This is a genomic window from Oricola indica, from assembly GCF_019966595.1.
GTDB classification, from domain to species: domain Bacteria; phylum Pseudomonadota; class Alphaproteobacteria; order Rhizobiales; family Rhizobiaceae; genus Oricola; species Oricola indica.
In genome coordinates, this window is record NZ_JAINFJ010000014.1 from 19,214 (window position 1) to 73,650 (window position 54,437).

Sequence of the window (54,437 nt, forward strand, 5' to 3'; positions counted from 1 at the left end):
GACGATGGCCGTGTCGGGGCCGCGTTCGGTGTCGTGGTCTTGCCCGCATCGCTCGATGACGATGTGGATGATTTCGACGACGAGTCGTCCTGTTTCGTGGTCTTGCCCGCATCGCTTGATGACGATGCGGATGTTTTCGACGACGAGTCGTCCTGCGTCGTGGTCTTGCCCGCATCGCTTGATGACGATGTGGACGATTTCGATGACGAGTCGTCTTGCGTGGTAGTCTTGTCCGTGTCGTTACCGGAGTTGCTGCTGGTCGTCTTCGACTTCTTCTGAACTTCGACTCCGACGCCGATCTCCAGCCCGAACTGGGTGGAGTCGATTGTGGATTCCGCGGACGAGACCGTCAGATCCCCTCCATTCGAATCCACGCTCCCGCCATTCGCATTGACCTGGGTTCCCTCTATCTTGATCCCGTCTCCCTTGACATTGAAACTGCCACCCGAGTTGAAGGTGCCACCCTCTTTCTCCACGATGGTGGTGTCCTCGACTTCGATCGAACCCTCGATATCAACTGTACCAAGCAGGGTGTCGACAATCCCCGGATCCTTCTTCTCGTTTTCCGTCTCACTCGAATCTTTCTCGTCCGACTTGCCGGTCGGTGCAGGCGTCGTGGTCTTGCTGCCGTCGCTTTGGCTGGAGTTCCCGCCGTTGCTTGAGTCCGAATCCGAAGACCCACCCGAGTCCTTTGTTCCCTGGCCTGTCTTGTTTGTGCCGATATCAAGGCTTAGCCCCACGCTCACATCGATATCGGTGGATTGTTTTTCGTAGGTGCTGGTCGCGGCCTCCAAGGAAACCGAGCCGCCATTTGCGGATATATCCGTCTCCTCGGTGACATTCGCCTCGCCGCCGACGATCGTTACGCCCCCATTCGTCGAGGTGACCGTCAGATTCTGCGCGTTATAGGTGGATTGGACGGCCTCGTTTGTCGTCTCGTTGGATGTCGAATACTGGACGGACGCACCGACATCGCCGCTTTGCCCCGAATTGCTCAGCCCCCCATCGACATTGTCCTGGACTTCGCTTGATCCGGCTTGCGTGCCACCGATTCCGACCTCCACGGACACGCTTTCGGATTCACGGTGGTATGTGTTCGTGGCAGTATCCAGCTTTACCTCGCCGCCGCTTAGGTTGACGTCGCCAGACTTTGCGTAAAAATCGGTCCCCTCAGACGCCAGCTTGCCGGTCTCGCCCTCGGAACCCGTTGCTGTGACTGTGATGCTGCTGTCCGGGCTCGACAATTGGGTCGTATCGGCCTCCGAGTAGCTTTCCTCGCTGGAGGAGAAAGCACCGCTCCCGGAGACGGAGAGCGCCTTCTTTCCGACAGTCACGCTGCCGCCGCCCGAGGTGGACTGTTCCTTCGTCTCGTAGGTGTTCTCTGCAGCGTTCAGGGTAACATCCTTACCGGAGATCACGACTCCTCCGCCACCGTCGACCTTGGTGCCGGTCAGACTGGTTCCACCCTGTCCGCCGTCGATCGTGACGCCGCCAGACCTGGTGGCTAGTGTTGCCGTATCCTGGTTGGTGATCTTCACATTCGGATCATCACCATCGAGTTCAGTTGAATGGCCTTCGCCTTCCAGTGATACGCTCTGGTCGACCACGTCATAGCTGGCTCGACCGCTTCCGCCGGTTTCACTTGTCGTGCGCGTATCGGTGGTTTCGGCCACTGTTACATCGACACCGGCTCTTGACTTAATCTCAATGCCCTTATCCGCCGAAAGCTCCGCCCCCTCAATCGTGATACCGTCGCCTGTGGCGCCGCTCGTGATGGTGATCTTTCCCGAGCGCGAGGTCATGTCGGAAGTCACTGCCTCTTCGTTGACAACCGTGTCGGTGGTTTCGTTGTGCTCGGCGGAAACATAGACCTCCGCGCCGGGCACGATATCGTCGATGTTCTGCGGGCTGAGTCCGTCCATCTCCGGGTCGAGATCGACATTCGTGTTTTCGCGTTCCTCTTGCGCCGCATCGGGGTCGTTTTCCTCGATCGCCGCGATGCGCCTTTTCTCGTCTTCGGCAAGCACCTTGTCCTGCACGTCGTCGATGGCTCCGCCGATCGTGCTGTAATCGACGGCCACGCCGGCCCTGACGCTTGTCTCGGATCCTTCCTGCGTGACCGTGGTGGTATCGGTCGGCGCCTCGACGGAGACGCCGTCATCGCCGTTGATCGAGATATCGCCTTCGACGTCATACACGGTGCCCCGGTCGGTCACGGTGCCCGATGCGTTGATTTCGACTTCGCCGGCCGAGATGGTGGTGGAGCGGTTCTCGGTCGCGTTGAGCGTCGTCGTGCTGGAATCGACATCCACCCCGCCTTCCACCACGAGCTCATTGGTATCGACGCTGCCTCCAAGAACCCCTGTGGTCTCTGTCGTAGTCGTCGAAAATTCCGTCTCCGTCTGGTGCGTCTCGATCGTGACGTCCTTGGAATCGATCTTCAGCTTCCCGCCGACACTGACATCGCTGCCGGTTATGGTGACGCTGGAATCGTCATCTTGGCCATCGGCTTCGTCGCCGCCATTGATGGTTAGCGAACCCTCTACATTGATATCGCTGGCGCGGGACGTTTCCTGGTAGAGCTCGTCGGTGGTCGTCTCGCTGGTGTAGACCTCGATCGAACCGCTGGCACCGGCGGAATCCTCTCCCGTTTCGTCTTCGTCGCTGGGCGCGCCCGAACGTGTCTGGCCGCCGAGTACGCTGCCCCGGTCCGTCTCCGTTTGGGTGACATCCACGGTTTCGGTCGCCGCCTCGATAGTGACGTCCCTCGACGTTATCGTCGCGTTACCGACCGATACGTCGGATCCGGAAATCCGCACGGAATCTGCTGCCTGAACCTCGCCGTTCTCGTCCACGCCGTTGCTTATCGTGACATTTTCGCCGAAATCGACGTTCGAGCCGCGCTCGGTCGTCACTGTGCCTTCGACCGTCGTTTCGCCGGTACCGAAGAGGACGATCGATCCGTCGTCTCGCTTTTCATAGATGTCCGACCGCTCGGTCGTTTCCGATACAGTCGTCGTCTCCGTCTGCGACTCGATGACGACATTGGCCGCGTTGATATCGCTATCGCCCTCGACATCCACATCGCTGCCCCTGACAGTAACCTGATTGCCGGCATTGACCGTGAGGTTCCCGCCAACGCTGAGCCCGCTACCCTCGACCTCGGTATCGACCACGACGGTACGCGTAGTCGAGCTTTCTTCTCCGAGGCCTCCGTCCGTCTGTTCGGTCGTTATTGTCGTGGACTTCTCCTCGATTCCCTCCAGAGTCACGTCCTGGGCATTCAGTTCCGTATCGCCACCGCTGCCAAGCTCGCCGCCGCTGGACACGATCTCGTCTCTCGCGGAGATCGTCAGATCGTCACGCGCGGTTATCGTCGCGGTATCGCCGACCTGGGTTTCGACGGCTTCGCCGCTCGAGTCGCGAGCGTCGGATGTCAGCGTCTTGTTGACGACCGAGCCTTCGCGGCTTTCCAGCGTGACTGAACCGCCGCTGATTTCCGCGCTCAGATTGGTGATATCGCCATCGGCCGTGATGGTGACGTCCTCGCCCGCCTCGATTCGGCCAAGCTCGTTGGTGACTTCGCCGCCCGAGTTGACCGTCAGGTCGTTGCTCGCCAGCAACGTTCCTTCATTGGTGACCGAGCCTGCGGTATCCAGCTTGATGTCTGTGGCTGCGAGAAGCGCGCCGCCGACGATCGTCGTGTCGCGGTTCGCCGCGAGATAGAGTTTGGGGGCCAATACGGTCATGCCGTCGACCTCGGTTTCGACGAGCAGAACCACGTCTTCCTGCAGATTGGCCATCTGGTCGGGCGTCAGCGCGACGCCAATGCCGATATTCAGATCGCCGCGCAGCGACTCGCCGCGCTCGAGCAGGTACTTGTATTGCTCTTCCTCGCTCCCCAGCCCCTGGGCCACGAAACGCTGACCGGTTGCGCTCAGGATCTGCTGCCGCAGGTAGAGCTGTTCATAGTAGGAATCGCCGAGGAACTGGTACTCGGCAACATTCACACCCATCTGGGCAAGGAAATCCGAAGAACCATACAGGCCGGAAACGGAGAACCGCGGATCGGTCTGGAAAACGAATTGCGCGTTGGGGTCGGGGTTTTGAACGACCAGCGGATTGTTGCTGACAAGGCTGGCGGCATCGGGTGGCGAAAGCGAGGATTCGCCCGCGGAAAGGCTCGTGCTACCCTCTCGTTGGTGCGCCCCGTTGTTGACGTTCTGGATAGACATCCCGCCGGTAACGGCCAATGTTCCGCCAGCCTCGACGGCCGACCGTATTCCGGTATTGCCGGTGTAGTGAACGGGCTGATCGATATCGTCGTAGCTTTTCAGGTACTCGTCGCCGATAATGACGCCCCCGACGGGCCCTGTTGTTGTCGAGACGTAGCTGAAACAAATCTTGCCCGGATCATAACAGGCAATTCCAAGATTGGATCCCTGCCGATACGTGACGCCATAGGTCGGCGTCGTCGTAAGGGTCTTGAAGTGACCTTCCCCGGTCCAGGAATCCCTTTCGAATTCGGCCAGCGTCGTGATCGTGTAGATTGCCTGGGATTCATTGACGAATGTCGCCAGCGGGTCGCCGCCCGTATCCGTCGGACCGCTGATTGTCACGTTCTGCGCGGCCGAGATGATGCTTGCCTTGTTGAGCGCGCTGTCCAGTACGTAAATTTCGATGTCGCCGCCGGCCAGCAACTGGCTGCGGTAGTCGGTTGGCGATTCCTCGATTGTCTGGGTCGTTTGGGTCGCGATTCGGGCGCACGTCTGGTTGACATGTTCGTCGAAATTGCCTTCGTCGAATGATCCGCATGAGTCTACGAGGTGAATCAACTGGCTACCGACAACGATAAAGTCGTCCCAGCCCGTATCGGCTATCAACACGGGGGCTCCATCGGTGACGACCGCCGGCGTGCCGGTGTTCTCGAAGACCTCCGCATAGATCGACACATTGCCGTTGAAGCTCTCGATCGAAGAATCGTAATTCCGGACGGTGCCCTGCGCCTGTGATATGTCGAGACCGCCAAGCGTGATCGGGCCTTCGATCGCGTAGAGATACGCATCGCTGGTGTTCTCGAAGCGTGTGGACGTGAGAATATCGATGCCGGAATAGGCATAGATCAGGCCATTGGTGCTGGAAACGTCCCTGTCGCCGTCTCCGGTATTTTCGATGATACCGGCAGTCAGGCTGCTCTTCGTCGAGTTGGAATTCGCGATGATGGCACCGGAATTATATATCCCCGCGAGACCGGCATTGATGACCGGCGCCAGTATCGTCGAGTCGGCATCGTTGGTCAGAATGCCGTCACCGCCAGGACCGTCGCGAAATTCGATCTCGGTGCCGGCCTGAAGCGTGCCACCGCTATTGGTGATGTGGTTCCAGCCTTCCAGGGTCAGCTTGCTTCCGGCGGCGACGAACCCGGCATTGGCGATCGTGTCCGTCGCGGTGAGGGTCACGTCGACGGATCCCTGGATGCCCTTGTCGGGCGCGGTGCTGTCGCTGTTCACGTCGATGGTGGACGCCGTGACGCTCAGCAGGCCGTCGCTCCTCAACAGCGAGTCGGAAATCTGGACAGTGTCCGCCGCCGTCGCGGTGAGGGTGGGCGCAGTCCCGCCATCGGGCGTCACCGAGCGCACGCTCGATCCGTTCAGAACCATCAGCGCCGTGCCGCTCAGCTGCAAATCGCCCTGCGATTCCAGATCGACGCCATCGATCTCGATGGGACCGCTGTCAGACGTGGCTGTCAGCGCGCCCTTCGAGCGAATCCGCGGGCGAGCGGAGGCGCCGGCATTCTTCTTGAAGACGAGCTTGCCGTCGGCCCGTATGGTCATCTCACCCGCATTGGCAGCGGCGTCGCCACGCAAACGCACCCCGACACCCGCCTCGGTGCCGATCAGTTTGATCCGGTCGGCATACATTCCGCCGAGCGCCGAGGAATCGATCCCGAATTCGGGTTTCCCATTGGGATTATCGGCCTTCGGCGTCGCGATACCGGTACCGTAGTCGTAGAGATTACGGCCCGCGGTTATGGTGAGGTTCTTGGCGTTGACCTGCCCGTTGATGATGACCGAACGGCTGACGATGTCGAAATAGTCGACCGTGCTCGCATCGAGGCCGTCTCCCTCGATTGCAACGTCTCCTCCGTCGACATCGATCGTGCCGAGTGACCCGTCGGGATTCAGAGACGGCTTTCCCGTGATGACCGTCGCGCCCGGAAATGCAAGGAAGCCGCAACCGCTGCAGGTGACGCCATTGGGATTGGCGAGGATGAAATCCGCGGCGCCGCCGACCAGTTCCTGCGGGCCGAGAAGGGACGACCGGCTGTTGCTGGTGATCTCGTTGAGGATCGTCTGCGCTTCGCCATTCGCCGAGAGATTGGGATTGGCCAGAACCGCGCCGGCCAGATCGGATGCGATCGGCGCGTCGCCGCCGTGGTTGTTGATGACCAGCCCTTCCGGACCGACATCGTATTGCGTGAAGACATTGTGGGAGAGCCCGGCCGCGTTCGGCGTGGCGATGTTCAGGACCGGCGTGTCTTCGGCTTCGCCTTCGACCACGACGGACGTGACCGACGTGTTGTTCTGCCCCGCCGGATCGATCTGGATTGTCGTCGATTGGGCAAGCGCCGGGGTCAAGGATGAGGAGCCAAGCAATGCAAGGCCGCACATCGACAGGTAACGGCCACTGAAAAATGTATTGCTCATGAAACTTTTCCCGGAGTTTCGTCGGTCAGTAATTCATGCCGAGCTTGAAATAGAAATCATTCACCGACCAATCGGTGTCGAACCCGTCCGGTCCGTAGATCGGCCGCCCGATCGCGGCGTCGAAATTCAGGTTGCCGCCGACCGCCCGAATGCCCAGAGCGCCGCCGAACAGCGTCGCGCCATCGACCACGCCGATGTCCTGCTGCTCGAAGACATGCCCGAAATCGGCAGCCAGATAGGGACGGATGCTGCCGATCATTTCGGTAAGCGTTTCATTACCGGTATCGGGCAGTATCGCGTAGATCTCGTTGCGCGAATAAAAGCCGGAAATGCCCGAAACGGACCTGTTTCGGAAACCGCGAACCGTGCTGACGCCGCCGATGGAAATCTGTTCCGTCCCCGGCAGCCGGTCGAAGGACATCTGCGCGGTCAGGTTCGAATTCGCGCCGAAAGCCATGGCGCCCGCGTCCCAAACCTTCGCGAAACTCGCGCCCGCATGGGTCAGCAGAAACGCGTCGTCGGCGCTCCCCGGAAATTCGGGATTGTTCTGCGCGCCGAACGCGGGCAGTCCGTGCGACACGCCGCCATCGACCGTGAATGTCGCGCCGGCGGCAAAGAATGTGTGCACGGCTGCGATATCCAGCACGGTGGTCACGCGACTGCTCGAGACCAGCTTCGAGCCTTCCACGTAATTCAGATTGTCCTTGCGGGTGAGGGTGCCCGTGAGCGTCGTCTTGCTCGTCTGGTCGCGTTTCAGCACCCTGGACAAGGAAAGCGTGGAGGTGTTGCCGTCGCCGTCGGTCTCGAAACTGTCGACCTCGCCCTGCAGCAGACTGGCATACTCGAAATTGCTGTAGCCTCCGGACAAGGTCCAGTATCCCCACGGCACCGAGTAATTGATGGCGTAGTTCTGGCTGAGTGCATTGTCGGAAGGCTTCTCCAGATTGCGGCCATAGGTCAGCGTCAGCTGATCGTTGAGGTGAAGGGGATTGTCGAAGACAAGCGTAGCGCTGCCCTTGATTTCGCCCGTGCCGGACGAACCGTGATTGTCGAAGTTGATGCTTCCCGACACGGGGCGGGACGGCTTGTTGTCCACGACAATGATCGACTGGCCAGCCTCTTCGCCCGGCAGCAGTCGCATCTTCGCGTTGTTCGACTGCAGCCTGTTGATCTGGTCGAGACCCTGCTCGATATCGCGAATATTCAGCAAGGTGCCCGCGAGGCCGGGAAACGACGTTCTCAAATTGACGTCTCCGGCGAGTTCGCCACGCACGATCTTGCCCGTGTAGCCCTCGATAACCTGCAGTTCGAGAGAGCCGTCGCCGAGGTCCTGCTCCGGGATGACGACACGCGATGTGATGTAGCCCTTGTCGATATAGAGGTTGGTCGTGGCGCGGACGATTTCGTTGATCTGGCCGAGGCCGATGCATCGGCCCTCGTAGGGAGCCACGATCGCTTTCTTCAGGTCTTCCGAAAGCCGGGTGGAGCCGACGATGTCGATCGTGTCGACCTCCAGGCAGTTTTCACCCGGCGGCGCCTGTTCGGCCCCGGACTGTTGCACCGGCTTCCTGCCGGGCGGACTGTACCGCAAGTCCTCATCGCGCTGCCTTCGCGCGTCTTCGAGCTGCTGCCTGCGCACCAGCTCTTCCTGCTGTTTTTGCAGGATCAACAGATCGGCCGGCGTCTGGGCTTTTGCCGGGACCGACACGACCGAGAGCAGACACACCGCCAGCATGCTGCAAGACACACGGCAACAATCGGCCTTCCCGAACCCGCTCCCGAGGTCCGAAAACCTCCTCAATCGACCTGCAGTCACGCGCCTTTTCCCCCGCACCTCTTTTCCGTCTTCGTAAATTCCGCACAATTGTTGCAGGACTATTTGATAACCGCGAGGAGCGCAGAAAGCTGCCGGTGCCACGCCGCAAGGCTGGTCCTTCAGAACAGGCCCGGTGCGACCTTGCGCACGTCCTCATGGATAAAATCGGCGCCGAAACGCCTGACCGCGAGATTGACCAGCGTCCGCAACGTGTTTTCGCGATGCGCGGGTTCCTGGAAAAGGCGCGCCGAAATGTAGCTCACGTGGCGGAGCAATCCGTCGAGTTTCTTCCGGGACAACGCCAAAGTGACACCCTTGGCGCTCAGTGAAGGGCGATCCGGGTCGGAGAAAAGCGGCTCGAACACGAAACGCGTGGCGGCATTGGCACGATACATCCTGCGCGTCGCCTCGAACAATTTGTCCCTTTCTCCGGCAGCCATGAGCACCTGGCAAAGGAGCACCAGTACATAGATATGAAACTGGGATCGCGGCGTGCACAACGCCTCGGCCTGAAGCAGATGGTTCTGCGCGATATCCATGTCGCCGACAAAGCCGCGCAGTTGCCCGGAGATCGCCAGGGACGAGGCGACGGACGTGCTTTCGCGAAGCGACCTGTCTGCGAGTTCAAGCGCCAGATCCCGATAACCCCGATCGACGAAATAGAGCAGTTTCGCCGCCATCGCCGAATATTCCGGCTGCGCTTGAACGAAGGGAAGCGCTTCCGTGACAAGGCGCTCGATCTCGGCCTCGTCCTCGGCGCATGTGTCTTTCCCGGTCCTGAACAGCCGCGGGCCGAGCAGGACGTATTTCGTATGCAGATGAGATGCGTAGAACATCTTCAGGACCGGGTCGTCAGGCGTTTCGGCCATCAGCGCCTTCAGCCGCCGGTCATTGTCGGGCCAGGGTTGGTCCTCCAGTTTCTCCGGCCGTCCCGCCACATGCATCGCCACCGGCAGCGGCATGGACATGACCGCATCGTCCGCCGACGTCTTCCAGCACTTGGCCAGAATGGCCGGAGCCAGCCGCCGGGCTTGCGAGGAAAGCTCGGCAAGCGCGGAGTTGTCGGATGGAATACGCACGCGTTCGACATGACAAATGCGCCAGTCGAGATCGTTTCGCGCGGTCAGGACGCATTCGGTGCTTTCGCCGTCCCTGAAGAAACCCAGCTGAATACTGATCTCCGGGCCAGCCGCCCTGGCTTTCTCCGGCGCCTGGTAGCTCTCCTGAAATGCCGCGAGCTTCCCGCTTCCAAGATGCTGCTGGAGTTCATTGACGAGGTAACGCGCGAACGTCCGGCCGGTCTGTTCGTGCCCTTCCAGACTTGCAAGCCCCAACAGCGGTCCGACGACGAGATGGGCTTCGCCCGCCTCCGACGCCGCCTGATCGTCCTGGAATATCCACTGATAGCCCTCGCCGTAATGGGTCGCGATGAATTTCGGCGAGCGGGCGCTGTCACGCAGCTTCCGCCTGATCCTGTTGATCACGAAATCGATATTGCGATCGCTGCTGTCCGAGCCGGTCTCGGCCATTGCGTCGAGAAGTTGGCTGCGGCTGAGGATACGGGTCGGGTTTCGAAAGAGATAGTCGAGAACTTTTCTTTCGGCCCGGGTGAAGTGCACCACGTCGCCGGATCCGAAAGTGACCGAGGCGCGGTCTTCACTGAACGCCACACTCGCGGGATCGTCGTCCCCGATCATGAGACGACCCGGAATGCCGCATCGGCATTCTTATGCGCTTTCGACAAGCAACAGCTTTGTTGGATTCCCAAAAGGCTCACGCAATATTTCGCCCGGGATAATCCATTAGAAACACAAGGATTTTCCTGCCCCGGACCTTCCCCAAGGAAAGCTAACGATGCGAGACGCGCATTGTCAATGTCGGGGCAGAAACGGCACATGCGAGAGCTTGTATCGCATGCCCGGCGTCGAAGTTCTGGCCGTCACGCGCTTCGACGACAATCCATATCCGTGGATCAACGGCGTGGTTATGCCGACAGTGTGGAGAAAGAAGTTTGGCCGGGGAAAGGTATTTTTCAGCGCACTTGGCCATGGACCCGACGAATTCGAACACGAGGCCATGCGAGAGATCCTTCGCCGCGGGCTGCTCTGGGCAAGCCGCTAGTCGAAACGGAAGCAATGCCATGTTGCGGAACTGACGTTCCGAAACTCAAAACCGTGTCCGGATGTAACCCAAAGCGGCCGTAAGGCCGCCGCCGCTCAATTCTCTCCCTATTTCGGATCCCACATCGGCCTGCGTTGGCTGATATGGCCTACGAATGTCTCAAGAAATCGAAATCGCAGCCCAGCGTCGCCGGAAGGACGCTGTCGCGGTAGAGTTTCGCGTAGCCGCGGTCGGCGGGCTTGTCGCCGGCTGCGATGGCCGGTTTTCGTGTGGCGAGTTCCGCCGGATCGACCAGCAGGTCGATGCTTTTCCGTGATGCCGAGAGGCGGATGCGATCCCCGTCCCGGACCAGCGCCAGCGGGCCGCCCACATCGGCTTCCGGCGTCACATGCAGCACGATCGTGCCGAAGGCGGTGCCGCTCATGCGCGCGTCCGAGATGCGCACCATGTCCTTGACGCCCTGGCGGGCGAGCTTTTTCGGGATCGGAAGGTATCCGGCTTCGGGCATGCCCGAAGCACTGCGCGGACCGGCATTCTGAAGCACCAGTATGTCGTCGGCGGTAACGTCGAGATCGGGATCGTCGATCCTGTTGGCGAGGTCCTCCAGCGAGGAGAACACAACGGCGCGGCCCTCGTGTTCGAGCAGGCCCGGCGTCGCCGCCGCGCGCTTGAGGATCGCGCCTTCGGGCGCCAGCGTCCCGGTCAGCGCGATCAGTCCGCCGACCGGGTTGACCGGCGAGTCCGCGGTGCGGATGAAGCTGGCGTCGATCGGGTCGGCGAGGGGACGGGCGAGCCGGTCTTCCATGGTCAGACCGGTGACATCGGCGCAGCCGGCGTTCAGCTTGCCGGCAATGCCGCGCAGCACGCCGTCGAGGCCGCCGGCGGTGTGGAAATCCTCCATGTAGCCGGAGCCGACCGGTTTCAGGTCGACCAGCACCGGCGTCTCGTCGCTGAGTGCGTTGAACCGCTCCAGATCGATATCGATGCCGAGGCGTCCGGCAATCGCCGCCAGGTGGATGACGGCGTTGGTCGAACCGGAGACGGCGAGCAACACGCGCAGGGCGTTCTCAACGGATTCCCTGGTGATCAGCTTGTCCGGCGTCGGACCGCCTGTCGTTGCCATTTTCGCGGCCAGCGCGCCCGTTTCCTCGGCCGCGCGCAGCCGGTCGGCGTGAACGGCGGGGATCGCGGCCGTGCCGGGCAGCATCATGCCAAGCGTTTCGCCGATCAGCGCCATGGTGCTGGCCGTGCCCATCACGGCGCAAGTGCCGGCGGTGACCGCGAGGCGTCCCTCGACCTGGTTGATCTCCTCGTCGTCGACCGTGCCGGCGCGGTAATTGGCCCAGAATCGGCGGCAGTCGGTACACGCGCCGAGGCGCTCGCCGCGATGGCGCCCGGTCATCATCGGCCCGGCGACGACCAATGATGCGGGCTTGCCGGCCGAAGCGGCGCCCATCAGCAGGGCCGGAACGGTCTTGTCGCAGCCACCCATCAGCACGACCGAATCCATTGGCTGGGCGCGGATCATTTCTTCGACGGCCATCGCCATCAGGTTGCGGTAGACCAGCGAGGTTGGGCTCAGGAAGACTTCGCCCAGCGAGATGACGGGGAAGGGCACCGGCAGCGCGCCGGCCGCCAGCACGCCGCGCTTCACCGCCTCCAGCATTTCCGGGAAATGCCGGTGGCAGTTGTTGAAGCCGCTTTCGGTGGTGCAGATGCCGACGATCGGCTTGTCGAGCGACGCGTCGGTGTAGCCCATCGACTTGGCGAAGGAGCGGCGCAGATAGCGCGCGAAATCCCGGTCGCCGTAATTGGTCAGGCCGTTGTCGAGTCCCTTTGGTTTCTCAGACATGGACGGCTCCACGCACCAGCTTGTGGCGAATGTATTTCGGCGTCAGGTAATCGAGAATGCCCAGCGAACCGCCCTCGCGTCCGAAGCCGCTTTCCTTGACGCCGCCGAACGGCGCTTCTGCCGTCGCGAGAAGGGTCTCGTTGACGCCGACCATGCCGGCTTCGAGCGCCTCGGCGGTCTGCGAGGCGAGCGCGCCGTCATGGGTGAAGACGTAGGACGCAAGGCCGAAGGGCGTCGAGTTGGCGCGGGCGATGACCTCGTCGAAATCGCTGAAGGCGGCGATCGGCGCAACCGGTGCGAAGGGTTCTTCGCTCATGATCGCGGCGTCGTCCGGCACGCCGGCGATCACGGTCGGCGCGAGGAAGTGGCCCTTGTCGAGCCCCTCGGGCCGTCCGCCGCCGGCCATCAGCCGGCCGCCCTTCGCCCGGGCGTCCTCTATCAGCCGCAACGCGCTGTCGAGCGCGCGCCGGCGGATCATCGGACCGGTGGTCACGCCGTCTTCCAGCCCGTCGCCGACGACCAGCTTCCGGGCATATTCGGCAAAGGCCTGTTCGAACGGTTCGCGGATCGATTCATGCACATAGAAGCGGCTCGGCGAGATGCAGACCTGGCCGCAATTGCGGAACTTGGTCGCGGCAAGCTTTTCAGCCGCGGCGACGGGATCGAAATCGGAATGCACGATGACCGGGGCGTGGCCGCCCAGCTCCAGCGTGACCTTCTTCACGCCGGCGGCGCACTGGCGCAGCACTTCCTTGCCGACCGGCACCGAGCCGGTCAGCGAGACCTTTCGGATCACCGGCGAGGCGATCAGCTTTTCGACCATCGGTACGGGATCGCCGGTCAGGATCGACAGCGCCCCGGCGGGCAGGCCGGCATCGAGCAGCGCCTGCGCCAGAACCATGCAGGAGCCGGGCGCCTCGGAGGCGGGCCGCGCGATCACCGAACAGCCGGCGGCGAGCGCGGCTGCGATCTTGCGCGCCGGCAGCAGCGCCGGGAAGTTCCAGGCCGACAGCGCTAGGCAGGGGCCGACGGGCTGGTGGATGACGCTGAGGCGTTCGTCCGCGGCACGGCCGGGGATCGTCTGGCCGTAAGTGCGCTTCGCCTCCTCGCCATACCATTCGAACTGGTCGGCCGACGCATTGATCTCGGCGCGGGCCTCGGCCAGCGGCTTGCCGGTCTCGGTGCTCATGACGCGGGCCGCGTCTTCGATGCGCTCGCGCAGCAGGTCGGCCGTGCGTCGCAGGATCGCGGCGCGGTTCCAGGCCGAAACCGACGACCAGACGCGAAAGCCCTCGGCAGCGAATTTCAGCGCGGCGGCGATGTCCGCGTCGCCTGCGGCGGGCACAGTGCCGATGCGCTCCTCGCTGACCGGGCTGAACACCTCCAGCGTGGCGTTGTCCGCCGCCGCTTTCCATTCCCCGTCGATCAGTAGGCCGTATGCCTCGTACATAGTGTCTCCCCTGGAGTTTGCCTGGCCGTTCAGACGGCCGTGTTCTGGTAGAGTTTCTGGACGTCGTCGCACCAGTTGCCGACGTTCCAGCGCCCGTAGGCGCCCATGCCGCCGCGCGGATCCGTGCCGTAATAGACCGGCACGTGAATGAGGCTGAGCCCCTTGTGGGCGTGTGCCTCGGCGAGCGCGTCCCTCAGCATTTCCGCTGTCGTGCCGCCCCACAGCGCCTTCACGCCGGTGACGGAGGCGGCCATGGCGACATAATCGACGGCGACGCTGTCGCTGGTTCGGAAGTCGCGTCCGTACTGCGCCTCCTGCAGCGAACTGATCGCCGCCATGCGACGGTTGTCGAACAGCAGGATCGTGGCGTGGACGCCGTGCTCGACGCCGTCGATGAGTACCTGCGGATTCATCATGAAGGAGCCGTCGCCGGTGAACGCCACCATGTAGCGACCCTTTCCGGCGAGCGCGCCGGCCGTGAGCGCCGACACCGCGAAGCCCATATAGGAGGCGCCGCTCTCGGTGTAGCTTTCGCCGGGGGCGTCGTCCTCGACGATCTGGAAACCGTTGGCCTGCACGTCGCCGGCATCGAACAGCTTGATCGCGGCGACGGACTTGCAGAAGTCGGCGGCGACCTTGATCGCCTGCGGCTGCGTCAAAACGGGTTCGCCCCAGACCGGATCGGCGAGCGGGCCGGCGTCGTATTGCGCGTGCTTGAAGGTCTGCCACTCGCGCTTCTTCTCGAGGCAGTCGGCGAGCCAGTCCGCCTTGTTATCCTTCGCGGCGCCGCCGTCGAGCGAGGCGCAGAGGCGTTCTGTCACCGCGCCGATGTCGCCAGTGAGCGCCACCGTGCGGTTGTAGTGCTGCACGTCTACGGGATCGGCGTTGATATTGATGACGTTTTCGACCCGCGGCCAGCCGGTGCCCGAACAGTCGCTCTGGCAAACCGCGCGGCTGCCGATGACGATCAGCAGGTCGGCCTCGTCCATGGCGTAGTTGCCGGAGATCGATCCCTTCGACCCGCCCACATGCATATTGCGCTCATCGGCGTCGGGCAGGATGCCGGTCGAGCCCGGGCTTTGCACGACCACCGCGCCGGATGCTTCCGCCAGCCGGCGGACTTGCTCGGCGAAGGGCCGGGAGCCGCCGCCTGCCTTGATGGCGACACGCGACGCCCTGGCGATCAAATCGACGGCCTCGGAGAAAACGGCCGGTTCGGCCGGGCTCTGCGGTGCGAATTCCGGGCGCAGCGGCAGCGCATCGAGCCTCAGGGTCGCCGACGCCGGCTGGGTGTTGAGCGGCAGGTTGAGATAGAAGGGGCTCGGCTTCCAGGGATGAAACACGGCGGAAGCGCCCTTGCGCAGCGCATCGCGGACCGCGCCGGGCGAATGTAGCGTGTACGACGCGCCCATCGCCGCCGTAATCTGCCCGAACAGGCCCTGGCCGGGCTTGGGCACCTGCTGCATGTTGTAGCCCTCGCCATGCGTCGTCTCGTCACCATAGATGTGATAGACGCCGACGCCGTTCGACGCGGCGGCGAGCGAGCCGGCCATGGCCTGCAGCGCACCCGGGCCGATGGACGTGACGACGGCGCATGCCTCGCCGTAGATCCAGCGCAGCGCCGTTCCCGCATGCGCCATTGCGACCTCGTTGCGGAACTGGAATGTGCGCACCAGTCCTGCGGCCTCATAGGCACGCAGCACCTCACCGAGCGCGGTCGAGCCGTGGCCGAAGATCGCGAGATAGGTCGTGACCCCCTGTCGCATGAGTCCGAGGACGAGGGCCTCGGCCATCGGAATGGTGACGGTTTCGCCGAGCGTGCCACCGGCAATCGCCGCGTCCAGCCCGCCGGCCTCGGCGAGAAAGGCAGCGCGGGCCTCGGTCGTGTCGGGGAAGGGTGCGGATGAGCTGCGTGCGTCCATGGGTCAGGCGGCCTCCCGTGGCCCGAATTCGACAGGCTTGCCGGTTTGCGCGGACTCTTCGGCGGCCAGCGCGAAACGGAGAACCTGGCGGCCCTCGTCGGCGGTAAGAACCGGTCGGCCGCCGTTCGTCAGAACGTCGATGTAATGCCGCGTCGAAAGGACGAAGCTCTCTTCCCAGCCGGTCGCGAGGTCGTGCCACGTGGTGATCTGGCCATCGCGGTAGAGCGCGACCGGTGGTGGATCGCCAAGCCGTCCATGTCCGCAATTGATCCAGATGACGCCCTTGGTGCCGGTGATCTCGACGCGATCGTCCTGGGCGTAGTGGCGGGTGATGATCTCCAGTTCCGGTGAGTAGACCACCTCGAGATTGCCGATACGTCCGCCGGAAAACCGGAAGGAGACGATCGACGGCGCGTCGAGGACGGAGCCGCTGGCGGTCTCGGTCCGGCCGATAAAGGCGTGGACGGCTTCCGGGTTGCCCATGAAGTGCCATGCGAGCGCGAATTTGTGGTGGCCGTCGTCGAAGACCAGCGGTCCGCCGCCCGAATGCGCCTTCTGCTGGCGCCAGGCATTCGCCGCTGCGGGCACCTCCCACGCGGTGGCGCTCTTGCCGGGATTGCTCTTGATGCGGATCGACAGCGGCGTGCCGATGGCGTCGGCGTCCACCAGTTCGCGCGCCTTGAGCACCGGCGGATAGAAGATGAAGTTCTCGAACACCTTGAAGGGCCGCTTTGACGCGGCGGCCACCTCGACCAGCCGGTCGGCCTCGTCCATCGACAGGCACATCGGCTTTTGCAGCGACACGGCCTTTCCGGCCTCGACTGCCTTTATCGCGGCGTCGAGGTGCAGGTGATGCGGTAGCAGAATCTCGACGAGGTCGACATCGTCGCGCGCGAGAAGCGCGTCCATGTCGTCGAGAATGGCGGCGTCGGCGCATCCCCAGGCGGCGGCGCGCGCCTCGGCCGCACCGCTGTCGCGGTCGCACAGCGCGACGATGTTCGCATCGGGATTGCGGCCGTATTCGATCGCGTGCAGGTCCGATATGCGGCCCGTGCCGACGATGCCTACGCCGATAGGCTTTCCTGCCATGAGGCGATGTCCTTTCCGTTATTGGCTGAAACCGACATGACGATCCGGCCGAGTTCCTCCAGCCGCGCGTCGTCGACACGCACGCTGGGGCCGGATACGCCGATGGCGGCGATCATGGTTCCGTTGGAGTCGTAGACCGGCCGCGCAACGCAGCGGATGCCCGGCGCGAACTCTTCGTCGTCGATGGCGTATCCGCGCTGGCGCGTGACGGCGATCTCCGCCTTGAGCCTGCCGGGCGCGGTGATGGTTGTGCGTGTATAGCTGGTCAGATCGTCCTGCGGGCGGGCGTCGCCGAAAGCCAGGAACGCCTTGCCGAGCGCCGTGCAGTGCAGCGGCGATAGCGACCCGATCGGGTGGTCGACCTTGAGCGGCAGGGTGGAATCGATCTTGTCGATGTACCAGACGCGCGATTCCACGAGGACGGCGAGATGCGCGCACTCATGCGTACGGGCGACGAGTTCCTCAAGCGCCGGGCGCCACGCCTCCTTGCAGGCGACGATGTCCTCGAGCGAGTGCTCGGAGCGGGCGGCGGGGGCGGCCTTGGCCGTCAGCCGGTAGCGGCGGCTGCCGTCCTGTTCGGCGTAACCGGCCGCGACCAGCGTCTTGAGAACATGCGCGGCATTGGACTTCTCCACACCAAGCGCGCCGGCGACATCCGTCAGCCGGACGGGATTGTCCTCGCTGCGCATGTAGTCGAGCGTGTCCAGCCCGCGGGTCAGTGATTGCAGTAGACGCATAATGGTCTGGTCCTTTTCGACGGTCTGTGACGTAAAGTTCAACATTTACATACCAAAAGTACAAGATAGTCAAACTAATGCGTCGCAGAGCGCCAATTTCGCTAAACTCGCCATATTTTACACCCATATGCAACACTTTTTGTTGACATAGGTGTTGGTTTAAGCGTGAATGCGGGCCGTATCGGCAATATGTTCAACATATACGAACTAATTCCAAGGGAGGAGCCCATGTCCATGCTTTCGAGACGCAACCTGCTCATGACGGCAATCGCCGTGCCGGCGCTGATGACGGCCGGGCCGACGCTTGCCGCGGACGGCGAAGTCACCATCTCGCATTATTTCACCGGCGAACTCGGGCTCGGTGGCCTGAAGGAGATCTTCGCCGAATTCCAGGACGAGACCGGAATCGCCGTCAAGGACAGCCCGATCGGCCACGAGGACTTCAAGACGGGCATCCTCGTGCGCGCCGCGGGCAACAATTTGCCGGACGTCTTTTCCTACTGGGCGGGCGCACGCACGCAGTTCGTGATCGATTCGGACAGCCTGCGACCGATCGACGACATGTGGAATGCCAATGGCCTTAACGACGTGGTGGCGAAATCTGTCGCCGACGGCGCGACGCTGTATGACGGCAAGCGCTACCTCGTGCCGTTCGGCTACCACTACGCGGGCATGTTCTATAACACTGCCGTGCTCGAAGAGGCCGGCATCACCGAGATGCCGGAAAGCTGGGGCGATTTCCTGGCCATGTGCGAAACGCTCAAATCGAACGGCGTCACCCCGATCGCGCTCGGCTCGAAGAACCGTTGGCCGGCGCAGTTCTGGTTCGACTACCTGATCCTGCGTACGGCTGGACCGGACTACCGCGCCAAGCTGATGGACGGCTCCGCCTCCTATGACGACGATGAGGTCAAGAAGGCGATGGCGATGTGGAAGGAGCTCATCGACAAGGGCTACTTCGTTGACAACGCCAATGCAGACACGTGGACGGACGCCTCCGACAAGGTGGCGCGCGGCGACGCGGCGATGACGCTGATGGGCACGTGGATCACCGGCTACTGGAACGGCATCGGCCTTGAGCCCGGCGGCGATTACGATTTCTTCGAATTCCCGCAGGTTGAGGCAGGCGTACCGAACGCGGTTGTCGGCCCGGTCGACGGACTGGTCATCTCGGCCAACGCCGCCAATCCGGAAGACGCGGAGAAGCTGCTCAACTTCATGATCTCCGATACGGACGTACAGGCGAAGTGGGCCGGTATCCAGGGCGCGCTCTCGGCCAACGTCAATGTCGACGACTCGGCCTATACGCCGGTCATGCAGCACGCGCTGAAGGCGGTTGCCGGAGCGGATGCCTTCGTCTTCAACTATGACCTGTCGACGCCGCCGCCGGTGGCCGAGGTCGGACTTTCCATGTTCGCACGCTTCATGGATGATCCGTCCAAGGTGGACGACATCCTGGCCCAGGCGTCCGAGGATGCCGAAAAGGCCTTCGCAGAATAATCGACAATCCGCCCGGCCGTTTCGGCGGCCGGGCATCGTTTTTGGAGAGTGCGGTCCATGGAGCGCGAAACCGGCGTCTGGCGCCTTGTCTTCCTCGCCCTGCCGCTCGGCGTTTTCACACTTCTGGTGATCTGGCCGTTGGCCAGTTCGTTCTATTATTCCTTCACCAACTGGAACGGCTTCTCGGCCGAGTACGACTATGTCGGGTTCGAGAACTTCGCCAAGCTGTGGACCGACAAGCTGTTTTTCAACGCGGCCGTGAACACGGTGATCTGGATGGTGGCGGCGATCCTGCTGCCCACGCTTCTGGGGCTCGTTCTTGCGCTGTTGATCGACAGCCGCATCCCGGGCGGATCGGTGTTCAAGTCGATCTTCTATTTCCCGATCTGCCTGTCGGCGGTCGTCGTCGGCCAGATCTGGATCTGGATCTACCAGCCCGACTGGGGGCTTCTGAACACCGCCGTCAACGCGGCTGTCGGCAGCGACCTGTCGTTCGCCTGGCTGGCAAAGCCCGGCACGGCGCTCGGCTCGGTCATCGTCGCGTGGTCGTGGCAGCAGACGGGGCTTTCCATGGTCATCTACCTGGCCGGTCTGACCTCGATTTCCGAGGACCTGCTGGAAGTTTGCGAGATCGAGGGCGCCTCGATCTGGCAGCGCATCCGCATCGTCGTCATCCCGCTTCTGACGCCGGCAACCGTTGTGGTCGTCGCGCTCTCGGTCATCAATTCGCTGAAGGGCTTCGAGATCCTCTACATCATGACCGGGGGCGGGCCGTTCAACTCCTCCGACACGCTCGCCATGCACATGTACAACGAGTCCTTCAAGAAATATCTGATGGGCTACGGCAGCGCGATCTCCGTCGTGCTGTTCCTCGTGGCGCTGACGATCATCGGCATCTATTTCCGCGAACTGAAGAAAGTCGACGAGATCTATGGCTGACGTCCACGCCATCCATCCCGCCGGCAAGGAATTCAATCCGTGGCCGGCGGTCATCTTCATCGTGCTGGTGTGCCTGGCGCTGCTGTTCCTTGCGCCGACCGCGGGTGTGTTGCTGTCGTCGATCAAGACGACACGCGAGATCGCGCTTGGCGATCTGTGGTCGATCCCCGACCGGCTTTATCTCGGCAATTTTGCCGAGGTCCTGCAGAACCCGGCGGTGCACCGGTACCTGCTCAACACGCTGATGGTGGCGATCCCGGCGACGTCGGTGTCGCTGGCGCTCGGCGTGCTGGCGGGCTACGTTTTCGCCAAGCTGCCGTTCCGCGGCTCCGAGGCGCTGTTCCTCGTCATCATCGCCGGCATGTTCTTTCCGCCGCAGGTAATCCTGATCCCGCTCTATCGCCTGTTCAACGCGGTCGGGCTGATCGACACGCTGTGGCCGGTGATCTTCGTGCACATCGCCATGGGCCTGCCGATCTGCACATTGCTGATGCGCAACTTCTTCGCCACCGTGCCGAACGCCCTGCGCGAGGCGGCGATCCTCGAGGGCGCCAACGAATGGCAGGTCCTCACCCGTGTCGCCCTGCCGCTGAGCCTGCCGGCGCTCGCCGTGCTGGCAACACTGCAATTCACCTGGATCTGGAACGACTTCCTGTGGCCGCTGATCTTCACCCAGTCCGACGAAAAGCGCACCATCATGCTCGGGCTCGTCAATCTGAAGGGCCAGTACTCCGTTGCCTGGGGCGTGCAGGGCGCATTGTCGCTGATCGCCAGTCTGCCGACGCTGATCGTCTTCCTCTTCTTCCAGCGCTACTTCATCAAGGGCATGACCATGGGTGCGGTTAAAGGATAGAAAATGGCACGTCTGACAATCGAAAACATCACCAAGTCCTTCGGCAGTGTCCAGGTCATCAACGGCGTCAATCTCGACATCGCGCATCGTGAGTTCGTGGTCTTTGTCGGGCCGTCCGGTTGCGGCAAGTCCACCATGTTGCGCATGATCGCCGGGCTGGAAACCGTCAGTGGCGGCCAGATAAGGATCGGTGACCGCGACATCACCAATGTCGCGCCGTCGAAGCGCGAGATCGCAATGGTGTTCCAGTCCTATGCGCTGTTTCCGCACCTGACGGTGGCCGAGAATATCGGTTTCGGCCTGCGGTTGGCGAAGGTCTCGCGCGAGGAGATCGACCGTCGTGTCGCCGAAGTCGCCAAGACGTTGCAACTGGAGATGCTTCTGGAGCGCAAGCCGCGGCAATTGTCCGGCGGGCAGCGCCAGCGCGTCGCCATAGGCCGTTCGATCATCCGCAATCCCAAGGTCTTTCTGTTCGATGAGCCGCTGTCGAACCTCGATGCCGCGCTGCGCGTGCAGATGCGCCTCGAAATCGCCCGGCTGCACCAGCGTCTCGACGCCACGATGGTCTATGTCACCCATGACCAGACCGAGGCGATGACGCTCGCCGACCGCATCGTGGTCTTCAATGCCGGACGCATCGAGCAGGTCGGCACGCCGATCGAGCTTTACGAAAAGCCGGCCAACACCTTCGTCGCGGGCTTCATCGGCGCACCGTCGATGAACTTCATCGAGGCGAATATCGACACGAGCCGCGGCGCGCCCGCCGCCGCCTTCGGCCCGGCCATGCTGCCGATTGAGGCGGCGAGACTGCCCGAGGGTCCGATCCGCCTTGGCGTGCGTCCGGAACATATTTCGATCGCAAGCGACGGCGAGGCCGACTTCAGCGGCACCGTCGAGATCGTCGAGAAGCTGGGCGCGGAATCGCTCGTTTATGTGCAGACCGGTTTCACGCCGGAGCCGGTTACAATGCGTGCGCCGCCGCACTTGCAGGTGAGCCCCGGCGACACGCTTCCGCTCATACTGGACCGCGCCCGCATTCACCGCTTCTCCGCCGACGGCGCCGCCTTCTGAGTTCCTGGCGGCCGGGAGCGGCCAGTCTGCTTCCTTGCGCCGGTCGTCCTTTACGGTCTTCAGCAGCCCAAACGGTTCAGGCGTTCCCGCTTAAGTCATTGATCTGGAAAGGGCCATGGCTTCGGCTGACAGCGGAAATCGAACGACTTCAGCAAAGCTGTGCGGAGAGATCATCCATCCTCGATGAGACTGTAACCGAGACCGTGGACTGTGATGATTTGTGCGCTGCTGCCCCGCAGCCGGCGGCGCAAGCGCGAAATCAGGACATCGATGGTGCGATCTCCGTAAACCCACTCCCGCCCGCAGATGGCAATGCTGATCTGCATCCGGTTGCATGGACGGCCGAGTTCCCGGATCAGGCATACAAGCAGCCGTGTCTCGGCCGGCGACAGTGTTTCCGTCCTCCCGGCAACGCTGAGCCGACGCGACCGCGCGTCGAGATGCAGCGAATCACCGACGCTAAACTGCGTTTGCTCGCGGGATTTGTGGCGTGCAGCCAGGCAGGCTTTGATGCGCGCGCTCAGAACGACGGGTTCGACCGGCTTGCAGACGTAGTCCATCGCCCCCATGCCGAGGCCGAGGACCTGGTCGTTCGGTGAATCGAGGCTCGACAAGACAATGAAGGGAGCCTTGTTCTCATCCCGTATCTGCGGGGCAAGAAGCAACCCGTCCGTGTCCGGAAGGCGCCGGTCGAGGAGCACCAGGTCGAAGTCCTTCTCGGAGAGCGCCTTGCGGGCGGATTCACCATCGGGAGCGTAGCTGAAGCGGTGACCGAGTTGGTCGACGATGTCCTCGACCATGAGCTGTGCCAGAACGTCGTCATCTACGAGGAGGATGTCGGCTGTGTTGGTCATTCCGGGTCTTTCACAATGGAGTCCAGCGAACCTGGCGCCAAGCTGTGGACCAACACCTGCGTCCGTGCCGCTTCGAGCGCGGAGGCGTCCGGCGCCTCGGCTTCGTATGCATCTTCGAGTGCGCGCAGCGCCTCCGCCAACTCGGTCAGGCCGAATATCTTGGCGCCGTTTGCCAGCTTGTGCGCCCGGCTTGCGATCGTCGGGTCTTTCGCGGCGGACGTCTCCAGAGAGAGCATTTCCCTCAACTCCGACCAGTTCTCGGCAAAGGCTTCGGCCATGCGCCGTTGCGCGGAGAGGGACAGGCCGTCGAGCAGGGCCGTGCCCACCGGCGGCCGTGTGGGGATCTGGATCGCATGCGCCAGAGCGGCCGCGTCGAGCGGTTTTTCGAGGACGGCCGTAAACATCTCCGCCTCCTCGGGCCGGTCGCGGACCACGCCGACATTGGCGCTCAGCAAGAGCACCGGTTTTCCCCGCAACGCAGGGTCTGTTCGCAGGGACCGCGCGAAATCGCTCCCCGTGCCGTCCGACAGACGATAATCGACGATGAAGTAGTCATAGGCGTCGGGATGGGCCGCACAGAGCGCTCTTGCCTGGGCGAGATCGCCCGCATGATCGACCGAGAGGCCGAGGCGCTCGAGCATGGCGCCGGTCACGAGCCCGCTGATCGGATCGTCATCCACGACAAGACAACTGGCATCGTACTGCCCGCCATGGTCGCGCGGCACGGAAGGCTGCGGAGCGGCTTCGGCAGGAACCAGCGGCAGCCGGACCTCGACCGACGCGCCGGCCGATGTATCGAGTGCCATGATCTGTCCGCCAAGTGCGTGGGTCATTCGCTGCGCAATGGCGAGCCCGAGCCCCGAACCTTCGCGCCCGGTGGCACGCGGCCGGAGTTCGGCCACGCCCTGCGCCAGCATCTCGCGGATTTCCGCGGGCAGGCCGGGCCCGTGGTCATCAATGCGGAAGCACAGCGTGTCGGCATCGGTGCGCAGGCTGACCGTCACGCCCCGGCCGTCGTCATGTCTGAGCGCGTTCCGGACCAGGTTACCGAGAACCTGTTGGGTCATCGACCAGTCGAGCAGGACTTCCCCCGTGACCTCCTCGGGCACCATGTCGAGCCGAAGCGGGACGCCCTGCTGCCGGGCGAGGATTTCCTGCATGCGAACGCAATTCGCGAGCGCGTCTCCAATGGCGATAGGCTCTGGCCTCGGTTGCGGCGACTGATGCTCGAAACGCGAGAAGCTGAGCACGTTTTCAAGTGTCGCATTGAGGCCGCGGGCCGAGACGCCTATGAGTTCGACAAGCCGTTCCGCCTCTGCCGGATCGGCCCCCTCCAGAAGATCGGCGGCTCCGAGCACGCAGTGAAGCGGGCCACGGATCTCGTGGCTCATCGCGGCGAGAAAGAGCGACATGGTATTTTCGGCATCGCGTGCGCGTTCGACCGCGCGAAGGTGCTCGGTCACGTCGTGCAGCAGGATGATCTGCCAGCGGTCCAGCTTGTATACGGTATCCTCGACGCCACGGACACGGATGTCGAAACAGCGGCTGCCGTCTTCGGTCTGTAGCCAGACCGCGCTGCGACGTTCGCTCGGGATGGCGAAAATCTCGTCGATCACCGCCTGGAGTTCGCTGCGATGCGGCTGGAGCGCGAGGCGGTAGGTGAGGCCACCGGCCTCGGACAGGCCAAGAAACGACTGCAGCGCCGCCTGATTGGCGTTCACGAGCTGACCGTCTTCGTCGGCAATGAAGACGGGGCCGCGCAGGCTCTCGATGACCCCGAAATACTGATCGCGCTCGCGGGTGAGGCGGCGAACACTGTCGCCGAGCGCGGCATCCTTCGCGCCGGTCATTGCCCAGGGGGCGAGCATGGCCTGGTCCGCCTCGTCGAAGAAGTCTTCGAGCCGGTCCGCGAGGGACGGCTGGTCCGCCGGGCCGTCGCCGGACGACCCGTCTTCGGCGCGCAGCAATGGTCCGAGATGATCGAGATAGACACGGCGGTAGAGCCTGAACAGCCCATGATTCAGCTCGAGCGGGACACCGGAATCGTGATGCCGCCAGGCGATTTCCCGCAGGGAGTCGAACCGCTCGTCGCTTCGGTAGTTGTGCCGCCCGTCGAGGCGGCCATGGCGCAGCGGGTCGGACAAATACGCCACGATGCAATCGTTGAGGCGCTCCGTCGCTTCCGTCCATGCCGCCCGCATGGAACTTGTCTGGTCGGTGAAGCCTGTCTCCAGCGCGAGCCGCACCGTTTCCTTCACCAGCGCATCGCTCTCGCGGCGCAGTGTTTCGGACAAGCGGTCAGGGGACAAGGGCATCGTCATCTCGCTGGCGTTGGGGATGCTGGCGCTTCCATCAGTATATCGAGTCGTTGGCAAGGCGCATGCCCCAATCGCGCTGTGTTTACATGCCGTTTACATCTGTTCACAGGCTGTCAGCCTCTTATCGCGCTGTTGGTGCTACGCCATGCATGGCCGATGACTCCCAGTCGGCCAGACCGGAGGCACAGACCATGACTTTGAACCGTAGATCGCTAATGAAGATCGGGGGCGGCCTCGCCCTTTTGGGCGGCGTCGGATTTCTCGTGTTGACGTCTCCCTGGACCTGGTCGGCCGTCCATCCCGCCCGCGATCTCCCCGCGGTGGAGGGCGCCGACCTCGCAAATGGACGCGCCGTCTTCGTCGCTTCGGATTGTGCCACCTGCCATGCCACGCCCGGGCAGGAGGAGGATACGATCCTGGGGGGCGGCAAGACGCTCGACACGCAGTTCGGCTTGTTCCACATGCCGAACATCTCACCTGACAAGGAACACGGAATCGGCGACTGGACGCTGGCGGAGTTCGACCGCGCGCTGCGCCAGGGTGTCGGGCCGGACGGTTTGTTACCGGACGGGCAGAACCTCTATCCCGCGTTCCCCTACACGTCCTACCAGCGGCTGACCGGCGAAGACGTCCGCGACCTCTATGCCTACATGATGACATTGTCGCCCGAAGCCGACGAGGTGCCCGAGCACGAGTTGAAGTTCCCCTTCAATATCCGCCGCGGCGTCGGCGTCTGGCGGCTTGCCTTTCTGGACGGAAAGCCGTTCGAGCCCGGTCCGGTCCCCGAAGGGGTGGACGAGGCGACCTACCATGAGGGCGCGTATCTGGTCGAAGGCGCGGGCCACTGTGCCGAATGCCATTCGCCGCGCGGCTTCATGGGGAACGTGATCGCATCGAAGCGCTATGGCGGCGGACCGAATACCGACGGCACCGGCTATTTCCCCAACATCACGCCTGACGAGACCGGAATCGGTTTCTGGTCCGCGGCGTCGATCGCGAACTATCTGCACACGGGTGTGAACCCGATCGGGCGGACTGCCGATGGGGACATGGCGGAAGTCATCGAGAATACGTCGCGGTTGCCCTTCGAAGACGTGCAAGCCATGGCGCTCTATCTCAAGCACGTCCCCGCCGTGGACAAGCCCGCGCCCGGGATGCCTGAGCCGAACTATACCGCCGAGCTGGTGATGCTCGATAACGTCATCGCGGCGGCACCCGACCTGCCGACTTCGCCCGCCTCGGACATTGCCCAGGGGGCGCAGGCCACCGTGATCGGCACCAAGGATGTCTGGCTTGACGCGGCCGACGTTGACGGCGGCTCTGAAGAGGACGGAAAGCTTCTCGGCGGCGCGCTCGCCACGGTCGCAGCCCGTGATGGGGACAAGGCCGAACTGCGGCTGAAGGGCTGGCAGATGACCGACGCTCCGTCTGTGGTCTATCAGGCGAAGGGCCAGAGGGTCATGACGGCGGTTCTCTCGGATGCGGCGATCGAGGCCGTCCAGCGTGGCGAGCCCGAGACCGATGCCGATACGGGCCAGTCCTGGGTCCCGGTCGAAGTCACGCTCTGGTCGGATGCAACCGATCTGAACGCCGATCGCGATGCGGTGTGGGACTATAGCCAGGACACATACCAGAAGGCTTGTTCCGCATGTCACGTCCTGCCGCAGAAGACTCACTTCACGGCGAACCAGTGGATCGGCACGATGAAGGCGATGCGCCGCTTCACCTCCTTCACCGATGATCAGTATCGTCTGATCCTGGCCTATGTGCAGAACCATTCGAAGGATCTCAACACGAGTGACGGAGCGGTCGAATGAACGCCGCCCTGAAATTCGCACCCGTGGCGGATCGCGACACTGACCCTGATCTCGCCTTGGTCGCGGACTGGCTCGCCCTCCAGTTTCTGACCGCGCCCGATGCGGCACGCATCGGGGCAGGGCGCTCGACCGAGGGCCAGGCCGCGCTCCGGCAGATCGGGGTGCTTCTTGACCGCCGGGACGCAGCCGAGGCGCTCTGCCACAAGCTTGCGGACGGCAGCGCGCCCGAAGTGACCGTCGCGCTCCAGCGCCGGTACACAGCACTTTTCGAAGGCATATTCCGGCAGCGCGGCCTGCCGCCCTATGCCAGTGTCTGGGACGGAACGGGTCGCCTCTACGGGCCCGCAGTCGGCCGGATGCAGGCGCTTCTTCGCGAGCTGGACCTGCATCTTGACCAGACGTGTTGCGAACCGCCTGACCATATTGCCATCCAGCTTGCCGCATTGGCCGAGGCCCTGCGGCAGGGCCGGACCGAGCTGGTTCCTGCGCTGCTCGGCGAGCTGCGCTGGGCGGTCCGGTTCGCGGCGTCCCTCACCGCGGCGGATGGCAACGGCTACTACGCGGCCGTTGCGCAATTGCTGAACGCCTTCGTCGAGAAGGCAGAACAGAATTAATCGGGCGAGGCGGGCCCGGACCGGGCTCTTGCTTCGGTTTCGATCTGAAAGGACAGGCTATGACCAATAACTCCTATAAAACACTGGACGGTCCGATGCTTTCCAAGCGGAGCTTTCTCAAGGGATCTGCCGCCGCGCTCGGCCTTGCCGGCCTGCCGCTCTTTGCACGCGGCGCTGCCGCGCAGAGCGGGACGCAGGGTGTGCTCTCCGGCTGCCACTGGGGGGTCTTCTACGGGATGGTCGAGGACGGCCGCGCGGTGGAGTTCAAGCCGTGGGAGGAAGACCCTCATCCGTCGCCGCAGCTTCCCGGCGTGATGGACTCGCTCTATTCGGAATCGCGCATCCGCTACCCCATGGTGCGGCGCGCCTGGCTCGAACAGGGTCCCGGCGCCGATCCGGATGGCCGCGGCTCGGGCGATTTCGTCCGGGTGAGCTGGGAGAAGGCAATCGAACTCGTCGCGAACGAGATCGTGCGGGTGCGTGAGACCTATGGACAACAGGCGCTTTATGCCGGCTCCTACGGCTGGAAGAGCCCCGGCAAGATCCACAATTGCCAGACCCTGCTTCGCCGGATGCTGAACCTCACCGGCAGCTACACCAACAGCTCCGGCGACTATTCCACCGGCGCGGCGCAGGTGATCTTGCCCTATGTCTCGGGCTCGCTCGAGGTCTACGAGCAGTGCACGACCTGGAACAATCTCGCGGAAAACTGCGAGCTGATGGTGTTCTGGGGCTGCAATCCGCTCAACAATTCGCAGATTTCCTGGCAGGTTGCCGATCATGGCGCCTGGCCCGGTATCGCGCGCATGAAGGAAGCCGGCACGCCGGTCCTCTGCATCGACCCGGTCCGCACCGAAACCTGCGAGGCGCTGAACGGAGAGTGGATCGCGCCGCGTCCCCAGACCGATGTCGCGATGATGCTGGGCATCGCCCATACGCTCTACGAAGAGGGGCTTCACGACCAGGCGTTTCTCGACCGCTACACGGCGGGCTTCGACAAATTCCTGCCCTACCTTCTCGGCCAGAGCGACGGCACGCCCAAGACGGCGGACTGGGCGGCCGAAATCTGCGGCCTTCCGGCGGACACGCTGCGCGATCTGGCACGGCGTTTCGCCAGCAAGCGCACGATGCTCGCGCTCGGCTATTCGACACAGCGCCAGCACCATGGCGAGCAGGTCCACTGGATGCTCATCACGCTGGCCGCGATGCTGGGGCAGATCGGCCTGCCGGGTGGCGGCTACGGGCTGAGCTACCACTATTCCTCGGGCGGCTCGCCCACCCATACCACGCCGATCCTGAAGGCCGTCGACGATGCCTCGGGGCAGACGACCGAGGGCGCGGCATGGCTGGCGGGGGGCGGTGCGGTCTCGATCCCCGTCTCGCGCTTCGTCGAGACGCTGCTCAACCCCGGCAAGACGATGCAGTTCAACGGGCACGAGATCGAGCTGCCGCTCATCAAGATGGCCTATTGGGTTGGCGGCAACCCGTTCTCGCACCAGCAGGACCGCAATGAGATGCTGCGTGCCTGGCGCGAGCTGGACACCTTCATCGTGCATGATGTGCAATGGACCGCCTCGGCGCGTCATGCCGACATCGTGCTGCCGGCAACGACCTCCTATGAGCGCAACGACATCGAGCAGGTCGGTGACTACGCCCTCAGCCACATCGTTCCGATGAAGAAGATCGTGGAGCCCGTCTTCGAGGCGCGCAGCGATTTCGACATCTTCGCCGACATCGCCGAAAAGCTCGGCCAGGGCTATGCCTACACCCAGGGGCTGACCGAAATGGACTGGGTCCGCAAGATCTACGAGGCGGCCAAGATCGAATCCCGCGCCAAGGGCATGGAGATGCCGGTCTTCGATGTCTTCTGGGACAGCAACAAGCCGCTCGCCTTCCCCGTGACGGAGGCTCAGGAGGACTTTGTCCGCCATGCCGACTTCCGTGAAGATCCGTTGCTGAATGCGCTTGGCACGGCGTCGGGCAAGTTCGAGCTCTACTCCGTGGCCATCGAGAGATACGGCTATGACGATTGTCCGCCGCATGCGACCTGGATGGAGCCGATCGAACGCCTTGGCGGTCCGACCACGAAGTACCCGCTTCACCTGGCGGCGAACCATCCGCAGATGCGGCTCCACTCGCAGCTCTGCGGCACCGTCAACCGCGAAACCTATCAGATCGCGGAGCGCGAGCCATGCTGGATGAACCCCGCGGATGCGGAGCAGCGCGGCCTGTCCGATGGTGACGTGGTGCGGGTTTTCAACGACCGCGGCCAAATGCTTGCCGGCCTGAAGATTACCGACGAGATCATGCCAGGGGTCGTTCGCATCAACGAGGGCGGCTGGTTCGATCCAGAGAATCCGCGCGAGATCGGCAGTCTCTGTGTCTATGGTGACGTCAACATCCTGACGACCGGTGTCGCCACCTCGAAACTGGCGCAGGGTAATTGCGGTCATACCGGCGTGGCGGAAGTTGAGCTCTTCGAAGGCCCGCTGCCGGAGGTGACGGTCTTCAGCCAGCCGTCGGCCTGACCTTACGTGCCATGACCAGGCTTCCGGGCCGCCACCCAGCAATTGGGGCGGGCGGCCCCGAGGCAGGTGCCGGGCGTTGCAGCTGGGGGAAATGATCGTGAAACTTGGCTATGTGATGATGGAAGGGCGCGGTGCCGCAGGTCTGATCCTGGGGGGCGTCGCAGACCGGTTGCGCAATGAAGGGATCCGGCCCTCGGGCGTTGTTCAGGCAGCCCCTGTCGGACCCGGTCAACATCCCTGCGAGACCGCCCTGCGCGTCCTGCCGGACGGTCCGCTCCTTGTCATAAACCAGAACCTGGGTCCCGGCTCGCGCGGGTGCAGGCTGGATGCGGGCGCACTCGAACAGGCGGTCGCCGAGGTTTCGGCGCGTTTCGCCGGTGCCGATGTCCTGATCATCAACAAGTTCGGCAAGCAGGAAGGCGCCGGGCGCGGCTTCTGCAGCCTGATTGTCGAAGCGCTCGATCGGGATATTCCCGTGGTTGTCGGCGTGAACGGCCTGAACCTTCCGGACTTCCTGGCCTTTGCCGGCGATTTGGCGGAACAGCTTGCCCCGGAGGAGTCCGGTATAATCCGATGGCTCCGCGAGGATCGTATGGCATTGGTCAGTTCAGGCTGATCCCTCCTGGCAGCCCCTTCTCTCGCAGGGCTTGGCGGAACCTTAGCCGCGGTCCGCGAGCAACCAGAGCCAGACTCAGGATCACGAGCTTGCGATTTGAGGGCAGCTTAGGGCCAGAAGCGGACTATTCGCTGTAATATCCGCACCTGAACTCATTGAAGTTGGGATGTAATTGCGCGGCGGCGCCGGCCATTCGGGATCGCGTCCCCGTCCACACATGCCTTGGGCAAGCAATCGCCGGACTTCGCTCGATTCAGGCGCGGTTTGCCGGCCTCAAACCGGCATCAGTGAATTCTCACGAGACACATTTGCCACGCTCGCTCGGCCGCTCAGTCGAGCTCGTCTTGTGCGGTCGCCGTAATCAGCGTCTGGACGAGTGCTATTGCGGCGGAGATCGGTTGCAGGTGGCTTTTCGATTCTGAGCCGACAAGAAGAGTCGTCTCCGCATGCCGCGCCAGCGGGCTTTCTGCGGTGTCGGTGATTGTCAGGATACGGCGACCAACGACGTCGGCATCCATCACGACTTCCACAACGGGCACCGAATAGGGCGGAAACGCGATCGCGACCAGCAGGTCCTCACGCGATATCGTCGCGATCTGGGGCCCGGCCATCCCGCCTGAAAAGTCGAGCATCGAGCAGGCCCGTTCGGCGCGCAGCAGGCCATAATGAAGGTACTCCGCGATCGGGCTCGAGCGCCGCAGCCCGGCGATATAGACATGCCGGGCGGATCTCATCATCCGGATCGCCGTCGCGAGGTCGCCCAGGTCGCAGGTTTCCGACAAATGCTTGAGCGCCTCCATATGCGCGGCGACGGAGGCGTCGAGCAGCGCCTTCGCATCGGGCGGCGGCATCTTCGCGCTGTCCTCCAGCACCTGTCCGCGCACGCCGGCCTGCCCTTCGATCAGGCGCTGGCGAAAGACCCGCTGAAACTCCGAAAAACCCTTGTAGCCGAATTCCTTGGCGAAGCGGATCAGGGTCGAGGGCTGGATCTCCAGCTCGTCGGCGATCACCTGGGTCGTGTTGAGGGCGAAGCTGTTCGGTTCCTCCAGCGAGGCGCGCGCGATGCGTTGAAGATGCGGGCTCAGCGTCGGGAAACGGTCCCGGACCCGCTGGCGCAATCCGTCGAATGTCTCGGGCGCCGCAGGCCCGTTCGCGAAACTTTTTTCGTTCATTCCGAGTGGTATAGCACGCATTCGATGTTTGTGAATGAATTTTTCATTGACATGGATTGAATAAATTTTCACACTAATTGATACGGCGTTCAATTGGCCCGCGGGAGGGGTGTCGCGCCGGTTATGGCCCGCCAGAGGCGGGTCTGCTCAAGGGAGGAAATCGATGTCCAATAAGAAATTCTCAAGGCGAAGCCTGCTGACCGGCGCGACAGCGGCTGTCGGCGGAGTCGCCGCGTTTGCGGGTCCGTGGAAACACAATCGCGCCTATGCACAGGCGTCCGACAAGCCGATCAGGATCGGCATCACGTCCGATGCGAGCGGCCAGTACGCAAACTCCGGCGCATCCGACCGGCGCGGCATGCTGATGGCCATCGACGAGGCCAACGCCAAGGGCGGCGTGCTCGGTCGCAAGATCGAGTTCCAGCATCTCGACACCGAGACCACCGCCGCGACGGGAAGCCGTGTCGCCGAGCGATTGATCACCCGCGAGGAGTGCGGGTTCCTTGTCGGAGCGGTCAGCTCCGGCGTCGCCAACGCGATCAGCCAGGTGGCCCAGCGCTACGGCGTGATCTACCTGAACACCAACTCGTCCTCGCCGACCGAAAGCGGGCAGAATTGCCATCGCGTCAAGTTCGTCTGGGACGGCAACGGCACCAACTTCGCCAAGGCAGCGGTCAAGAACTCCATCGACGCCTATGGCAAGAAGTGGATGCTGCTCACCAATGACTATGGCTGGGGCCATGACACCGCAGCCGCGACGAAGAAGCTGCTGGATCAGTATGGCGGCGAGGTGGTCGAGGAGATTCTGGTGCCGCAGGGTACCCGCGATTTCAGCGCCGCGCTCCTGAAAATCCAGCAAGCCAATCCCGACGTGGTCGCCGCGGCTGTCGGTGGCGACGACCAGGTTGCCATGCGCCAGCAGGTCGCCCAGCTCGGGATGGGCTCCAAGCCTGCCTGGATCAATAACCAGCAGGACTGGCCGGACGTCTACGGCCTGCCGGTGGACAATCTTTTCGGTGTCTTCGGCACGACCTGGTATTACGGGCTCGATCTGCCCGGCGTGAAGGAGTTCGTCGAGCGCTACCAGGCGGCCTATCCGGATACGGCGATGCGGGTTCCGGGCAATGTCTTCTACAACGGCTATATGGCGACCCGCGAACTGCTCGCCGCCATCGAGAGGGCCGACAGCACCAACAATATCGCGGTCATCAAGCAGCTTGAGGGGCACAAGATGTCCGCCGAGAGCCGCATGCAGCATCACGATGCCTGGATCGACCCCGATACGCACCAGGTGCAGCAGACGGTCTATCTGGCGACCGCGAACACCGAGATGGGCGACAACAAGGACGACATGTTCAAGGTCCTCACCCAGTCGGCCCCGGAGGAGGTACGCGACGAGGGTGCTGCCGCTGCCTGCAAGCTGGAAAGCTACGACGAGACGCCAAGCTTCGACGCCTGAGGCTTGGTGAAGAATGGTGGGCCGGCCCCTCCCGGGGCCGGTCGCGGCAACCCGACCACCGCTCTCCGGAGCGCCTGGGAATAACGCATGTACAGTCTGATACCCCATATCGTGAACGGGCTGACGCTCGGATTGCTCTTTGCGCTGATCGCGCTCGGATTCACGCTGATCGTTGGCGTCATGGAGGTCATCAACCTCGCCCATGGGGCCTTTTTCGCACTTGGCGCATATTTCGCTCTCGCCACGATCGGCGGAAGCTGGTTTGCAGGCACGGAGTTCGGCATCTGGTGGAGCAGCCTGTCGCCGGGCGCGCGATATGCCTCGGGGCTGATCTTCGGCCCTCTTTGCGCCGCCGGGGCAGGGATGATCCTCGAACTGTGTCTGCGCCCGACCTACGGCAAGGCGCCGCTCTACGGCCTGCTGCTGACCTTCGGTGCGGCGCTGGTGATCGAGGAACTCATCCGCTTGGTCTGGGGAACCGGGGAACAGAGCCTGTCGGTGCCGCAAGCGATCAACGGTGCCTTCCTGATGGGCGGGCTGATCTTCTCGAAATACAAGTTCTACGCAGCCGCATTTTCCATTCTGGCGATTTTTCTCGTCTGGCTGTTCCTGGAGAAGACGCCCTATGGCGCGATCATCAAGGCGGGCAGCCACGATAGCGAGATGGTCCGGGCCCTGGGCTTTGATCTGGGCAAGCTGCGTTTGGCCGTTTTCGCCTTCGGCGCGGCTCTTGCGGGCCTCGCGGGCGTCATCATGGCGCCGATCTGGGGGCTGCGGCCGCATATCGGCATCGATGTCGTGATCCCGGCATTTCTCATCATCGTCGTCGGCGGCGTCGGCAGCTTCTGGGGCGCGGTCGCCGCCGCCATGCTGGTCGGCCTCGCAGTCGGCATCACCGGCGCCTACGCGGCGGCCTGGTCGATGCTGTCCATGTACATTCTGCTGATCCTCGTGGTCGGCTTCCGCGCTCGCGGCCTATTCGGCCGCAAGAGCGCCCTGGAGAACTGATGATCTCGCTGTCGGATATTCCCGCCCGTGGCGGATCGCCCTTCACGCCGCCGATGTTTGTGTTCCTGCTGGCGCTCGCCACCGCGCCGTTCTGGCTCGAGGCCGTGGGGCTCTACAGCTATCTCGGCATCGAGATCACCATCTGGATTCTCTATGCGATGGGGTTCAACCTGCTGTTCGGCTATGCAGGGCTGCACTCGTTCGGACACGGCGCCTATCTCGGTGTTGGGGCTTACGCCTTCGGTCTGTTTCAAAATCATGTCGGGGTCAGCCTGTGGGGGGGGCTGCTGGCTGCCGTGCTCGCGGCGACGATCGCGGGCGCGGCGGTTGCCCTGTTCGTCGCTCACCGTCGCGGCATCTATTTCGCACTGCTGACGATCGCCTTCGGGCAGGTCTTCTGGTTCTGCGCGATCAAGCTGCGCTGGCTCACCGGGGGCGAGGACGGGCTTCTGGGCATTCCGCGGCCTGACCTCGTCATCGGCCCGCTACGGGTGAGCCTGCAGGAAAACACGTCGCTGCACTGGTTCTCGGCCGCGATCCTGGGGCTGGCAATGCTGGGGCTGTGGCGGCTGGTCAACGCGCCTTTCGGCCGCGTCCTCCAGGCGATCCGCCAGAACGAGATGCGCGCGCGCTTTGCCGGCTACGATGTCTGGCGCATCAAGTGGCTGGTGTTCACGCTTTCCGCCTCGGTAGCGGGTCTCGCCGGCGGTCTTTTCGCCATGGCGCAGGAAAGCGCCTATCCCGACGTCATGAGCCTGCACCAGTCCGGCCTGATCGTGATGATGATCCTGGTTGGCGGCGGTTTGGTCAGCTTCTGGGGGCCGGTGCTCGGCGTACTGGTCTACTTCATCGCGCGCGACATTATCGGCGGCATCACCGAAACCTGGCTGCTCTGGTTCGGGCTGATGTTCGTCGTCATGGTGATGGTGCGGCCGGAAGGGGCGGCGGGTCTCGCCCATGTCGTCCGCGCCCGGTTCGCCCGCGCGCCGGTGAAGACGCCGGTGTCCGCGCCCGCCGAGAGAAGCGCCTGAGATGCCGTTGTTCGAGGCGCGCAACATCCAGAAACGCTTCGGCGCGCGGGTCGTGCTGGAGGATGTCTCGCTCAGCGTCGAGCAAGGCGCGGTGCACGGCATCATGGGGCCGAACGGCGCCGGCAAGACCACCTGCTTCAATGTCCTGACCGGCCACTACGCCCCGGATGGTGGCACGATCCGTTTCGCCGGGCGAGATATCGCCGGGATGAAGCCGCACCGCATCGCGCGGCTAGGCGTCTCCCGGTCGTTCCAGATCATGAACCTCTTCGACGACACGGTGGTGATCGAGAACGTCATGCTGGCTCTGCCGGAGTTCCGAGCGATGACCTTCAGCCCGTCGCGCAACGTCTTCATCGACCGCGCGCTGACCGACGCCGCGCTGGAGATTCTGGCGCAGGTCGATCTTGCCGAAAAGGCGTGGGACAAGGCGGCATCGCTCTCCTACGGCCAGCGCCGGGCGCTCGAAATCGCGGTGGCTCTGGCGGCGCGTCCGAAGATCGTCTTTCTCGACGAGCCCACTTCGGGCCTTGGCGCCGAGGCAACGCGCGCACTGGCGCAGCTCGTCCGGCGCCTGCGCGAGAGCTACACGATCGTCATGATCGAGCACGACATGCGCTTCCTGTTCGAACTGGCCGACCGCATCTCGGTCATTCATTGGGGACAGGTGATCGCCGAGGACACGCCGACGGAACTGATGGCCAATAAGTGGGTCGCCCGCTCAGCGCTGGGGGAACTGGCGTGATGCTCGAGATATCCGGTATCGAAACCTTCCACGGCGAGACACAGGCCCTGTTCGGCCCGTCGCTGCGCGTCGGTGAGGCCGAGGTCGTCGCACTGCTTGGGCCGAATGGCGCGGGAAAGACGACGACGATCCGCTCGGTCCTGGGACTGTCACCACCGCGCGCCGGCCAGATCCGCTTCGACGGCGCGGACATCACGCGGATGCCGACGCATCGCATCACGCGAATGGGCGTCGGCTGGGTGCCGGACGACCGCCGCGTTTTCCCAATGCTCTCCGGCCGGCGCAACCTCGCGCTCGGCGCACGCAGGACGCGGTTTCGCGCCTGGCGGCAGGAGGAGGTGTGCGAGATATTCCCGGCGCTCGATCACCTGATGGTGCGCGACTGCGAGGCGATGTCCGGCGGCGAATTGCAGATGGTCGCGATCTCCCGCGCGCTGCTCGGCTCGCCTGGCATCGTGCTGTTCGACGAGCCGAGCCAGGGGCTCGCGCCGAAGATCGTGCAGGACGTGCTCAAGACGGTGCGGAAGATGAAGGCGGAAGGCATCGCCTCGCTGATCGTCGAACAGAACGCACTGGCCGCGCTGGAGGTGTCGGACAGGGTCTACGTCATGGATCGCGGCCGTATCGTCCACGAGGGCGACGCGCGCGAATTGCTGGACAACGCGGCTTTGCGCCGCCGGCTGATCGGGATGTGACGATGACAGCGATGCTCGAAGTAAAGGGTCTGGAGAAGGTCTACACAAGATCGGTTTTCGACCGCACGCCGACCTTCCGGCTGACCGCGGATTTCACCATCGCCGAACCGGGCATCGTCGGCATGATGGGGCCGAACGGCTCCGGCAAGACGACGCTGTTCGAACTCGTCACCGGCTCCAATGCGCCGACATCGGGCGAAGTCTCGGTGATGGGGCGCAACATTCACCGCGTGCGCACGGACCAGCGCGATCGGCTGGCGATTCATTATCACCAATCCTACCAGGTTCGTCATTTCCGGTCATGGACGCCGAACGCCCTGCTGGAAAATGCCGGATCGGACTATCCCATGCTGCATCTCTTCGACGAGCCGCAGTTCAACACGCAGGACGGCTATATCGGCTTCATGCTCGATTTCTTCCGTCGGCTGCGCGACGAGGGGCGGCTGGTGTTCCTGTGCGTCCACCCCAACGAGCGCTTCCATCTGGAGATTGTCGAGGAGATCTGCGAGCGCTTCATCTTTGTCCAGAAAGGCTCGGTCACGCCGCTGGCCTCGTATGATGACCTGCTGGCGCACGAGCCGGCGCGGGCCTATCTCGGCGATCTTCTGACGGAGCGGGCGGCATGAGCGCGTTTCGCAAGTCGGCCTACGGCGCGTCGCGCACGTCGCGGCAGGGCGGCAGCGTCCGGTTCTACGGTTACGGAACCTTCGGAGGCGCCGATGGCTGAGCCGCTGCGCGTCGCGCTGGTCGGCTGCGGGCTGATCAGCCTCTACCACCTGCGCGCCTGGAAGGCCGCGGGCGCCGAGATCGTCGCGCTGTGCGACACAGATATCGACAAGGCGAAAGCGCGTGCCGATGAATTCGGGATTTCGCGCGTCCATGCAGATGCGGGCGAGATGTTCGCGCAAGGCGGGTTCGACGCAGTCGATATCGCGGCTTCGGTCGGCGCGCACGCGCCGGTTGCCCGCATCGCCGCCGATCACGGCGTCCATATCATGTGCCAGAAACCGCTGACGGAAACGGTCGCTGAAGCCGAGGCGCTGATCGACTATGTGGGCGACCGCGTCCGCTTCATGGTGCACGAGAACTACCGCTTCCGGCCGCATTACATGACCGTTCGCCGCTGGATCGAGGAGGGCCGCATAGGCGAAATACGCCACGCGGCGATCACTTGCCGGGGGTCGGGATTGTGCCCGCGCGATGGTGCTCCGCCCTTCCTGATCGAGCGCCAGCCATATTTGACGGGCTTTCGCCGCAACCTCGTCTTCGAGACGATGATCCACCATCTCGACGTGCTGCGCTGCCTGTGCGGGCCGCTCACCGTCGTCGCGGCACGGCTCAACCGTCTCGCCGAAGGGCTGCCGGGCGAGGACACGGCGGCAATCCTGCTGTCCGGCGAGGACGGTTTCATCGCCACGGCCGACGGCTGCCTCGTTGCGCCGGGCTATCCTCAGCTTCACGGCGATCGGCTGGAGGTCATCGGCACCAAGGGCACGATCCTGATGGAGTTGAATCGCATCCATATCGTCGGTGCGGAGGGCGAGGCTGAGGAGGTCGACCTTCTCGGCCGCTACCAGGAGTGTTTCGACACGGTGATGGCGGGTTTCGTCCAGGGACTGCGCGACGGGACGCCGTTCGAGACCGATCGCCTCGACAATCTGGAGACCCTGCGACTGATGGAAAGCGTCTATGCCGCGGCTGGAGTGGAGATAGAGCAATGAACCAGCAACCCGCGAGCCTCACGCCGCGTCTCGACCCGGAGCGGATCGCCAGGCTGTTCGACATAACGGGCATGCGCGTTTTCGTACCGGGAGGCTATGGAGCGATCGGCGAGGCAACCGCCACCGCCATGGCGGCTCATGGCGCGGTGGTGACCATTGCCGGCCCGAAGATCGACAAGGCCCGGGCTCTGGCCGACCGCATCGTCGACGCGGGCGGAAAGGCTCATGGCTTCGAACTGGATGCGCGGGACATCGACTCGGTGCGAGACGCCACCTCCGAGGCCATTGGCGCCATGGGCGGCATCGACACGCTGGTGAATTGCGTTGGCATCCAGCGCGAGCAGCATCTGATGGACGTGACCGAGGATGTCTTCGACGAAGTCTACCAGACCAACCTGAAATCCGCGATGTTCCTCGCCCAGGAGACGGCGCGCGACCAGATCGCGCGCGGCAAGGGCGGACGGCAGATCCACATCCTGTCGGTCCGTTCGCAACTCGCGCTGCGCGGGCGCGGATATTCCGCCTACTGCTCCACCAAGGGCGGGCTCGCCATGCTCGTCAAGCAGCATGCGATGGAGCTTGCGCCGCACAACATCACCGTCAACGGTGTCGCCCCGACCTTCATCCAGTCGGATCGCATCCGCATGCATCTCGACAAGCCCGAGTTTCGGGATTTCATTCTCGAACGCAATCCGCTTGGCCGCATTGGCGATCCGCTGGAAGTGTGTGGCCAGGTGATCGTTTTCGCCGCCCCGGCCGGCAGCTACATGACCGGACAGATCGTCTATATCGATGGCGGGGTCACGGCTTCGCAATGACCCGGTTGCGTTCCTCCCGCTGGTTCGACGCAGACGATTTGCGCGGATTCGGCCATCGCTCCCGCCTGATGCAAATGGGCTATGCGCGCGAGGACTGGGAAGGCCGGCCCGTCATTGCCATCGTCAATACGTGGTCGGACATCAATCCCTGCCACGCCCATTTCAAGGCGCGCGTGGAAGACGTCAAGCGCGGCGTGCTGCAGGCCGGCGGCTTCCCGATCGAACTGCCGGCGTTGTCGCTGTCGGAGAACTTCGTCAAGCCGACGACCATGCTCTATCGCAATCTCCTGGCAATGGAGGCCGAGGAACTGTTGCGGTCGCATCCCGTAGACGGCGCGGTGCTGATGGGTGGCTGCGACAAGACCGGGCCGGCGCTTTTGATGGGCGCGATCAGCATGGATCTGCCGGCGATTTTCATGCCCGCCGGCCCGATGCTGCGCGGCAATCTGAAAGGCGAGGTGTTGGGCTCCGGCTCCGACACCTGGAAATACTGGGACGAGCGTCGCGCCGGACGGATCGGCCTTGCCGAATGGCAGGAGGTCGAGGCTGGCATCGCCCGGTCCTACGGACACTGCATGACCATGGGCACGGCCGCAACGATGACAGGCATCGCCGATGCGCTGGGCCTCTGCCTGACCGGCGCGTCCTCGATTCCCGCCGCTGACGCCAACCACATCCGCATGGCCGCCGCCACCGGGCGGCGTGCTGTCGAGATGGTGCATAAGGACCTGCGTCCGTCGACAGTCCTGTCGCCTGCCTCCTTTGCAAATGCGCTGCATGTCGCGATGGCGATGGGCTGTTCGACCAACGCGATCATCCATCTGATCGCATTGTCCCGGCGTGCCGGTTTTCCGTTGACCCTGGATGACTTCCACGCCGCCGGCCAACGTGTGCCGCTTCTCGCCAACATACGGCCCTCGGGCGCGACCTATCTCATGGAGGATTTCTTCTACGCCGGAGGCCTTCGCGCCCTGATGGCGAATATGGGCGATCACATAGACCCGGCGGCGCGCACCGTTACCGGCCGGACCATGGGCGAGGAGATCGAAGGCGCGGAGACATATCTGCCCGATGTCATCCGCCGGCTTGACGACCCCGTCTCCAAAGAGCCGGCCATGGCGGTCCTGCGCGGCAATCTCGCGCCCGACGGCGCTGTGATGAAGCCTTCTGCCGCCGATCCGCGTCTGTTGAAACATCGCGGTCCTGCGGTGGTGTTCGAAAGCTATGGCGAGATGAAGCAGCGTATCGACGATCCGGCGCTCGAGATCACGCCCGATCATGTGCTGATCATGCGCGGCGCCGGGCCGCAAGGCGGGCCGGGCATGCCGGAATGGGGCATGCTGCCGATCCCGAAATACCTGTTGGAACAGGGCGTGCGAGACATGCTGCGAATTTCCGATGCGCGCATGAGCGGCACCAGCTACGGCGCATGCATCCTGCATGTCGCGCCGGAAGCGCATGTCGGCGGTCCGCTCGCGCTGGTTCGAACCGGAGACACCATTTCTGTCGACACCCGCGCCGGCCGTCTCGACATGGAGGTCGATACCGACGAACTCGACCGACGCCGGGCCGGCTGGGTTCGGCCCGACCGCAAGTTCGGCCGGGGCTACGGATGGATCTACTCCGATCACGTTCTGCAGGCCGACCAGGGCTGCGACTTCGATTTCCTGGAAACCGGTTTCGGCGCTGCGGTGCCGGAACCCGAGATATTGTGACGCGAGGTAGGACCATGGCTGGCATGCAACCGAAGCTTCTGATCGGAGGCGAGTTTCGCGAAAGCGGAGGCGCGGCTCCAATTCCCGTCATCAATCCCTGCACCGAGGAGGTGTTGTGGGAACAGCCGGCCTGTTCGGGCGACGACGTCGCCGAGGCGCTGTCGCACGCCCGTCAGGCGCAGGCGGAATGGAGCAGGGTTCATGGCTGGGAGCGGGGCCGCATCCTGCGGAAGGTGGCGGAGGAAATGAGGGGCCGCACCGACGCCATTGCCCGTGCGTTGTCCCTCGAAATCGGCAGACCCTACAACCAGTCGGCTGGCGAGGTCGGCGCGGCGATTGAACAGATCGAGTGGTTCGCGGGCGAGGCGGAACGGCTCTTCGGAGAGACGATCCCGTCACGCCAGGGCGGGAGGCTGATCATCGAGCCGGAGCCTGTCGGCATCTGTGCCGCATTCACCGCCTGGAATTTTCCGGTCAACCTGCCTGTCCGCAAGATGGCGCCGGCGCTCGCCGCCGGTTGCGCCATCCTCGTCCGGCCCTCCGAGCAGGTTCCGATGACATCGACGCTCATCGCCGAGGCATTCGTCGCGGGCGGTGTGCCGGCGGGTACGGTGCAGCTTCTGCTCGGCCGTGCGGCGGATATCACCCCCGCGATCCTCGCCGCGGACGAGGTCCGCAAGATCTCGCTCACCGGTTCGACACGCGTCGGCAAGATGCTGATGGCCGAGGCCGCACAGACCGTGAAACGATGCTCGATGGAGCTGGGCGGCCATTCGCCCGTCGTCGTATGCGCGGACGCAGACGTGGAGGCCGCGGCGGTGCAGTGCGCCGGCTTCAAGTTTCGAAATGCCGGCCAGGTCTGCATCGCTCCAAACCGGTTTTATGTCGAGGAAAGCGTGGCCGACCGTTTCCTGTCCACAATGAAGGCCGAAGCCGAAAAGCTCGTGCTCGGCGACAGCCAGAACGAAGAGACCTCGATGGGTCCGCTGACGCTGGCCTCGGGCCGCGAGAAGGTCGAGCGCCTGATCGCCGACGCGCAGGAAAAGGGCGCGAGACTGGTGACCGGCGGCAGGCGGCCGGAAGGGCGCAACGCGGGATATTTCCTCCAGCCGACTGTTTTGGCCGGCGTGCCGGACGATGCGGATATCATGAGCGAGGAGCCCTTCGGTCCGGTCGCGCCTGTCGCGACTTTCGGTTCGTTTGACGATGCTATCGCGCGCGCCAATTCCACGCCCTACGGCCTCGCAGCCTATGCCTTCACCTCCAGCCAGGCGAAGGCCTCGGCGCTCTCGCGCGGCCTCCATGCCGGCATGGTCGGGATCAACACCTTCATGATCGCGCATGCCGAGGCGCCGTTTGGCGGCGTCGATCACTCCGGGATGGGCCGGGAAGGGGGGCGCGAGGCGATCCGCGACTATCAGAATACCAAGCTCAGCCACATGATGGCGGTCTGACATGGCGCCCCTGAACCCTGTTCGTCGCGTCTGGGCGGAGGGGTGCGCGGCTGTCAACGGCTGGATCGCGGTCCCGTCGGTGCTCAATGTCGAGGCGATGGCCAAGGCGCGCTGGGACGCGCTGACCGTCGACATGCAGCACGGCACGGCGGACTACGCCGATCTCCTTTCAATCCTGCCGGTGATCGAGAAATCGGGTGCCGCGCCGATCGTTCGGGTACCATGGCTGGACGAGGCTGCGATCATGCGTTCGCTGGATGCCGGCGCGCTTGGGATCATCGCGCCGATGATCGAAACGCGCGAGGACGCCGAACGCCTCGTGTCCGCATGCAACTATCCTCCGGACGGCGCGCGCAGTTTCGGCCCGGTGCGAGCGCGCTTCGCATGGGGCGACGATTATGCGCGTATCGCCAATGAGGAAGTCCTCGTCTTCGCGATGATCGAAACGAAGACCGCTGTCGCCAATCTCGATGCGATCCTGTCGGTGCCGGGGTTGTCGGGCATATATATCGGCCCAGCCGATCTCTCGCTCTCGCACGGCTTTTCGCCGGGCTTCGACCGGGAAGAGCCTGAGATGCGAACCTTGATCGCCGATATCCGGGCGCGGTCGGCAGCCGCGGGTCTCCGATGCTGCCTCCATTGCGGATCGCCCGCCTATGCGGCACGCGCTGCCGCCGCCGGAATGGATCTCGTCACCATCGGTTCCGACGCCCGCTTCGTCGAAGCCGGCGCTGCGGCCGCAGTCAAAGGGTTCAGAGACGGCGCCGGTAACAAGACATAAGCCTCTGTTTTGAAACAGCATCCGATAGAGACGCGGTTCAGTGAGCCTCGCGCCGCATCCCGTCGCGCGGGGTCAGCTATTGTCGGAGAGGAGCTTCCCGAATTCTTTTTTGCGAATCTCCATCCCTGCGAGGCGGCACAAATGCCAGGCCAGCACCTGGTTGCTGGAAAGGGCCGGTCTTCCCGTGCGGGCCTCGATCTCCTCGATGATGTCGAGAGTGCGCAGGTTCGTGCATGAGATAAAGATCGCTTCCGCAGCCGGATCGTCCATGAGGCTCACCGCCGCCTCAAGGATCGATGCAGGCGTAATGCGCGCGACAAGTGCCTCCTCGCTCGTTTCGAAGGAGCCGAAAAGAGGCGTGTCTATCCCGTTCTCGGCCAGCACCGCGCGCATCCTGGACGAAACGCTCCCGACATAGGGCGAAAGGAATGCGAGGCGGGATACGCCCAATTCCGCGCACGCGGCGATCAAGGCCGAAACCGGTTGGGTGACGGACCGTGTCGTGGTTCCGGAGCGGACGAGATCGCCGATCCGTTCAATGCCGATCACTGAGGTTCCCGAGGTGCAGCCATAGCCCACGGCGTCGAAACGGGCCGGTAGCGGCAGCAGGCGGGCGCTCGCGGAGATGTGGTGCTCCATCTCGGCCAGTGTTTCCGGCGTGACCTCATCAGCGCTCGGCACGCGTGAAACGTGCAACGTCGCTTCGGACGGGATCATCCGGCAAAACTCGTTCTCGATCGTTTCGTCGGATTGCAGGACGATCAATCCCAGCCGGGGCTCGTCGCGTTCGTTCGTCTCAAATGCGAGGCCCATATGCGGATATCCTTCGAAGTTTCAGCCGGCGTCGGGCAGATCAGTTCCTGCGGGAATATTTTTGTTCCAGCCACATCGCCGCATAGGCCGACGGGATTGACACCAACAGGAACAGCGCGCCCACCAGCGTCATCGGCTCGAGATATTTGTAGTAGCTGTTGGAATAGATATTGGCGGCGTTGAACAGCTCGACCACCGTGATCGCGGCGAGCAACGGCGTCTCCTTGAACATGGTGATCAGGTAATTCGCCAGCGGCGGGATCATCGGCGGGATGGACTGGGGAAGGACGACACGGGTCCATGTCTGCGCCATCGTGTAGTTGAGCGATTTCGCCGCTTCCCATTGGCCCTTCGGCACGTTCTCGATGCCGGCGCGAAACACTTCCGAAGTGTAGGTCGAGAAATGCAGGCCGAGGCCGATCACGCCAGCGAGGAACGGCGAAAGGAAGAGGCCGAGATCGGGAAGTACGTAGAACAGGAAATAGAGCTGCACCAGCAGCGGCGTGCGGCGGATGAATTCCGACAGCCAGTACACCGTCCAGCGCACCGCGCGGTTTTCCGACATCTTGAGAATAGCCAGGACAAGCCCCAGTGCGTAGGCGAGCGCAGCTCCGACGAATGTCGCCTGTACGGTGACGACGAGCCCCGCCATGAGGCGCGGAAAAACTTCTGCGGCGACGGCCCAATCCCAATGCATGTCAGTTTGTCCTTACGGGCGTCATGCCGCGTCGTTTCGCGATCGATTTCGCCAGCCAGTCGGTGAAGCCGACCAGGACCGAAGCGATCAGGAAATAGATGACGAGGATCAGAAGGAACGGCTCCAGGGTCATCGCGGTCTGGGACCGGATAATCTGGGCGGCGAAGGTCAGGTCGGACAGCGTGATCAGCGACGTCAGCGCGGTGAGCTTCATCAGCTCGATCAGCAGATTGCCGAAGGGCGGTATCATCATCGGCACGGCCTGTGGGATGAGGACGTAGCGATAGCGCTGATAGGATGTGTAATTCAGGGAGTGAGCGGCTTCGGACTGGCCCTTGCCGACGGACTTGATCGCGCCTCGGACGACTTCGGAACCGTAGCTGCCGAGGTTGAAGCCGCAGGCGATGACGCCGGCAAGGAAAGGCGACAGGCTGATGCCCAGAAGCGGCAGCACGTAGAACATGAAGAACATCTGCACCAGCGCGGATGTGCCGCGGAAGAACTCCAGATAGATCAGCGCCAGGGTGCGCACGATCCAGTGACGCGACAGGCGCGCGAGGCCGACGATAAAGGATATCGCCAAGGCGATGACCGCGCTGACCACGGTGAGTTCGATGGTCAGCAGGGTTCCCTTGACCAGCAGGGGATAGAATTCGACGATCAGTTCCATGCCCGCTCCGTTCGAGAGCCGCCCGGCGTCCGCGCGGCTCTCGTTTCAATTGGGAAACCGCAGATCAGTTGCCGGGGCAGAAATCGTCGCGCTTGACGCTCATCGTCGCCTCGGCGGAGAAGCCGAAAGGCTCGATGATCGAGGCGAATTCGCCACTCGCCTTGATCTCGCTGAGAGCCTTGTCGTAGGCCTCGCGGAAAGCGGTGTCCTCCGGATTGAACGCGGAACCGGCGCAGCCCATCGGGACGCCCTTGACCGGCATGACGAGTTCCAGATTGTCGTCGTCGAACTTCTCGAGAAGATCCTTGGTGCCGAGGCCGGACAGCGCGAAGACGTCGACGCGGCCCTGCTGCAGCATCTTGATGCCGCTCGGCGGATCGGTGAACACCTTGATCTGTGCGGGCTGCACACCGCGCTCGGTCGCATAAAGCTCCTCGGCGCAACCGGCGCAGGTGGTCATGGTGACCTCCGGATTGGCCGCGATATCCTCATAGGTCTTGATGTTGTGCGGATTGCCCTTGGCGACGGCGAAGGCTTCCGCGCCGCAGAGATCCGGCTCGGAATAGATGATCGCTTCGCAGCGGTTCGGCTTGATGTACAGGCCTGACGTGGCCATGTCGACGCGCCGGGCCAGAAGCGCCGGGATCATCGAGCCGTAGGGAACGACCTGGGCCCTCAGTTCCGGCACGCCCAGTTTCTTCATGACGGCGCGGGCAACTTCCGGCGCGGCGCCGGAGACGTAGCCGTCGGACTTGATGTCGCTGTATGGCGGCTCATTGGCGACCGCAACGGTCGCGTATCCCTGTTTGCGAAGCTTCTCGAGCGTGTCTTCGGCCGATGCGGACGATACCGAGAGCATCGTCACCAATACGCCGGCAAGCGTCAGTCCGAGGCGTTGTCGGGTGGAGGATTTCATCATGGTCTTTCCTTTCGGTCGGGGGCGGGAGTTACGAAACATTGATGTACTTGCTGAGAAAGGCCCGGGTTCTGGGCTCGCTCGGATCCGAGAAGATGATCTTCGGATCGCCGGATTCGACGATCTTTCCCTTGTCGAAGAACAGGACGCGATCCGCGAAATCGCGGGCGAAATTCATCTCGTGGGTGACCGTGAGCATGGTGGTGTCGGAATCGGACGCCAGTTTGCGCAGGACGGTCAGAACCTCGTCGACGAGTTCGGGATCGAGCGCCGAGGTGACCTCGTCGAAGAGCATGATCTTCGGGTCCATGGCCAGCGAGCGCGCAATGGCCACGCGCTGCTGCTGCCCGCCGGAAAGCTGGTGCGGAAAGTGATTGGCCTTGTCGCTCAGACCGACTAGGCCGAGCAGTTCCATCGCCTTGTCGCGCGCTTCGGATTTTGACGTCTTGCGGACGAGAACCTGCGGCTGCTCGATGTTCTGGACCGCGTTGAGATGCGGGAACAGGTTGAAGTGCTGGAACACCATTCCGATGTCGTTGCGCATCTTGTGGAGATGCGCCTCGCTGGCGTCGACCAGCTTTCCGTCCTTCTCCTCATGCCAGAGATAGTCGCCATTGACGACGACCTGACCCGCGCTGATCGTTTCCAGCGTCATGAGAATGCGGAGGATGGTGGTTTTTCCGGATCCGCTCGGCCCGATGAGGGCGAGTTTTTCACCGGCGGCGACTTCGAGATTGAGACTGTCCAGAACCTTCAAGCTGCCGAAGCTTTTGTGGACATTCCGGAACTCGATGATGTTGGGAACCTCAGTCAGCAGTCATGACCTTTTCAGTGGCTGCCCGGCGATACGCCACGCAAACAGGGTTACCGGAAGACGAGATCGAAGCTCTTTGACAAACCGTTCTCTCTGTGATGCTAGATCGTAGCGTAGCAAAGGAATTTGATGGTATTGTTCACTTACAATGCCGTAGATGATAAAAACCGCTATTTTTTGCGCCCCAATTGACCGGTAGTAATCAACATGGACCTATCCGCCGCAGACCAGACAATCCTCAGAATGCTGCAGGAAAATTCACGCGAGAGGCTGGAGGCCATCGCCATGGAAACCGGGCTTTCGGTTGCGACCGTGCAGCGCCGCATCCGCAATCTGAAGGCCGACGGGACGATCATGGCGGAAAGCGCGCTGATCAATCCGAAGTCGGTCGGCTATGCGATGACGTTCCTGGTTTTTGTCGAACTGGAGCACGAGCGCATAGACCAGATCGACGCGTTCCGCCGCAAGGCCCGCGCGGAACCGCAGGTGCAGCAGTGCTACTACATAACCGGTGAAGCCGACTTCGCAATCATCGCGCTCGCCAGGGACATGGAGGACTACGAACACCTGACGCACCGGCTGTTCTTCAAGGACTCCAACGTCAAGCGCTTCCGCACCTCGGTGGTCATGGACCGCACCAAGGTCGGCGCGAACGTGCCGCTATAGAAGCTGCCGTCAGGCGATGACGGGAATGGTGGCTGGCGCTGCGGTGGTCAGAAGCACCGGCCCCTCTTCGGTCAGGAGAAAGTCTTCCTCGTGCACCAGCATCCTGCCGCCGGGCAGGCCGACAGACGGCTCCAGCGTCAGCACCATGCCGGCCTGCAGCACGGTGTCGTCATTGGCGGCAAAGGACGGCCATTCGGTCAGTTGCATGCCGAGCCCATGACCCATTCGGCCAACGCCGCCTTCGCCGGGGAACTCCTTCCGGAGGATCCGCTGCATGGCATGGAAAACCTCGGCGCAGGTCGCGCCCGGACGTGATGCCTGCAGTCCGGCTTCCACCGCTTCGAGCAGCGCGTCATAGGCCTTGGCCGTCTCCTCGGAAACCGGACCGAACGCGAAATTGCGATCGAAGTCGCAAAAGTAACCGTCAAATGTCGATCCGGTGTCGAGCATGAGGATATCGCCATTCTCGACGCGCCGTGTCGAGGGTGGCGAAATGATGTTGCCATAGCCGCCGCGTCCCGCACCGCCGACAAGATAGTCGACATCGTCGATACCCGCTTCGAGACAGGCGATCTTGAAGCGCCGGAAGATCTCGATATCCGTCATGCCGACGCGCAATTGCTCCGCAAAGGATCCGAAGACGCCGGAAACGAGACCGCAGGCATGGGCGATCTTCTCGACCTCCGCCGGCGACTTCACCATGCGTAATTGCCGGATCAGGCCTGTTACGTCGGCGAAGACCGTATTCGGCAGCGAAGCACAAAGCCTGCGAAAATCCCCGAGCGGCATACGAAGATGGGTCTCCGGCCCTTCGAGAATGCCGATCCTGGCCTTTTCACCCAACACTTCGCGAAGCGTATCGGCGACGAGCGTGATGCCTTCGTCATGCGGCTGCGGCGAATCCCAACATCGCACATCGTCGAGCCAGGTTGACTCAAAGCATTCGCGCCCGATCGACGGCACGATGGCGACCGGCTTGCCGGACGCCGGGACCAGCAGGAACCAGGGCCGGGTCGGGCTCAACCAGAAGCGGGAGAGGAAGCCCGTGAAATAGCGGATTTCCGGTTCAGTCGTGAGGAGAAGTCCGTCGAAACCGGTCTCCGCCATTCGGGCCTGCGCTTCGGCAAGTCGTTGTTCGAACTCCGAAGAGGAAAATCCGCGCTGCGGAGCGCTGTCGGCGGACATGGTCTGGAGGCGGGAATCGCTCATGGGCAACTGATCTCAGGCCGGCAATCGGGTTTCGATCAGACGCGTCCAGAATTCGGCGCCTCTGGCGAGAATGTCGTCGTTGAAATCATAGCGCGGATTGTGCAGCGCGCGGCCATTTGACCCGTCCGTGCCGTTGCCAAGGAAGAAATAGGCGCCGGGACGATGCTCCAGAAAGGCCCCGAAATCGTCGGACGCCAGCAATGGCGGGCAATCGGCGTCAACCTCGTCCGCTCCGAACAAGGTCGCCGCAAGGCGCGCCACGATGTCGGCTTCGCGCGGTGTGTTGATGGTGGCCGTGAATTCGCGATTGTAGCGCACCGCGCATTCGGCGCGATGCGCGGCGGCGATGCCCGAGGCGATCCGGCGCATCGCTGCATCGATGACATCGCCTGTCTGCGGCGAATAGGATCGGGCATCTCCGGTGATCACCACCTGGCCGGGGATAACGTTGCGAACGCCGCTGGTCATGAAATCGGTCACCGAGACAACCGCACTTTCGACAGGATCCATCTCCCTGGAGACGATTGTCTGCAAGGCGCTGACCACCTGCGCGCCGGCAACGATCGGGTCGACGCCGCGATGCGGCATGGCCGCATGGGTGCCCTTGCCGGTCAGTTCGATGCGGAACGTATCCTCGCAGGCCATCACCGCTCCCGAACGAACCGCCACGCGTCCGGGGGCGAGGCCCGGCAAATTGTGGAGCGCATAGATCGCGTCGATGGGGAACCGCTCGAACAGCCCGTCGGATATCATGGCGCGCGCGCCACGCCCGTTTTCCTCGTCCGGCTGGAAGATGAACACCGCCGTTCCGTCGAAGGTTCCTTGTCTGGCGAGGTACAACGCTGCGCCAAGAAGCATGGATGCATGACCGTCATGTCCACAGGCATGCATGGTATCGGGCGTCGCCGATGCATATCCGAAATCATTCTCTTCCGGGATCGGCAAGGCGTCCATCTCGGCCCGGATGGCAATGGCGCCGCTGCCTGTCCCGCGCTGAAGCACCCCGACAATGCCGGTGCCGCCAACACCTTCGTGGACAGCGATCCCGGCCGAACGCAAATGCGCGGCGATTATGCCCGACGTCCGCTTCTCGCTGAATCCGAGTTCCGGATTGCGATGCAGGTCATGCCGCCATTCGCCCATTTGCCGACACAGGTCCTCGGGGAGACTTGCCCGTGCAGGAGTTTCCGGTGCGCGCGCCGTTTCCATGCTGAATTTGTCCTTTTCCTGCCGGTCTGCGCGGCTTAAGGGAGGCCAATTGTCTGGAGCCGATTTCCAACCGTTCAATGCAGGCCCGCCGGCCCGAGTTTGCGGACTTTGTTCGATGCGGACAAATCATAAATAGTGTTTCGGGAGTTTAATTTTCTCATTTATTGGGCAATTTTGATGTTTCTCAGTCAAGTGCGGGGCATATCTTGCCGCGAATGAAAATAGAGAATTCACCCGCGAACCACGGCGCGATACCGCGCCGATTTCGGGCCGTCCCGGACCGGCCGCTGGCCATGCTTCGGCAATGCCCGGTCTATCAACCCACGCCGCTGCGCCTCATGCCGGACCTGGCGGAGACGCTGGGCATCGGCGCGTTGTGGATCAAGGATGAGACGCGCCGCATGCGGTTGGGCAGCTTCAAGGCGCTCGGTGGCGTGTTTGCCGTCGCCCAGATGATCGAGGACGCCGCCGGAACCGCCGACCTGCTTGGCGAAAAGGCGCGCCAAGCAGCGGCGGGGATGACCTTCATCACGGCCAGCGCCGGCAATCACGGCCTGTCGGTCGCGGCCGGCGCCCGTATCTTCGGCGCGCGCGGGATCATCGTGCTGTGCAGCGCCGTCCCCGAGGGCTTTGCCAAGCGCATTCGGGAGACCGGAAGCGAGGTGCTCCGCGTCGACGGTTCCTACGAGGACAGCGTACGATATGCGATCGACGCCGCCGACCGGAATGGCTGGCTGCTGCTCGCAGATGGCTCCTGGGATGGATACACGGACCGTCCGGCCCTTGTCATGGAAGGCTATACGGTTCTCGCGGAAGAATGCCGTTCCATTCTCGAGCAGACGGGCGACTGGCCGACGCATGTCTTCCTTCAGGCCGGCGTTGGCGGATTGGCGGCGGCCATTTCCGCACATATCCGCGACCAATGGCCGGTCCAGCCCAGGATCACCATCGTCGAACCCGACGCCGCGCCCTGCCTGCTGAAAAGCATCGAAACCGGCAAGCTGACGCGCGCTGACGGCCCCGAGTCGAACATGGGCCGGCTCGACTGCAAGGATGCCTCGCTGATCGCCTTCGAGGCCCTGCGCCAGGACGCCAATGCTTTCGTGACGGTGACCGATGAAGAAGCCGAAGCTTCGGCGCGCCTGCTCGCAAGTCACGGCATTTCCACCACGCCGAGTGGGGCCGCACCGCTTGCCGCGCTCGAGAATGCCGGTCTTGGAGCGGACGCCCGCTGTCTCCTGATCGCGACGGAAGGTCCGGAGACGGCCTGACCAAACCCGCGGAACCGGACAGACATGGCGGGTTCACCACGGAGAATGGCCATGATTGACGATCGCGACGATCCAGACCCATCGACGACACTGACCGTCGGCCATTGGGGGGCATATCGCGTCCATTCCGAGAATGGGCGCCCGACACGGTTGACGCCATTCGAGGACGATCTCGAACCGTCACCGATCGGCGACGCCATGCTCGACACGCTGAGTGGCCCATGCCGGGTCTCGGCGCCGGTCGTGCGCAAGGGATGGCTGGAGGGAGATCGCGAAGCGCGCGGGCGCGACAGCTATGTCGAACTTGGCTGGGACGACGCGCTGGACCTTGTCGCCAGGGAACTCGATCGCGTGCGCACCGATCACGGGCATGAGTCGATTTATGCCGGCTCCTACGGCTGGGCGAGCGCGGGACGCTTCCATCACGCCCAAAGCCAGTTGCGCCGTTTCATGAACCTGTTCGGCGGCTGCACGACATCGAAGGATTCCTACTCCTATGCGGCAGCCGAGGTCATCCTTCCGCATATCGTCGCGCCGATGCCGTCGTTGCTGCTCGGACACACCTCCTGGAAGGCGATCGCGGAGGGCGCGAAGCTCGTCGTCGCCTTTGGCGGCATTGCGGTCCGCAATTCGCAGATGAATCCCGGTGGTACCGGGAGCCATGCGCAACAAGCGGAGATGCGTGCCGCGCGCGCCGCCGGCGTGGAGTTCGTCAATGTCAGTCCGGCGAGGGCGGATACGATGCCGGAGCTGGACGCGGACTGGTTGCCGATCCGGCCCAACACAGATGTCGCCCTGATGCTTGCACTGGCGCACACCATCATCAGCGAGGATCGCCACGATGAGGCATTCCTGAAGAGCCATTGTACGGGCTTCGACCGGTTTCTTCCCTATCTGATGGGGGCCGCGGACGGCATGCCGAAGACCGCTGACTGGGCGGAGGAAATCACCGGGCTCCCCGCCGACAAGATCGTGACGCTGGCCCGGCGAATGGCCTCCACACCGACCCTGGTCAATGCGAGCTGGTCGCTGACCCGCCAGCAGAACGGCGAGCAGGCCTATTGGATGCTCGTCGTGCTGGCGGCCATACTCGGTGGCATCGGCATCAAGGGCACCGGTTTCGGCCTCGGCCTCGGTGCCGTCAGCAGCGTCGGCAGCCACCGTGCGCATATGCCGTGGGCGGCCTTCCCGACCGGTCGCAATCCCGTTCGAAGCTTCATACCGGTCGCCCGAATTGCCGACATGCTGCTCAATCCGGGCGCGCCGTTCGACTATGATGGCGGCCATTACCGTTATCCGGATACGCGCCTCGTCTACTGGGCGGGCGGCAATCCCTTCCATCATCACCAGGACCTCAACCGGTTGCGCAGGGCGTGGGGGCGCATCGAGACGGTCATCGTCCACGAGCCGTTCTGGACGCCGCTGGCGCGCCATGCCGATATCGTCCTGCCTGCGACTGTCGGGCTGGAGCGCAACGACATCGCCGCGTCGCCGCGCGATAATTACGCATTCGCAATGAAACGCGCGGCCGATCCATACGGTCAGTCACGCAACGACCACGCAATTTTCGCCGGGATCGCCAGGCGGTTGCGCCCGAGCGGCAGCAATGAGACCGGCTTCGATGACGCGTTCACGGAAGGGAGGGGCGAAGGCGAATGGCTGCGGGCGATTTACGAGGAGTCCAGGCGAAGGGCATCGGCGAAGGGTCATGACCTTCCGGGCTTCGGGGAATTTCTCGATTCCGGGGCCATCAGGCTTGCGCCCCCGGACGAACCCGTCACGATGTTGAGCGATTTCCGCGCCTATCCGGCCGGGCATCCATTGCCGACGCCCTCCGGCCGTATCGAGATCTTTTCGGAAACGCTCGCGGGGTTCGGCCATGCCGGCCATCCGGTCTGGATCGAACCGTCGGAATGGCTGGGCTCAGAACTTTCGGCGAAATTCCCGCTGCACCTTATTTCGCATCAGCCGGAGCGCCGCCTGCATAGCCAGCTCGATCACGGCAGCCACAGCCGCGCGGGAAAGCTGCAGGGCCGCGAACCGTGCCGGATGAACCCGCAAGACGCCGCCGCCCGCAACATTGCGGAGGGCGATCTGGTGCGCCTGTTCAATGATCGCGGCGCCTGCATCAGCGCAGTCAGGCTCGATGCGGACCTGCTCCCGGGCGTCGTCATGATAGCGACCGGAGCCTGGTATGACCCCGATTGGGACACTGATCCGGAGTGCTGCAGACACGGCAATCCGAATACGCTGACACGCGATCTGCCGACATCCACCCTCGCGCAAGGCCCCAGCGCCCAGACCTGTCTGATTGAAGCAAAACGTCTGGAAACAGAACCGCCGGCTGTCACCGCGTTCGATCCACCGCAAGTGCTGGGCCGGTAAACGCGGAAAGTGAATCAGAACGGCAACTTCTGCACAACGCATTTTGGCTATTCAGAAACTGTTCCCGTGTCAGAAGCGGAAGTCCAGCGAAGGGCATTGGCGTGTCCGCTTTGGGGTGCAAAGCCGTCATTGAGAGAACGGCCACTTTCAAGGCGTTACGCAGATTGCCAGCATCTATTCGGGCATAGCCGATCGCAATTCGTCTTCGCTATTTTGCTTCGCAGAGAAGGCAATCTTTTTGAGCGCCTTCCCGCCCGACTTCCTCGGCAAAGGAAGCGGTGGTGCTGACAGGTCGAGCGGGTTTGTTGATCAGTCTTCCAGTTCGTCCCAGGCGACGGTCGTCTGCGTCTGTTCGCCGAGGCCCTCGATGCCGAGACGGATGGT

General features: G+C 63.3%; 41 protein-coding genes. 23 read left to right on the plus strand and 18 right to left on the minus strand.

The genetic code is table 11. The features are described from left to right. The 3 genes from LC343_RS22225 to LC343_RS22235 all read right to left on the minus strand — a co-directional run. The coding region (locus LC343_RS22225; RefSeq protein ID WP_223479377.1) for a two-partner secretion domain-containing protein at positions 1 to 6,707 on the minus strand (6,707 nt) is incomplete at its 3' end. A gap of 25 nt (positions 6,708 to 6,732) precedes the next feature. After that, positions 6,733 to 8,433 carry a ShlB/FhaC/HecB family hemolysin secretion/activation protein gene (locus LC343_RS22230; protein ID WP_223479378.1) on the minus strand — a complete coding sequence of 567 codons (1,701 nt, stop codon included), beginning with the start codon at positions 8,431 to 8,433 and terminating at the stop codon, positions 6,733 to 6,735. Positions 8,434 to 8,642: 209 nt separating this feature from the next. Continuing rightward, positions 8,643 to 10,220, minus strand: a complete 1,578-nt coding sequence (locus LC343_RS22235) for a winged helix-turn-helix domain-containing protein (protein WP_223479379.1) — start codon at positions 10,218 to 10,220, stop codon at positions 8,643 to 8,645. A 217-nt stretch (positions 10,221 to 10,437) separates the two neighbouring features. Here LC343_RS22235 and LC343_RS22240 point away from each other — a divergent pair, with 217 nt between their 5' ends. After that, positions 10,438 to 10,644 carry a ThuA domain-containing protein gene (locus LC343_RS22240; protein WP_223479380.1) on the plus strand — a complete coding sequence of 69 codons (207 nt, stop codon included), beginning with the start codon at positions 10,438 to 10,440 and terminating at the stop codon, positions 10,642 to 10,644. Between the two features lie 148 nt (positions 10,645 to 10,792). Here the strand turns inward: LC343_RS22240 and LC343_RS22245 are convergent, their stop codons facing one another. The 5 genes from LC343_RS22245 to LC343_RS22265 are packed head-to-tail and all read right to left on the minus strand — an operon-like array spanning position 10,793 to position 17,694. Then, positions 10,793 to 12,496 (minus strand): dihydroxy-acid dehydratase, encoded by a 1,704-nt coding sequence (locus LC343_RS22245; RefSeq protein ID WP_223479381.1) that lies wholly within the window; start codon positions 12,494 to 12,496, stop codon positions 10,793 to 10,795. Continuing rightward, a complete protein-coding gene (locus LC343_RS22250) occupies positions 12,489 to 13,946 on the minus strand; it encodes an NAD-dependent succinate-semialdehyde dehydrogenase (protein ID WP_223479382.1) in 1,458 nt (485 codons plus the stop codon). The genes LC343_RS22245 and LC343_RS22250 overlap by 8 nt, the downstream gene beginning before the upstream one ends. 29 nt (positions 13,947 to 13,975) lie before the next feature. Then, on the minus strand, positions 13,976 to 15,868 hold the full coding sequence (locus tag LC343_RS22255; protein ID WP_223479383.1) for a thiamine pyrophosphate-binding protein: 1,893 nt from the start codon (positions 15,866 to 15,868) through the stop codon (positions 13,976 to 13,978). A 3-nt stretch (positions 15,869 to 15,871) separates the two neighbouring features. Beyond that, positions 15,872 to 16,957, minus strand: a complete 1,086-nt coding sequence (locus LC343_RS22260) for a Gfo/Idh/MocA family protein (protein ID WP_223479384.1) — start codon at positions 16,955 to 16,957, stop codon at positions 15,872 to 15,874. After that, positions 16,933 to 17,694 carry an IclR family transcriptional regulator gene (locus tag LC343_RS22265; protein ID WP_223479385.1) on the minus strand — a complete coding sequence of 254 codons (762 nt, stop codon included), beginning with the start codon at positions 17,692 to 17,694 and terminating at the stop codon, positions 16,933 to 16,935. The genes LC343_RS22260 and LC343_RS22265 overlap by 25 nt, the downstream gene beginning before the upstream one ends. A gap of 228 nt (positions 17,695 to 17,922) precedes the next feature. Between LC343_RS22265 and LC343_RS22270 the strand changes: the two genes are divergently transcribed. Genes LC343_RS22270 through LC343_RS22285 form a run of 4 tightly spaced genes read left to right on the plus strand, consistent with a single transcriptional unit; the run spans position 17,923 to position 22,057 of the window. Then, positions 17,923 to 19,194, plus strand: a complete 1,272-nt coding sequence (locus LC343_RS22270; protein WP_223479386.1) for an ABC transporter substrate-binding protein — start codon at positions 17,923 to 17,925, stop codon at positions 19,192 to 19,194. A 57-nt stretch (positions 19,195 to 19,251) separates the two neighbouring features. Continuing rightward, the gene (locus LC343_RS22275) at positions 19,252 to 20,133 is read left to right on the plus strand and encodes a carbohydrate ABC transporter permease (protein WP_223479387.1); all 882 of its coding nucleotides are present in this window, start codon (positions 19,252 to 19,254) and stop codon (positions 20,131 to 20,133) included. Beyond that, a complete protein-coding gene (locus LC343_RS22280; RefSeq protein WP_223479388.1) occupies positions 20,126 to 20,986 on the plus strand; it encodes a carbohydrate ABC transporter permease in 861 nt (286 codons plus the stop codon). Before LC343_RS22275 ends, LC343_RS22280 begins: the two co-directional genes overlap by 8 nt. Before the next feature lie 3 nt (positions 20,987 to 20,989). Further along, entirely contained in the window at positions 20,990 to 22,057 is a 1,068-nt protein-coding gene (locus tag LC343_RS22285) for an ABC transporter ATP-binding protein (protein ID WP_223479389.1), read from the plus strand. Positions 22,058 to 22,227: 170 nt separating this feature from the next. Here the strand turns inward: LC343_RS22285 and LC343_RS22290 are convergent, their stop codons facing one another. Continuing rightward, complete coding sequence (locus LC343_RS22290) at positions 22,228 to 22,911, minus strand: response regulator transcription factor (protein WP_223479390.1); 684 nt, start codon at positions 22,909 to 22,911, stop codon at positions 22,228 to 22,230. Further along, positions 22,908 to 25,226 carry an ATP-binding protein gene (locus LC343_RS22295; RefSeq protein WP_223479391.1) on the minus strand — a complete coding sequence of 773 codons (2,319 nt, stop codon included), beginning with the start codon at positions 25,224 to 25,226 and terminating at the stop codon, positions 22,908 to 22,910. Before LC343_RS22295 ends, LC343_RS22290 begins: the two co-directional genes overlap by 4 nt. A 194-nt stretch (positions 25,227 to 25,420) precedes the next feature. Between LC343_RS22295 and LC343_RS22300 the strand changes: the two genes are divergently transcribed. From LC343_RS22300 to LC343_RS22315, 4 genes are all read left to right on the plus strand, one after another. After that, complete coding sequence (locus LC343_RS22300; protein WP_223479392.1) at positions 25,421 to 27,046, plus strand: c-type cytochrome; 1,626 nt, start codon at positions 25,421 to 25,423, stop codon at positions 27,044 to 27,046. Beyond that, positions 27,043 to 27,660: a TorD/DmsD family molecular chaperone gene (locus LC343_RS22305; RefSeq protein WP_223479393.1), complete on the plus strand. Its 618-nt coding sequence runs from the start codon at positions 27,043 to 27,045 to the stop codon at positions 27,658 to 27,660. Before LC343_RS22300 ends, LC343_RS22305 begins: the two co-directional genes overlap by 4 nt. Before the next feature lie 59 nt (positions 27,661 to 27,719). Next, a complete protein-coding gene (gene torA / locus LC343_RS22310; protein WP_223479394.1) occupies positions 27,720 to 30,188 on the plus strand; it encodes a trimethylamine-N-oxide reductase TorA in 2,469 nt (822 codons plus the stop codon). Positions 30,189 to 30,285: 97 nt separating this feature from the next. Next, the gene (locus LC343_RS22315; protein ID WP_223479395.1) at positions 30,286 to 30,804 is read left to right on the plus strand and encodes a DUF2478 domain-containing protein; all 519 of its coding nucleotides are present in this window, start codon (positions 30,286 to 30,288) and stop codon (positions 30,802 to 30,804) included. A 329-nt stretch (positions 30,805 to 31,133) separates the two neighbouring features. Here LC343_RS22315 and LC343_RS22320 read toward each other — a convergent pair whose 3' ends face one another. Next, entirely contained in the window at positions 31,134 to 31,976 is an 843-nt protein-coding gene (locus tag LC343_RS22320) for a MurR/RpiR family transcriptional regulator (protein ID WP_223479396.1), read from the minus strand. A 163-nt stretch (positions 31,977 to 32,139) separates the two neighbouring features. Between LC343_RS22320 and LC343_RS22325 the strand changes: the two genes are divergently transcribed. The 11 genes from LC343_RS22325 to LC343_RS22375 all read left to right on the plus strand — a co-directional run bounded on the left by LC343_RS22325 (position 32,140) and on the right by LC343_RS22375 (position 43,403). Continuing rightward, positions 32,140 to 33,435, plus strand: a complete 1,296-nt coding sequence (locus LC343_RS22325; RefSeq protein ID WP_223479397.1) for an ABC transporter substrate-binding protein — start codon at positions 32,140 to 32,142, stop codon at positions 33,433 to 33,435. 87 nt (positions 33,436 to 33,522) lie between these two features. Then, complete coding sequence (locus LC343_RS22330; RefSeq protein WP_223479398.1) at positions 33,523 to 34,443, plus strand: branched-chain amino acid ABC transporter permease; 921 nt, start codon at positions 33,523 to 33,525, stop codon at positions 34,441 to 34,443. Continuing rightward, a complete protein-coding gene (locus LC343_RS22335; RefSeq protein ID WP_223479399.1) occupies positions 34,443 to 35,474 on the plus strand; it encodes a branched-chain amino acid ABC transporter permease in 1,032 nt (343 codons plus the stop codon). Before LC343_RS22330 ends, LC343_RS22335 begins: the two co-directional genes overlap by 1 nt. Position 35,475: 1 nt before the next feature. Next, positions 35,476 to 36,219: an ABC transporter ATP-binding protein gene (locus tag LC343_RS22340; protein ID WP_223479400.1), complete on the plus strand. Its 744-nt coding sequence runs from the start codon at positions 35,476 to 35,478 to the stop codon at positions 36,217 to 36,219. Beyond that, positions 36,219 to 36,914, plus strand: a complete 696-nt coding sequence (locus tag LC343_RS22345) for an ABC transporter ATP-binding protein (RefSeq protein ID WP_223479401.1) — start codon at positions 36,219 to 36,221, stop codon at positions 36,912 to 36,914. The genes LC343_RS22340 and LC343_RS22345 overlap by 1 nt, the downstream gene beginning before the upstream one ends. A gap of 2 nt (positions 36,915 to 36,916) precedes the next feature. After that, positions 36,917 to 37,540, plus strand: coding sequence for an ATP-binding cassette domain-containing protein (locus LC343_RS22350; protein WP_223479402.1), 624 nt, complete (start codon positions 36,917 to 36,919; stop codon positions 37,538 to 37,540). A 93-nt stretch (positions 37,541 to 37,633) separates the two neighbouring features. Beyond that, entirely contained in the window at positions 37,634 to 38,635 is a 1,002-nt protein-coding gene (locus tag LC343_RS22355) for a Gfo/Idh/MocA family protein (protein WP_223479403.1), read from the plus strand. Continuing rightward, positions 38,632 to 39,453: an SDR family NAD(P)-dependent oxidoreductase gene (locus LC343_RS22360; RefSeq protein WP_223479404.1), complete on the plus strand. Its 822-nt coding sequence runs from the start codon at positions 38,632 to 38,634 to the stop codon at positions 39,451 to 39,453. The genes LC343_RS22355 and LC343_RS22360 overlap by 4 nt, the downstream gene beginning before the upstream one ends. After that, the gene (araD, locus tag LC343_RS22365) at positions 39,450 to 41,168 is read left to right on the plus strand and encodes an L-arabinonate dehydratase (RefSeq protein ID WP_223479405.1); all 1,719 of its coding nucleotides are present in this window, start codon (positions 39,450 to 39,452) and stop codon (positions 41,166 to 41,168) included. Before LC343_RS22360 ends, araD begins: the two co-directional genes overlap by 4 nt. A 14-nt stretch (positions 41,169 to 41,182) precedes the next feature. After that, positions 41,183 to 42,622: an NAD-dependent succinate-semialdehyde dehydrogenase gene (locus tag LC343_RS22370; protein ID WP_223479406.1), complete on the plus strand. Its 1,440-nt coding sequence runs from the start codon at positions 41,183 to 41,185 to the stop codon at positions 42,620 to 42,622. Position 42,623: 1 nt separating this feature from the next. After that, complete coding sequence (locus LC343_RS22375; RefSeq protein ID WP_223479407.1) at positions 42,624 to 43,403, plus strand: HpcH/HpaI aldolase family protein; 780 nt, start codon at positions 42,624 to 42,626, stop codon at positions 43,401 to 43,403. 72 nt (positions 43,404 to 43,475) lie between these two features. On the opposite strand, the gene LC343_RS22380 is transcribed toward LC343_RS22375, so the two are convergent. From LC343_RS22380 to ehuA, 5 genes are all read right to left on the minus strand, one after another. Next, positions 43,476 to 44,216 (minus strand): maleate cis-trans isomerase family protein, encoded by a 741-nt coding sequence (locus tag LC343_RS22380; protein WP_223479408.1) that lies wholly within the window; start codon positions 44,214 to 44,216, stop codon positions 43,476 to 43,478. A 40-nt stretch (positions 44,217 to 44,256) separates the two neighbouring features. Beyond that, the gene (gene ehuD / locus LC343_RS22385; protein WP_223479409.1) at positions 44,257 to 44,913 is read right to left on the minus strand and encodes an ectoine/hydroxyectoine ABC transporter permease subunit EhuD; all 657 of its coding nucleotides are present in this window, start codon (positions 44,911 to 44,913) and stop codon (positions 44,257 to 44,259) included. Position 44,914: 1 nt separating this feature from the next. Then, a complete protein-coding gene (ehuC, locus tag LC343_RS22390; RefSeq protein ID WP_223479410.1) occupies positions 44,915 to 45,583 on the minus strand; it encodes an ectoine/hydroxyectoine ABC transporter permease subunit EhuC in 669 nt (222 codons plus the stop codon). A 64-nt stretch (positions 45,584 to 45,647) separates the two neighbouring features. Continuing rightward, positions 45,648 to 46,502, minus strand: coding sequence for an ectoine/hydroxyectoine ABC transporter substrate-binding protein EhuB (gene ehuB, locus LC343_RS22395; RefSeq protein WP_428982643.1), 855 nt, complete (start codon positions 46,500 to 46,502; stop codon positions 45,648 to 45,650). Between the two features lie 28 nt (positions 46,503 to 46,530). Then, the gene (gene ehuA, locus LC343_RS22400; RefSeq protein ID WP_274385126.1) at positions 46,531 to 47,313 is read right to left on the minus strand and encodes an ectoine/hydroxyectoine ABC transporter ATP-binding protein EhuA; all 783 of its coding nucleotides are present in this window, start codon (positions 47,311 to 47,313) and stop codon (positions 46,531 to 46,533) included. 207 nt (positions 47,314 to 47,520) lie between these two features. On the opposite strand from ehuA, the gene LC343_RS22405 reads away from it, so the two are divergent. Next, entirely contained in the window at positions 47,521 to 47,979 is a 459-nt protein-coding gene (locus tag LC343_RS22405; RefSeq protein WP_223479411.1) for an Lrp/AsnC family transcriptional regulator, read from the plus strand. Positions 47,980 to 47,988: 9 nt separating this feature from the next. Here LC343_RS22405 and LC343_RS22410 read toward each other — a convergent pair whose 3' ends face one another. Beyond that, a complete protein-coding gene (locus LC343_RS22410) occupies positions 47,989 to 49,188 on the minus strand; it encodes a M24 family metallopeptidase (RefSeq protein ID WP_223479412.1) in 1,200 nt (399 codons plus the stop codon). A 12-nt stretch (positions 49,189 to 49,200) separates the two neighbouring features. Beyond that, a complete protein-coding gene (locus LC343_RS22415; RefSeq protein WP_223479413.1) occupies positions 49,201 to 50,397 on the minus strand; it encodes a M20 aminoacylase family protein in 1,197 nt (398 codons plus the stop codon). Positions 50,398 to 50,690: 293 nt separating this feature from the next. On the opposite strand from LC343_RS22415, the gene LC343_RS22420 reads away from it, so the two are divergent. Both LC343_RS22420 and LC343_RS22425 read left to right on the plus strand, forming a co-directional pair. Beyond that, a complete protein-coding gene (locus tag LC343_RS22420) occupies positions 50,691 to 51,668 on the plus strand; it encodes a diaminopropionate ammonia-lyase (protein WP_223479414.1) in 978 nt (325 codons plus the stop codon). A 51-nt stretch (positions 51,669 to 51,719) separates the two neighbouring features. After that, a complete protein-coding gene (locus LC343_RS22425) occupies positions 51,720 to 54,053 on the plus strand; it encodes a molybdopterin-dependent oxidoreductase (protein ID WP_223479415.1) in 2,334 nt (777 codons plus the stop codon). The last annotated feature ends 384 nt before the right edge of the window (positions 54,054 to 54,437 follow it).

Coding starts and splice junctions, on each gene's coding strand:
- LC343_RS22235 (WP_223479379.1), bottom strand. CDS start 10,220: ATGATCGGGGACGACGATCCCGCGAGTGTGGCGTTCAGTGAAGACCGC.
- LC343_RS22240 (WP_223479380.1), top strand. CDS start 10,438: ATGCCCGGCGTCGAAGTTCTGGCCGTCACGCGCTTCGACGACAATCCA.
- LC343_RS22245 (WP_223479381.1), bottom strand. CDS start 12,496: ATGTCTGAGAAACCAAAGGGACTCGACAACGGCCTGACCAATTACGGC.
- LC343_RS22250 (WP_223479382.1), bottom strand. CDS start 13,946: ATGTACGAGGCATACGGCCTACTGATCGACGGGGAATGGAAAGCGGCG.
- LC343_RS22255 (WP_223479383.1), bottom strand. CDS start 15,868: ATGGACGCACGCAGCTCATCCGCACCCTTCCCCGACACGACCGAGGCC.
- LC343_RS22260 (WP_223479384.1), bottom strand. CDS start 16,957: ATGGCAGGAAAGCCTATCGGCGTAGGCATCGTCGGCACGGGCCGCATA.
- LC343_RS22265 (WP_223479385.1), bottom strand. CDS start 17,694: ATGCGTCTACTGCAATCACTGACCCGCGGGCTGGACACGCTCGACTAC.
- LC343_RS22270 (WP_223479386.1), top strand. CDS start 17,923: ATGTCCATGCTTTCGAGACGCAACCTGCTCATGACGGCAATCGCCGTG.
- LC343_RS22275 (WP_223479387.1), top strand. CDS start 19,252: ATGGAGCGCGAAACCGGCGTCTGGCGCCTTGTCTTCCTCGCCCTGCCG.
- LC343_RS22280 (WP_223479388.1), top strand. CDS start 20,126: ATGGCTGACGTCCACGCCATCCATCCCGCCGGCAAGGAATTCAATCCG.
- LC343_RS22285 (WP_223479389.1), top strand. CDS start 20,990: ATGGCACGTCTGACAATCGAAAACATCACCAAGTCCTTCGGCAGTGTC.
- LC343_RS22290 (WP_223479390.1), bottom strand. CDS start 22,911: ATGACCAACACAGCCGACATCCTCCTCGTAGATGACGACGTTCTGGCA.
- LC343_RS22295 (WP_223479391.1), bottom strand. CDS start 25,226: ATGCCCTTGTCCCCTGACCGCTTGTCCGAAACACTGCGCCGCGAGAGC.
- LC343_RS22300 (WP_223479392.1), top strand. CDS start 25,421: ATGACTTTGAACCGTAGATCGCTAATGAAGATCGGGGGCGGCCTCGCC.
- LC343_RS22305 (WP_223479393.1), top strand. CDS start 27,043: ATGAACGCCGCCCTGAAATTCGCACCCGTGGCGGATCGCGACACTGAC.
- torA (WP_223479394.1), top strand. CDS start 27,720: ATGACCAATAACTCCTATAAAACACTGGACGGTCCGATGCTTTCCAAG.
- LC343_RS22320 (WP_223479396.1), bottom strand. CDS start 31,976: ATGAACGAAAAAAGTTTCGCGAACGGGCCTGCGGCGCCCGAGACATTC.
- LC343_RS22325 (WP_223479397.1), top strand. CDS start 32,140: ATGTCCAATAAGAAATTCTCAAGGCGAAGCCTGCTGACCGGCGCGACA.
- LC343_RS22330 (WP_223479398.1), top strand. CDS start 33,523: ATGTACAGTCTGATACCCCATATCGTGAACGGGCTGACGCTCGGATTG.
- LC343_RS22335 (WP_223479399.1), top strand. CDS start 34,443: ATGATCTCGCTGTCGGATATTCCCGCCCGTGGCGGATCGCCCTTCACG.
- LC343_RS22340 (WP_223479400.1), top strand. CDS start 35,476: ATGCCGTTGTTCGAGGCGCGCAACATCCAGAAACGCTTCGGCGCGCGG.
- LC343_RS22345 (WP_223479401.1), top strand. CDS start 36,219: ATGCTCGAGATATCCGGTATCGAAACCTTCCACGGCGAGACACAGGCC.
- LC343_RS22350 (WP_223479402.1), top strand. CDS start 36,917: ATGACAGCGATGCTCGAAGTAAAGGGTCTGGAGAAGGTCTACACAAGA.
- LC343_RS22355 (WP_223479403.1), top strand. CDS start 37,634: ATGGCTGAGCCGCTGCGCGTCGCGCTGGTCGGCTGCGGGCTGATCAGC.
- LC343_RS22360 (WP_223479404.1), top strand. CDS start 38,632: ATGAACCAGCAACCCGCGAGCCTCACGCCGCGTCTCGACCCGGAGCGG.
- araD (WP_223479405.1), top strand. CDS start 39,450: ATGACCCGGTTGCGTTCCTCCCGCTGGTTCGACGCAGACGATTTGCGC.
- LC343_RS22370 (WP_223479406.1), top strand. CDS start 41,183: ATGGCTGGCATGCAACCGAAGCTTCTGATCGGAGGCGAGTTTCGCGAA.
- LC343_RS22375 (WP_223479407.1), top strand. CDS start 42,624: ATGGCGCCCCTGAACCCTGTTCGTCGCGTCTGGGCGGAGGGGTGCGCG.
- LC343_RS22380 (WP_223479408.1), bottom strand. CDS start 44,216: ATGGGCCTCGCATTTGAGACGAACGAACGCGACGAGCCCCGGCTGGGA.
- ehuD (WP_223479409.1), bottom strand. CDS start 44,913: ATGCATTGGGATTGGGCCGTCGCCGCAGAAGTTTTTCCGCGCCTCATG.
- ehuC (WP_223479410.1), bottom strand. CDS start 45,583: ATGGAACTGATCGTCGAATTCTATCCCCTGCTGGTCAAGGGAACCCTG.
- ehuB (WP_428982643.1), bottom strand. CDS start 46,502: ATGATGAAATCCTCCACCCGACAACGCCTCGGACTGACGCTTGCCGGC.
- LC343_RS22405 (WP_223479411.1), top strand. CDS start 47,521: ATGGACCTATCCGCCGCAGACCAGACAATCCTCAGAATGCTGCAGGAA.
- LC343_RS22410 (WP_223479412.1), bottom strand. CDS start 49,188: ATGAGCGATTCCCGCCTCCAGACCATGTCCGCCGACAGCGCTCCGCAG.
- LC343_RS22415 (WP_223479413.1), bottom strand. CDS start 50,397: ATGGAAACGGCGCGCGCACCGGAAACTCCTGCACGGGCAAGTCTCCCC.
- LC343_RS22420 (WP_223479414.1), top strand. CDS start 50,691: ATGCTTCGGCAATGCCCGGTCTATCAACCCACGCCGCTGCGCCTCATG.
- LC343_RS22425 (WP_223479415.1), top strand. CDS start 51,720: ATGATTGACGATCGCGACGATCCAGACCCATCGACGACACTGACCGTC.